Annotated in this window: 41 protein-coding genes (1 of these 41 cut by a window edge); 19 read left to right on the top strand and 22 right to left on the bottom strand. The window is 67.9% G+C overall.

Features of this window, described 5'->3' with window-relative positions; genetic code table 11:
- Positions 1-33: 33 nt before the first annotated feature.
- Positions 34-1,202 (bottom strand): IS3 family transposase gene (locus B146_RS0116420; protein ID WP_155897544.1). Its coding sequence is split into 2 segments (ribosomal slippage): positions 34-938 and positions 938-1,202, totalling 1,170 coding nucleotides; the frame shifts between segments, so codons are not numbered across the junction.
- Positions 1,203-1,770: 568 nt separating this feature from the next.
- Between B146_RS0116420 and B146_RS29105 the strand changes: the two genes are divergently transcribed.
- Positions 1,771-3,051: a PAN domain-containing protein gene (locus B146_RS29105; protein WP_155897542.1), complete on the top strand. Its 1,281-nt coding sequence runs from the start codon at positions 1,771-1,773 to the stop codon at positions 3,049-3,051.
- A gap of 109 nt (positions 3,052-3,160) precedes the next feature.
- On the opposite strand, the gene B146_RS0116400 is transcribed toward B146_RS29105, so the two are convergent.
- Positions 3,161-3,799 (bottom strand): hypothetical protein, encoded by a 639-nt coding sequence (locus B146_RS0116400; protein ID WP_019997556.1) that lies wholly within the window; start codon positions 3,797-3,799, stop codon positions 3,161-3,163.
- A 415-nt stretch (positions 3,800-4,214) separates the two neighbouring features.
- Here B146_RS0116400 and B146_RS0116395 point away from each other — a divergent pair, with 415 nt between their 5' ends.
- The gene (locus tag B146_RS0116395; protein WP_019997555.1) at positions 4,215-5,306 is read left to right on the top strand and encodes an AraC family transcriptional regulator; all 1,092 of its coding nucleotides are present in this window, start codon (positions 4,215-4,217) and stop codon (positions 5,304-5,306) included.
- Positions 5,307-5,588: 282 nt separating this feature from the next.
- Here the strand turns inward: B146_RS0116395 and B146_RS0116390 are convergent, their stop codons facing one another.
- From B146_RS0116390 to B146_RS0116360, 7 genes are all read right to left on the bottom strand, one after another.
- Positions 5,589-7,862: a TonB-dependent receptor gene (locus tag B146_RS0116390; RefSeq protein WP_019997554.1), complete on the bottom strand. Its 2,274-nt coding sequence runs from the start codon at positions 7,860-7,862 to the stop codon at positions 5,589-5,591.
- A gap of 225 nt (positions 7,863-8,087) precedes the next feature.
- Positions 8,088-8,846 (bottom strand): iron ABC transporter ATP-binding protein, encoded by a 759-nt coding sequence (locus B146_RS0116385; RefSeq protein ID WP_019997553.1) that lies wholly within the window; start codon positions 8,844-8,846, stop codon positions 8,088-8,090.
- On the bottom strand, positions 8,843-9,811 hold the full coding sequence (locus B146_RS0116380; protein WP_019997552.1) for an iron chelate uptake ABC transporter family permease subunit: 969 nt from the start codon (positions 9,809-9,811) through the stop codon (positions 8,843-8,845). The genes B146_RS0116385 and B146_RS0116380 overlap by 4 nt, the downstream gene beginning before the upstream one ends.
- Complete coding sequence (locus tag B146_RS0116375) at positions 9,804-10,811, bottom strand: ABC transporter permease (RefSeq protein WP_019997551.1); 1,008 nt, start codon at positions 10,809-10,811, stop codon at positions 9,804-9,806. The genes B146_RS0116380 and B146_RS0116375 overlap by 8 nt, the downstream gene beginning before the upstream one ends.
- A gap of 4 nt (positions 10,812-10,815) precedes the next feature.
- Positions 10,816-11,742: a siderophore ABC transporter substrate-binding protein gene (locus B146_RS0116370; RefSeq protein ID WP_019997550.1), complete on the bottom strand. Its 927-nt coding sequence runs from the start codon at positions 11,740-11,742 to the stop codon at positions 10,816-10,818.
- A 470-nt stretch (positions 11,743-12,212) separates the two neighbouring features.
- The gene (locus B146_RS0116365; protein WP_019997549.1) at positions 12,213-13,793 is read right to left on the bottom strand and encodes an alkaline phosphatase D family protein; all 1,581 of its coding nucleotides are present in this window, start codon (positions 13,791-13,793) and stop codon (positions 12,213-12,215) included.
- 269 nt (positions 13,794-14,062) lie between these two features.
- Positions 14,063-14,662, bottom strand: a complete 600-nt coding sequence (locus B146_RS0116360) for an IMPACT family protein (protein WP_019997548.1) — start codon at positions 14,660-14,662, stop codon at positions 14,063-14,065.
- Between the two features lie 307 nt (positions 14,663-14,969).
- Between B146_RS0116360 and B146_RS0116355 the strand changes: the two genes are divergently transcribed.
- Together B146_RS0116355 and B146_RS0116350 are read left to right on the top strand one after the other, a co-directional pair.
- Positions 14,970-16,556: an FAD-dependent oxidoreductase gene (locus tag B146_RS0116355; protein ID WP_019997547.1), complete on the top strand. Its 1,587-nt coding sequence runs from the start codon at positions 14,970-14,972 to the stop codon at positions 16,554-16,556.
- Positions 16,553-19,255, top strand: coding sequence for an MGH1-like glycoside hydrolase domain-containing protein (locus B146_RS0116350; RefSeq protein ID WP_019997546.1), 2,703 nt, complete (start codon positions 16,553-16,555; stop codon positions 19,253-19,255). Before B146_RS0116355 ends, B146_RS0116350 begins: the two co-directional genes overlap by 4 nt.
- 15 nt (positions 19,256-19,270) lie before the next feature.
- Here B146_RS0116350 and B146_RS0116345 read toward each other — a convergent pair whose 3' ends face one another.
- Positions 19,271-19,834: a hypothetical protein gene (locus B146_RS0116345; protein WP_155897539.1), complete on the bottom strand. Its 564-nt coding sequence runs from the start codon at positions 19,832-19,834 to the stop codon at positions 19,271-19,273.
- A 412-nt stretch (positions 19,835-20,246) separates the two neighbouring features.
- On the opposite strand from B146_RS0116345, the gene B146_RS0116340 reads away from it, so the two are divergent.
- The 4 genes from B146_RS0116340 to B146_RS0116325 all read left to right on the top strand — a co-directional run bounded on the left by B146_RS0116340 (position 20,247) and on the right by B146_RS0116325 (position 23,885).
- Positions 20,247-21,167 carry a LysR family transcriptional regulator gene (locus B146_RS0116340; RefSeq protein WP_019997544.1) on the top strand — a complete coding sequence of 307 codons (921 nt, stop codon included), beginning with the start codon at positions 20,247-20,249 and terminating at the stop codon, positions 21,165-21,167.
- 107 nt (positions 21,168-21,274) lie between these two features.
- Complete coding sequence (gene puuE, locus B146_RS0116335) at positions 21,275-22,516, top strand: allantoinase PuuE (RefSeq protein WP_244498228.1); 1,242 nt, start codon at positions 21,275-21,277, stop codon at positions 22,514-22,516.
- A complete protein-coding gene (locus B146_RS0116330; RefSeq protein WP_019997542.1) occupies positions 22,513-23,361 on the top strand; it encodes a bifunctional allantoicase/(S)-ureidoglycine aminohydrolase in 849 nt (282 codons plus the stop codon). The genes puuE and B146_RS0116330 overlap by 4 nt, the downstream gene beginning before the upstream one ends.
- Positions 23,358-23,885: an ureidoglycolate lyase gene (locus B146_RS0116325; RefSeq protein WP_019997541.1), complete on the top strand. Its 528-nt coding sequence runs from the start codon at positions 23,358-23,360 to the stop codon at positions 23,883-23,885. Before B146_RS0116330 ends, B146_RS0116325 begins: the two co-directional genes overlap by 4 nt.
- Positions 23,886-23,941: 56 nt before the next feature.
- On the opposite strand, the gene B146_RS26395 is transcribed toward B146_RS0116325, so the two are convergent.
- A complete protein-coding gene (locus B146_RS26395; protein WP_019997540.1) occupies positions 23,942-24,622 on the bottom strand; it encodes an aspartate/glutamate racemase family protein in 681 nt (226 codons plus the stop codon).
- A gap of 308 nt (positions 24,623-24,930) precedes the next feature.
- Between B146_RS26395 and B146_RS0116315 the strand changes: the two genes are divergently transcribed.
- The 7 genes from B146_RS0116315 (at position 24,931) to B146_RS0116285 (ending at position 34,915) form a co-directional block, all read left to right on the top strand.
- On the top strand, positions 24,931-26,445 hold the full coding sequence (locus B146_RS0116315) for an NCS1 family nucleobase:cation symporter-1 (RefSeq protein ID WP_019997539.1): 1,515 nt from the start codon (positions 24,931-24,933) through the stop codon (positions 26,443-26,445).
- A 136-nt stretch (positions 26,446-26,581) separates the two neighbouring features.
- Positions 26,582-27,535, top strand: a complete 954-nt coding sequence (locus B146_RS0116310) for a LysR family transcriptional regulator (RefSeq protein ID WP_019997538.1) — start codon at positions 26,582-26,584, stop codon at positions 27,533-27,535.
- 78 nt (positions 27,536-27,613) lie between these two features.
- A complete protein-coding gene (gcl, locus tag B146_RS26390; RefSeq protein ID WP_040408655.1) occupies positions 27,614-29,404 on the top strand; it encodes a glyoxylate carboligase in 1,791 nt (596 codons plus the stop codon).
- 64 nt (positions 29,405-29,468) lie between these two features.
- Entirely contained in the window at positions 29,469-30,278 is an 810-nt protein-coding gene (gene hyi, locus B146_RS0116300; protein ID WP_019997536.1) for a hydroxypyruvate isomerase, read from the top strand.
- Entirely contained in the window at positions 30,275-31,156 is an 882-nt protein-coding gene (locus B146_RS0116295; protein WP_019997535.1) for a 2-hydroxy-3-oxopropionate reductase, read from the top strand. The genes hyi and B146_RS0116295 overlap by 4 nt, the downstream gene beginning before the upstream one ends.
- Before the next feature lie 90 nt (positions 31,157-31,246).
- Complete coding sequence (locus B146_RS0116290; protein ID WP_409359847.1) at positions 31,247-33,439, top strand: malate synthase G; 2,193 nt, start codon at positions 31,247-31,249, stop codon at positions 33,437-33,439.
- A gap of 234 nt (positions 33,440-33,673) precedes the next feature.
- Positions 33,674-34,915: a glycerate kinase type-2 family protein gene (locus B146_RS0116285; protein WP_026358666.1), complete on the top strand. Its 1,242-nt coding sequence runs from the start codon at positions 33,674-33,676 to the stop codon at positions 34,913-34,915.
- Between the two features lie 108 nt (positions 34,916-35,023).
- Here B146_RS0116285 and B146_RS26385 read toward each other — a convergent pair whose 3' ends face one another.
- A complete protein-coding gene (locus B146_RS26385) occupies positions 35,024-35,707 on the bottom strand; it encodes an ArsR/SmtB family transcription factor (protein WP_040408654.1) in 684 nt (227 codons plus the stop codon).
- A gap of 204 nt (positions 35,708-35,911) precedes the next feature.
- On the opposite strand from B146_RS26385, the gene B146_RS0116275 reads away from it, so the two are divergent.
- Genes B146_RS0116275 through B146_RS0116260 form a run of 4 tightly spaced genes read left to right on the top strand, consistent with a single transcriptional unit; the run spans position 35,912 to position 40,858 of the window.
- Positions 35,912-36,631, top strand: a complete 720-nt coding sequence (locus B146_RS0116275; protein WP_202814997.1) for an ATP-binding cassette domain-containing protein — start codon at positions 35,912-35,914, stop codon at positions 36,629-36,631.
- Between the two features lie 3 nt (positions 36,632-36,634).
- Entirely contained in the window at positions 36,635-37,453 is an 819-nt protein-coding gene (locus B146_RS0116270) for an ABC transporter ATP-binding protein (protein WP_019997530.1), read from the top strand.
- 55 nt (positions 37,454-37,508) lie between these two features.
- A complete protein-coding gene (locus tag B146_RS0116265) occupies positions 37,509-39,023 on the top strand; it encodes an ABC transporter substrate-binding protein (RefSeq protein ID WP_019997529.1) in 1,515 nt (504 codons plus the stop codon).
- Positions 39,020-40,858 carry an ABC transporter permease subunit gene (locus tag B146_RS0116260; protein WP_019997528.1) on the top strand — a complete coding sequence of 613 codons (1,839 nt, stop codon included), beginning with the start codon at positions 39,020-39,022 and terminating at the stop codon, positions 40,856-40,858. The genes B146_RS0116265 and B146_RS0116260 overlap by 4 nt, the downstream gene beginning before the upstream one ends.
- A gap of 31 nt (positions 40,859-40,889) precedes the next feature.
- Here B146_RS0116260 and B146_RS26380 read toward each other — a convergent pair whose 3' ends face one another.
- From B146_RS26380 to B146_RS0116210, 10 genes are all read right to left on the bottom strand, one after another.
- Positions 40,890-41,462, bottom strand: a complete 573-nt coding sequence (locus B146_RS26380) for a gluconokinase (RefSeq protein WP_019997527.1) — start codon at positions 41,460-41,462, stop codon at positions 40,890-40,892.
- Complete coding sequence (locus B146_RS0116250; protein WP_019997526.1) at positions 41,459-42,394, bottom strand: 2-hydroxyacid dehydrogenase; 936 nt, start codon at positions 42,392-42,394, stop codon at positions 41,459-41,461. The genes B146_RS26380 and B146_RS0116250 overlap by 4 nt, the downstream gene beginning before the upstream one ends.
- Positions 42,395-42,402: 8 nt before the next feature.
- Entirely contained in the window at positions 42,403-43,134 is a 732-nt protein-coding gene (locus tag B146_RS0116245) for an amino acid ABC transporter ATP-binding protein (protein ID WP_019997525.1), read from the bottom strand.
- Positions 43,127-43,774, bottom strand: a complete 648-nt coding sequence (locus B146_RS0116240; RefSeq protein ID WP_019997524.1) for an amino acid ABC transporter permease — start codon at positions 43,772-43,774, stop codon at positions 43,127-43,129. Before B146_RS0116240 ends, B146_RS0116245 begins: the two co-directional genes overlap by 8 nt.
- The gene (locus tag B146_RS0116235; protein ID WP_026358663.1) at positions 43,771-44,475 is read right to left on the bottom strand and encodes an amino acid ABC transporter permease; all 705 of its coding nucleotides are present in this window, start codon (positions 44,473-44,475) and stop codon (positions 43,771-43,773) included. The genes B146_RS0116240 and B146_RS0116235 overlap by 4 nt, the downstream gene beginning before the upstream one ends.
- A 61-nt stretch (positions 44,476-44,536) precedes the next feature.
- On the bottom strand, positions 44,537-45,355 hold the full coding sequence (locus B146_RS0116230; RefSeq protein WP_019997522.1) for a transporter substrate-binding domain-containing protein: 819 nt from the start codon (positions 45,353-45,355) through the stop codon (positions 44,537-44,539).
- A 76-nt stretch (positions 45,356-45,431) separates the two neighbouring features.
- Entirely contained in the window at positions 45,432-46,199 is a 768-nt protein-coding gene (locus tag B146_RS0116225; protein WP_019997521.1) for an SDR family oxidoreductase, read from the bottom strand.
- 87 nt (positions 46,200-46,286) lie between these two features.
- Positions 46,287-47,714 (bottom strand): NADP-dependent phosphogluconate dehydrogenase, encoded by a 1,428-nt coding sequence (gene gndA, locus B146_RS0116220; protein WP_019997520.1) that lies wholly within the window; start codon positions 47,712-47,714, stop codon positions 46,287-46,289.
- 34 nt (positions 47,715-47,748) lie between these two features.
- The gene (locus B146_RS0116215; protein ID WP_019997519.1) at positions 47,749-48,510 is read right to left on the bottom strand and encodes an SDR family oxidoreductase; all 762 of its coding nucleotides are present in this window, start codon (positions 48,508-48,510) and stop codon (positions 47,749-47,751) included.
- Positions 48,510-48,678 carry the end of an NAD(P)-dependent oxidoreductase gene (locus tag B146_RS0116210; protein ID WP_019997518.1) on the bottom strand. The gene runs 716 nt beyond the window's last position, so only the last 169 of its 885 coding nucleotides appear in the window; its start codon lies off the right edge, out of view — the gene reads right to left on this strand; the stop codon is at positions 48,510-48,512. The genes B146_RS0116215 and B146_RS0116210 overlap by 1 nt, the downstream gene beginning before the upstream one ends.

The following is a 48,678-nucleotide window of genomic DNA, read 5'->3' as shown; positions in this document are numbered from 1 at the left end:
TGGCCTGCCCCCATTAGGTGGCCCGGTTCAATTCTAATGCATGGTAGGCTTGGCGACCACGGTTGAGGTGGCCGGCGAAGCGGGTTGGGGCAGCGCAGCCGGCCATGGCGCGGCGGCGGGTGCCGGTGGACGGTAGCCAAGCGAGGAATGCGGTCGCTTCGTGTTGTAGTGCTGGCGCCAGCCCTCGATGACGATCCGGGCCTCGGCGAGGCTGTAGAAGATCTCGCCGTTCAGAAGTTCGTCCCGGAGCTTGGAGTTGAAGCTTTCACAGTAGCCGTTCTCCCAAGGCGAGCCCGGTTCGATGAACGCAGTCCTGGCGCCGACCGCCGTGATCCAGTCGCGCACCGCCTTGGCGATGAACTCGGGACCGTTGTCGGAGCGAACGTGCCCCGGCACGCCGCGCACGATGAAGAGGTCCGACAACACGTCGATAACGTCGGTGGATTTCAGCTTGCGGTCGATCCGGATACACAGGCATTCGCGGGTGAACTCGTCGATCAGATTGAGCATGCGGAACTTGCGACCGTTGTGGGTTCGGCCCTCGACGAAGTCATAGGACCACACGTGGTTCGCCCGCTCTGGCCGAAGCCGAACGCACGAGCCGTCGTTCAGCCAAAGTCGCCCTCGCTTGGGCTGCCTGGCCGGCACCTTCAGACCTTCCTGCCGCCAGATCCGCTCGACACGCTTCACGTTGACCAGCCATCCGGCATCCCGCAGCAGGGCCGCGATCCGACGGTAGCCGTAGCGTCCATACTGTCTCGCCAACTCGATGATGTCGGCCGTCAGCGCCGCATCGTCAGCTCGTCCCTTCGGCGCCTTGCGCTGTGTTGATCGGTGCTGCCCCAGGACCCGGCACGCCAAACGCTCCTTTACGCCATGCTTCTTCATGACGTGTTCGATGCATTGGCGACGGCGGGCGGGGCTCACCAGTTTCCCGAGGCGGCCTCTTTCAGGATCAGCTTCTCCAGCGTCAGGTCGGACACGGCCTTACGCAACCGCTCGTTCTCCTTCTCGAGGTCCTTCAGACGCTTCACCTGGTCGGACTTCAGCCCACCGAACTCTTTCCGCCACCGGTAGTAGGTGAACGGCGTCACGCTGATCGTGCGGATCGCTTCCGCCACCGGGCGACCCTGCGAAAGCAGGACGTCAACCTGCCTCAGCTTGGCGACAATCTCTTCCGGCTTGTGCTTCTTCTGTCCCATTCTCATGTCCTCCAGCGGCTCAAAAGCCTACTTCAGGGAGGGCCACTTTTCAGGGGGCAGACCATTTTCGGCTGGTCCAACCTCCACATCGAGGCAGTCCCACAACGAAATCGTAAGCGTGATTGTGCTCGGCTCCTTAGCCATAGCGCCCTCCAACGATGATGGATTGAAACCAGATATTCACTGATGTCGGTGTATCACTTTTGGAGGTGAATTTGGCAAGGGGTTTGGGGATGGTCCGCGAAAAATCTATGGAGACGAGAAAGATCGTATCCATCACTGCCGACATGGCAGAAGCGATTTCGAATTTCAGATTTGAGAACCGGATTAGCTCTGAGTCTGAGGCGATAAGGCGCTTGATTGAAATGGGTTTGGCAGCTGCCAAGACGAAACCCGCATAGTAGCCAGGACGGGGCGCACTGTGAGGTGATGCATGCCTCAGACCTCACGCATTCGTGAAGCCGGTAACGTGCATAACCAGCGATCACGCAAATTCTACGATTGGCATTTATAACGTTCCCGAGAACACTACCTCCGATTGCTCGGACAGTGGTGGGGACGCGGACACATGGCCTGCCTTCGAAAATGCATTCTCGCTTTTGTTGCAGCCCTGTTTTCAACCCATGCTCTAGCCGGGATCAATCTCATTCCCGGTACGACGGATAGCGGTATTCGCTACATCGTTCTGAGTGGGGATTTCGTCGCGGGTGATGACGCGTCCGAGTTCCTTTCGAAAGCTCTTGAGCTAGATTCGAACGTGATCTCGTTCGATTCTCCAGGCGGCAACGTCGCCTCGGCAATGCGCTATGGAAAGGTAATACGGGCGCTTGGTCTTAAGACGATGCAGCCAAGGTCCCTGAACTGCGCTTCAGCCTGTGCTCTGGCATTCCTGGGCGGAACCGAGCGCTATGCGGAAACGGGATCGATTGGTGTTCACCGTGCTTCGTTCTCATCGGACACCGGCATAAGCTCAGAGGTTGCAGTTGCTGCGATCCAAGCCGGTACAGCAGACCTCATTGGCTACCTGTCTGATATGGGCGTTGACCCGAAGCTCCTACAGCTTAGCCTCTCGATTGACAGCTCTGATATGCGCTACCTCACCTCGTCCGAGATGCAGGAATATCGTGTCGTATCAATTGGGGGAGGGGCAGGCGAGTCATCCAAGACGACTGCATATGCTAGCCCTTCAGTCTCTCATACGAGCTTGCCCAGTCAGCTCAACCCAACACCAAGGGCCGATACGGACCTAGCGCCACAAGAGCAGGCGTCCCTTCAGCCTCAGCCTAGCCTTTCTCCTATCGACACTAACCGCCCTGCCAAACTGGCCCTTTATCGAGGGCTGGATTTCATCGGTCGGGATATCCGCTCGCTTTCGGTAGGCGATGCCCCAACATGTGCCATGGAATGCGCTGGGGAGCGGTCCTGTAAGGCTTTTACCTTCAACAGCGCCACTCCTATGGGTCGTGGACCTAATTGCTTTCTGAAGGACAGCAGGGGGCAGATGGATGGAAATTCCGTGGCCGTGTCCGGTCTCATGCTTGGACGAATGGAGCCGAACGCCGAAACCGTCACTTTCGGGATCATCGATCCTGCCCGTAACCTCTACAATGACACGGATGTCGTAGGTAACGACCTCTCAAAGAGGCCACACGCTAGCGCCAGGACGCCGTTCGATTGTCGGATAGCCTGCATCAATGAATCGCTCTGCGCGGCCTTCAGCTTCGTCCAGACAAAGAAGCAATGCTGGCTGAAGCGAGGGGTGGGACAAACCCGCATCAAGGCGGGTGTCATCAGTGGCGCGAAGACGGCTCAGACGTTCGAGCCTACCCATGTGGATCTAACGCAATGATGAAGCGATTCGCGTTGGAAACTGCGCGGAGGGTGGTCGGCAAACTTCGGTTCGGAATGCGATACACATGCGTTACAAGACGGTTAGAAAATCGTCTAACGTTCTGTTTTCACGGCATAAAATGATCATGTCGTAGAGTATAGAGCTCGCCGTCGCTCATCGTATAGAGTTCGCCCCCGCCGGATGGGCCGCGTCCGAGCTGATCGGCGCTCGGCGTGTCGTTGTAGACCAAGGCGGCGTCGTCTTCGATCGGCGCGCCGACCGTGCCTTCGCGCTGAAGGAGGGCCGCCGTCATCCTGGCGCCTGCCTCCGCATTCTCGGCGATCCTGATCTTCTGGTCGCCGAGCGCGGCGAACGTGATGTTGTAGGCCCGCCCGGGGCTGATCATCTTGACGCTTTCGACCTGCCGGGTTTGCTTGAACATCTTTTTGCTCGAAGCGGCACCCGGGTCCGTCATGACGAATGTGACACAGTAATATCTGCCCGCCAAAAGCAGGACGAGCGTGGTGACCACCACGGTGCCTCGCATTCCCGTGGTCCGATCGAGAACGAACAGAACCTTCGGATCGGTCAGCTTGGGCTTCAGGTCCCTCGCGCGACCTTTCTTCACCGCATTCGGAAGGGCGCCCTTGCTCGGGTCCCACCCTCCCTTCAGTTGGCTGAGCGAAGACAGTTCCTCGAGAACGATGGACTGCATCACGGGCGAGCGGAGCGAGACGACAATGGCGAAGTTGAAGCTGATCGACATCCTTGTTTCCTGTTCTGAGAGGCTGCGCCGCTCTCGGCTCGTCGCGCCAAGTCAGGTCGTCTCCTGAGCGGAACAGCAATCGATCCCGGCATGGGCATGCAACAGACCCGGCTTTCCGGGGCGAACGGGCCGGCCGACGACGAGAGGGGTCATGACCCGTCCCTTCGGGGCTGACGACGTCCCTGGTTCGGCGGGGTTCGCAGGCACGGTCCTCGTCCCGGAAAGCCTTGGTTGCCGCAGCGATCCTCGGGGCACGCCCGACTGTCAACGACGGAATGAAGACCGGTCAGATCGCATCTTCCATCCCCGAAGATTGGCATGAAATGTCCGGGCGTCCGCGTGTAATTTGGGCCGCTTCCCACGGTCCCCTCGTCGGAAGCGTCCTGTTCGCTCGCCGCTTGATCGGATTGCGCCCATGAGCCCCGCGTCTCTCCTCACGCTCGATCGCCGGCACCGCACCTCGATCCACAGCGGGTCCGCAGCCGAGCGGGTCGCCGCCTGGAAGGCTTTCCTGCGGGTCAGCGGACATGCCGAGATCGACCCGGCGATCGCCGACGGCTTCACGGCGGACGTGCGCACCTACACGCTGGGCGACGCGCTGACGTTCAAGATCGTGTCCGACACGTTCCGGCTTCTGCGCAGCAAGGAGGAGGCGGGACGGGTGGTGCGCGACCAGCTCTTCGTCAATTTCGTGGAGCGGGGCCGCATCATCGGCCGCCTGGCGAACCGGCGCATCGTCGCGGAGGCGGGCAGCGTCCTCGTTTCGCGGCTCGGCATGGTGATGGATCTGCGCTTCGAGGAGACGAGCTGGTACGGGTTCATCGTGCCGGTCTCCGAGATTTCCCGGCCAATGGGCCGCACGGCGTCGCTCGGTCCCAGAGTGTTCGAGCCGGGCAGCGCTTCGGCGGTGCTGCTGAGCTTCCACATCCGCTCGCTTCTCGAACTGCCGGACGTTCTGTCCGCCGCGCAGGCCAAGCGCATCGCGAGCGAAAGCGTGCGCTTCCTCCGGCCGCATCTGGGATGCGCGCCCGTCGACGACGCCCGTTCCCCGCCGGAGGACGAGGAGGAGCCGACGATCGCCATCAAGCGCTTCATCACCGAGCGCCTGTCCGACCCGGAGTTGCGGGGCGACATGATCTGCCGCGAGTTCGCGATCTCGCGCTCGACGCTCTATCGGCTTCTGCGGGGCACCGTGGGCCTGCCCTTGCGCCTCGATAATGCCGTGCAGTCCCCAAACGGCGTTTCCGCGCTGATCCGCCGTCTGCGCCTCCTTTGCGCCCACCGCGACATCGAGCGATCCGCCGCGCAGGACCCGGAGACCTTCGCCGCCATCGGGAAACGTTGGGGCATGCCGGAAGAGCGCACGTTCCGCCGCGCCTTCGCGGCCGAGTTCGGCTATCCACCCTCGCAAGCGCGGCGCCGGAAAGGGAGCGATGCGTCACAAGCCGCGCCGGTCAGGGCAGACGCCGCGCGCGAAATCGAGCGCTGGTTCGAAGCGTGGCACTGAGAGACCGTTGCACGATGGCGAGACTGGGTGGGGCGGCGGGGTGAGAGGGGAGGTCTCAAGCGTCTCAGGCGTGTCGGACGCTTCCGAGATCGCCCTAGGTGGACCCCTTCGGGCCGTGCGCCGCTTGCGCGTTCGCCCGATGCCCGTGCCAGCTCGCCGAGCGACGCGGCGTGGAGTGTCGTGATGCCGTTCCAGCCTGTCCCGGCTCGGTCGACGTGACCGAGCCGCGCCGCCGATGGCGAGCGGGACGCGCCCGCCCGCCCTCAGCCGCGCCGTTCTCGCTCAGAACTCGAACGAGGCCGAGACCAGCACCGTGCGCGGTGCGCCGGCGGCGAGGAAGCCGCGCGCGGAGGAGGCCCAGTAGTTCTCGTTGAAGACGTTCTCCACCTGCGCCTTCAGTTCCACCGGCTTGTCGTAGGGGCCGGTGAAGGCGTAGCGGGCGCCGAGATCGACGCGCGTCCAGCCATCGACGCGCTGCGTGTTGGCCTGATCGTAGCGCGTGCCGCTGCTGTAGACGACGCGGCCGGTGGCGGTGAGGCCTTGCGTGATCCAGGGCAGGTCGAGTTCGCCATAGAGGTTGAAGGCGGTTTTGGGCACGCCCGGCACGCTGTTGCCGTCGAAGCGCCCGCCCGCCGTGCGCGTCAGTTCCGCCTCAAGGAAGGTGACGCCGCCGAGCAGCCGCAGATGCTCGGTCACCTCGCCGAACATCGAAAGTTCCAGACCCCGGTTGGTCTGCAGCCCGTCCACCGAGAAGAGGCGCGTTGCGGGGTTGGTGAAACCGCTCGGCAGCTCGATCTCGAAGAGCGCGGAGGTGAAGCCGAAGGTCCCGAAATCGTATTTGACGCCGACTTCCTTCTGCTTGCTGACGATCGGCGCGAAGATTTCGTTGGCGTTCAGCGCGGTGGAGGGCGCGGTCGGCCCCTCGTTGAGCGCCTCGATATAATTGCCGTAGACCGAGAGCTGCTCGGTGACGCGCACCAGCGCGCCGACCGCCGGGCTGAGGCGCGAGTCCTCGTAGAAATAGTTCTGAGCGCCGACCGGGGCGGTAGGAATGCCCGGCCGCGTGTTGAAGCCGCGCGAGCGGATTTCCTGGTAGCGCCCGCCGAGCGTCAGCTGGAACCGATCGTCGCCGAAGGACAAGGTGTCGGACAGAGCGAGGCTGTTGGCGAGGATGTCGGCGAAGGGAATGAGATCGCTGGCGGTCGGCAGGCCCGCAAGGCTCGGCGGGTTGCCGACGAGGAAGGTCGGGTCGTAGATGTTCGTCGTGTAGGACGGAAAGCGCAGATTGCGCGGGTTGAACTCGCCGCGATGGTTCTCGTTGCGCGCTGATGACGCCGAGACGCTGATCTGGTGCCCGACCGGGCCGGTGTCGAAGGCCGAGCGCAGGCCGACCTCGCCCGAACGCCCTTCGATCTCCTGCGGGTTGAAGCCGAAGTCGATCTGCGCGTCGCCGGGGCGGGGGTTGCGGATGCGGCTGTCGCCGATCGTGTAGGACGAGGTGATGAAGTCCTCGCGATAGCGGCTGACGCCGCCGGCGGCGTAGATCGTCGTGTCGTCGGTGACGTCGAACTCCACGCGGCCTGCGGCCATGTTGTAGGTGGAATCGATGAACTCGAAGGAATTCGACGTGTTGACGCGCCCGCTCGGCGCGCGCGGAATGGCGATGCCGGGGGCAGCGGCGTTGAAGAGCGAGGTCGGCGCGTCGATCTTCTGGTCGGAATGGTTGAGGTCGATCGAGGCGCGGACCCGCTCGCCGCGATAATCGGCGCCGAGCGAGCCGACGGTGACTTCCGTCTCGTTGCGGTCGAGCGCGGTGTCGCCCGCGCGATAGGAGCCGTTGACCCGCACGCCCCATTCGCCGTTCGGCCCGTAGCGGCGGCCGATGTCGAATTGCGGCCAGAGCTGGCTGTCGGAGAGATAGGTCGTGGTGAGGCGGGTGATCGGCTGATCGGTCGCGCGCTTCGGCACGAGATTGATCGTGCCGCCGACGCGCCCGACGCCGCCGTTCAGCAGCGCCGAGGGTCCCTTGATGACCTCGACCCGCTCGATGCCTTCGAGGAAGGAGCGGCGCGGGTTGGCGAGATAGAAGAGCCCGTCATAGGCCGTGTCGAGATTGACCACCGAGAAGCCGCGAATGAAGAAACTGTCGCGCTCGCTGAAGGCCGGCGCGTCGTTGCGCACGGAGGGATCGTTGAGCACCACGTCGGCGATGGTGCGGGCCTGCTGGTCGCGGATCAGCTTCTCGGTGAAGCCGGTGACGCTGAAGGGCGTTTCCAGCGTGTCGCGATTGCCGAGCGCGCCGAGCCGCGCGCCGGTCGCGACCTGCCCGCCGGCATAGGGCGCGGGCGGCTGGCCGAGCGTGCCGGTGGCCGGCGGCTGGCCGGCGGCGCCCGAGCCCTCGACCACCACCGTGTCGAGCACGACACTGTTGGCGGGCGCCGCGTTGGCGCGGGCGCGCGAGCCATCCTGCGCTCCGGCCGGGGCCGCCGCCGCGATCGCCAGGAACGAGGCGCCCATCAGGACGAGACGGGAGCGGACGGGCGCGGGCGCAGGCATGGAGGTCTCCGAGACAGGCGGCTTGGGGCCGGGAAAGGATCGCATCCGGTGTAGCGACCACCCGTCCGACGCCTCAACGAAGAACGTTTCTAAAACATGAGAATCATGATCATGTTTTGCGGAAATGTCACAGCAAGTCACGTTCCCGTCAGCGCGTGTCTTGCGAAGAGCTTGGTGCGGAGGCGGGGTTTCATAGCCCAGCCCCTTTGCCCTTGGGGCAGGAGCCTATTCGTAGAACAGGCAGACGCGGCGCCCACTGACCGCGTGGACGGCGATGTCCATGTCGTAGATCGCGCGAAGCGCCTCCTCGCGGATGATCTCGTCCGGCGAGCCCTGACGGCAGACGCGACCCTCGCGCATGGCGACGAGATGGTCGGAATGCCAGGAGGCGAAGTTGATGTCGTGGAGCACGATCACGACGGTCTTGCCGAGCTCGTCGCAGGCCCTCCGCCACAGCCGCATCATGCTCGCGGCATGACGCATGTCGAGATTGTTCAAGGGCTCGTCGAGAAGAACGTAGTCGGTGTCCTGGCAGAGCGCCATGGCGACGAAGGCGCGCTGGCGCTGGCCACCGGACAGCTCGTCGAGGAAGCGACCGGCGAGATCCTCCAGCGAGAGATAGGCCAGCGCACGCTCCACATGCGCCTCGTCCTCTTTCGACGGACGGCCCTTCGAATGGGGATAGCGGCCGAAGGCGACGAGGTCGCGCACGGTGAGGCGGGCGGTGAGGTGGTTGTCCTGCCGCAGGATCGCGAGCCGGCGCGCGAGCACCGCACCGGGCGTCGCGGCGACGTCGAGGCCGCCGACATGGATCGACCCGGCATCGAGCCCGGCGAGCCGGGCGATCATCGACAGCAGCGTCGACTTGCCCGCCCCGTTCGGGCCGATGATCGAGGTGATGCCGCCCCGGGGGATGGCGAGCGTCACGTCGTCCACCACGAGGGAGCGGCCATAGCGCTTGCTGACGCCCTTCGCCTCGATCATCGCGCGGCCCCCCGCAGCACCAGGACGAGAAACACGAGCCCGCCGAGGAACTCAACGATGATGGACAGCGCCGTGTCGAAGCGGAACACGCGCTCCAGGATCGTCTGTCCGCCGACCAGCACCACCACGGCCAGAAGCGCGGCGGCGGGCAGGACGAAGCGATGGCGCGCGTCACCCACCAGCGCGCGGGCAAGGCTCGCGACGAGCAGGCCGAAGAAGGTGACGGGGCCGACGAGGGCGGTGGAGACCGCGACCAGCACCGACACCGATACGAGAACGGTCATGACCGTGCGATGATGGTCGAGCCCGAGGCTGATCGCATGGGAGCGGCCGAGCGCGAGCACGTCGAACCGATGGCCGATGCGCCAGAGCACCAGCGAGGCCGCGCCCGCCAGCGCCAGCGAGACGCCGAGAAGGCTCGTGTCGGCGCGCGAGAAGCTGGCGAAGAGCGTGTCCTGCAGGACCTGGAAACTGTTGGGGTCGAGCACGCGCTGCAGGAAGGTGGAGAGCGAGCGGAAGAGAATGCCGAGGACGATGCCGACAAGGACGAGCCGGTGCAGGCTCTCGGTTTCCCTCAAAAACAGCCAGCGGAAGAGGAGGAGCGAGAAGCCGGTCATCAGCACGACATTCGCGGCAAAGCGCGCGAGCGGATCGAGCGAGACGAGGGCGCCTTGCCCGAGCGCGAAGACGAGGCCCGTCTGGACGAGCACGTAGAGGGCGTCGAAGCCCATGATCGAGGGCGTCAGGATGCGGTTCTCGGTGACGGTCTGGAACAGGATCGTGGAGACGGCGACCGCGAAGGCGACGAGCGCCAGCGCCAGGAGGCGGCGGCCGCGCAGCGACAGGACGAGGCTCCAGCTTCCCCGCGCGCCGAGCGTCAGGAACAGAGCGGCGCAGGCGAGCGCCAGGAGGCCGAGCGCGAGGAGGACGAGGCGCGGCCGGTCGAGCGCGAGAGCCTCACGCATGGCGGTCGCGGCCCTTGAGGATCAGCGCGAGAAAGAGCGCGCTGCCGAGAACGCCGACCATCGTGCCGACGGGTATCTCGTAAGGGTAGCGCAGGAGGCGGCCGAGAAGGTCGCAGGCGAGCACGAAGAGCGCGCCGAGGACGGCGACCCAGGGCACGGTGAGGCGCATGTTGTCGCCGACGAGGAGGCTGACGACATTGGGCACGACGAGCCCGAGAAACGGAATGGCGCCGACCGAGACGAGCGTCACGGCGGCGATGGTGGAAACGAGCGCGAGACCCATCGCGAGGACGCTTTCATGCGACAGGCCGAGGCTGGTGGCGACGTCCCGCCCCATGCCGGCGAGCGTGAAGCGGTCGGCCAGGAGCATGGCGAGGATCGCCGCCCCGAGGCCGAGCCAGAGAAGCTCGTAGCGCCCGCGCAGGACGCCCGAGAAATCCCCCGTGGTCCAGGCGAGGAGCGAGGGCAGGAGGCCGAAGCGATAGGCGAGGAAGGTCGTGACCGCGCCGATCACGCCGCCAAGCATCAGGCCGACGAGGGGAACCAGCATGGCGTCGCGCAGCGGCACGGCGCGCAGGATACGCAGGAACAGCGCCGTCCCGGCGAAGGCGAAGAGCGCGGCGATCCCCATCTTGGCCATGACCGGCCAGGACGGGACCAGCAGCGTGGCCGTGAGGAAGCCGAGCGAGGCCGATTCCGTCGTGCCGGCCGTGGAGGGTTCCACGAAGCGGTTGCGCACGAGCGTCTGCATGAGAAGGCCCGCGACCGCGAGCGAGGCCCCGGCCAGAAGCAGGGCGAGCGTGCGGGGAAGGCGGCTGACGAGAAGGATCTGCAGCGCCTGTCGCTCCTCGCCGCCCGCCCAGAGCCGCTCCGGCGTCACCGCGCCGACGCCGACGAAAAGGCTGAGGACCGAGAGGATCGAGGTCAGCGCGAGAGCGAGGATCAGCGCGACGCGCCCGACGGGTGAGGCGCGCCCGCGCGGAAGGCCGGGTCGCGGCATCGGCTCAGGATGCGTCTTGCGCGCGCGCGATGATCTGGTCGAGCATCAGCATGAGGCCGGACACCCCGTGCATCGTGACATAGGCGGCGGCGGGGTCGAGATAGACGATGCGCTTCTCGCGCCAGAACCTGGTGCCCCGGATCAGCTCGTTGTCGAGCACCTGATGCGCGGTTCCGGCATTGCCGATGCCGGCGTCGCGGTCCACCACGAAGAGCCAGTCGGGATTGCGCTCCACGAGATATTCGAAGGACACGGCGTCACCGCCATGGTCGCGGCTGTCCGTCGCGCCCGACGCCGGGGGCACGCCGAGCGCTTCGAAGATCCAGGCCGTGCGCGAGCCCGGCCCGTAGACGCCGAGCCGCCCGCCATTGACCACCAGAACGAGGCCGGTGCCCTTGCCGGCGAGCGCCGCGCGCGCCTCGGCGATCCTGGCGTCCAGCGCGGCGACGAGTTCGCCCGCCTTGGCTTCGCGCGCGAAGATGCGACCATATTCGAGGAGATTGGCGCGCACGCCGCCCACGAGATCGGCATTGTCCACGGTCATGTCGATCGTCGGCGCGACCTGGGAAAGCGTCGGCAGGGCGGTGCGCGAGCGCGAGGCGACGATCACGAGATCGGGCGCTTCCGCCGCGATCGCCTCGACGTCCGGTTCCTGCAGCGAGCCGACGCGCGGCACGTCCGCGCCGATCCGGGAGCCGAGATAGGGCGGCGTCGCCGAGCCCGGCACGCCCGCGACGGGAACGCCGAGCGCGTCGAGATTGTCGAAGGCCGCCCAGTCCGTCACCACGACCTTGGCCGGCACGCCGGGCAGCACCGTCTGCCCTTGAGCGTGTCGAACGGTGATCGGCTCGGCGACGGCGACCGTTGCGAGGGCGGCGGTCGCGAGCACCAGCCCGGCACAGACGAGGGAGCGGAGGCGACGTCGGGTCATGGCGCGAACTCGAAACCGGGACAGAGGGTCGGGCCGTGGCTACAAATGCGGAGTGTGGTTGTCAAGTTTCAGGGCAAGGGCGCGGGCGCACCGCCTCCCGCGCGTTCCGGGGGCGACGCGTTCCATGAGGACCGCGAGGTCGGACACGCGTCGGCGTTGCGAAGGCCTCCCTGCGCTCCGTCAAAAGCGTGTCGTGCAAGCGGGCGAGCCGGAACGGGGGCAGGCGTCAGCGCAGGAGGATGGGGCGTTGCCGGCCGCATTCGTTGGCGCCTGATATGGGAGGGTGGTGGATGCCCTCCAACCAACTGACAGAACAGGACAATCCAGTAAGCGTGTAATTTACATTATGGAATTTGAAGGACGTTTCGTACCCGGAAATTGGCGGGTTGAAACGACCGAGCGGCCCGGCGAGACACACGCTCGCCGGGTCGCTTCGCCTCGGGATCGGCCGCCGATGGCGGCCCGAGCGGTCAGGCCTTCCTGGGCTGGAGGTCCGTCGACCAGAGGGCCGCGTCGGCGGTATCGCGCAGCGTCACGGTCATGACCTCGCTCGCCGCGTCGATCCTCACATGGCCGAAGAACTGAAGGCCGGCGGCGGGCGAGAGGTTCTGGCCCTGCTCCGCCGAGGGCGCCTTCACGTAGCGAAGCTCGGGGCCGAAGGTCATGTCGAGATCGTTCGGGCCGAACGTGCCGGAATGAAGCGGCCCCGAGACGAACTCCCAGAAGGGCTCGAAATCCTGGAAGGCCGCCTTCTCGGGATTGTAGTAGTGGGCGGCGGTGTAATGCACGTCGGCCGTCAGCCACACCGTGTTGGCGATCTTCTCGTCCTTGATGAACTTCAGGAGCGCGGCGAATTCCAGCTCGCGGCCGAGCGGCTGGCCATTGTCGCTGTTGGCGACCGCCTCGAAGCCTTGTCGGTTCTTGTAGTCGTCCCAGACCACGAGCGAGAGCGGCATGTCGGCGGCGATCACCTTCCAGGTCGCCCGGGAGGCCTTCAGCTCGCGCTTCAGCCAAGCGAGCTGGACCGGGCCGAGAAAGGCGCTGACGGGCCCTTCCTCGGCTTCCAGATTGGCGCCGTTCGGGCCGCGATAGGTGCGCATGTCCAGGAAGAAGACATCGAGCAGCGGACCATAGGCGACCTTGCGATAGACGCGCTGCGGCTCCTGCGGCGTGATCGCGATCGGCATCATCTCGTGAAAGGCGCGGGTGGCGTTCGCCGAGAGGGCATGGATCGACTTCTGCGTATAGGCGTCGCCGAGCACCTTCGAATCCGACCAGTTGTTGGTCACTTCATGGTCGTCCCACTGGGCGAGCATCGGCACTTCGGCGTTGAAGGCGCGCAGGTTCGCGTCCATCAGATTGTAGAGATACTGGCCGCGAAACTCCTCCAGCGTCTCCGCCACCTTGGACTTTGCCGGGGTGACGATGTTCCTCCACTTGGTGCCGTCGGGAAGGTCCACCTCCTCCTTGATCGGGCCATCGGCATAGACCGTGTCGCCGGAATGGAGGAAGAAGTCCGGCCGGTGCTTCAGCATGGTGGAATAGATGGTCATGCCGCCGCGGCTCTCGTCGATGCCCCAGCCCTGGCCGGCCGTGTCGCCGCTCCAGACGAAGGAAATGTCGCGCTTCCGCGTCGGCGCGGTGCGGAAATGGCCGATCATGGGCTCCGATACGGCGTTCACGTCGGACAGATCGGCGAAGACGGCGCGCCAGAAGATGTCCTGATCGGACGGCAGTCCCTTGGCGAGGATCTTCACCGCGCCGTCGGTCTCGGGCAGAGCGTCGAGGGCCGGCAGACGATGCGCGTCCTTGAAGCTTTCGGTGGTGGACCATTCGATGAAGCAGCGCGACAGACGGTCGGCCCGCGCCCACATCACGCCGCGATCGGCGCCGATATCGCCGGACTGGAGGCCGCTCGGCATCTGGGGGCGCGACGCCGCGCGCGAATAGCCGGGCAGCGCCAGACCGCCCGCCGCCAGCGTCAGGGCGCCGGTCGCGGCCGTGCCGAGAAAGCGGCGGCGCGACAGGTTGCTTTGGATCGTGATGGCCATGAGAGCCCCCTTCATCGAAACGATGGGGCTGGATTAGAACCGTTCGATGACACGAAGTTGAACCTGCCCTCATGGTTCGATGACGTTACGGAAAGCTCCGCGAGCCGCGGGCGGGTGTCGTCTCGCGCCGGTGACGAGGCCGGGGTCGGGCAATGCGGAAGCGCGGGGGCGCGGGGAGCCGAGCGGCGCCTGTGCGAAGACGGGCGGTCCGACCATCTCGCGGATTTTTCCCGAGACCGTCCGCTCCCTCCGGCGCCCGGACCCAGCCCTCAAGCGGGATCGACCCGAAGCTGGGCGCGGCCGTTCGTCAGATCGCTGACGAGGCGGGACATGGCCTCCAGGCGCTCCACCGGCACCGCGAGCGTCCAATCGGCGCCCGTCTCGCCGAAGCGCGTGTCGTGGATCTCGACGCCCTCCTGGGCGGCGAGCCGCGCCTGAAGGAGGGCGAGATCGGCGAAGACGCAGGTCAGGGTCGCCGGCACCCTTTCGCGCAGCGGCACCTTCTCCGCGCCGCGCAGGCAGAGCGCGGCGGTGCCGCCATAGGCGCGCACGAGACCGCCCGTGCCCAGGCGAATGCCGCCGAACCAGCGCGTCACCACCACCGCGACGCGGTCCATCCCCTGCCCGTCGATCGCGCCGAGGATCGGCTTGCCGGCCGTGCCGGTCGGCTCGCCGTCGTCCGAAAAGCGATAGGCCTGCCCGATCCGCCATGCCCAGCAATTGTGATGGGCGCCCGGATCGCCTTGGCCCGCGACGAAGGCCTGGGCCGCCTCCGGGTCCGACACGGCGCCGGCCACGGCCAGGAACCGGCTTTTCTTGATGTCCTGCTCGGCGCGCGAGGTGCCCGCCAGCGTGTGGAATGTGCTCATCGATCGCCATGGAGGCTGGAATCCGTCGAGACCGTGGACTGTAGCGAAGCGCGGCAAGGCCGCCAATCGGGCCGCGCGACGAAAGGCGGGACCGACCCCCTGCCCCGCCCTTCGGGCTGGCCGGACCGGCTCGCAAGGGAACGGGAGGCCCGTCTCGAGGCGGTCGGGACTCTCGCCGCCGCCGCCTGAGGGTGATGCGCGCGCCGGAGAGCGGCCGCCGGCACTTTTTCGCCGCGCGCCCCTTGGAACGATCCCTCGGCGGCTAATCTTCCGCGCCAGGACGGACGCTGCAAGGACTGGAAGACCCATGCTGGAAGACCGCTACGATGTGGTGATCGTGGGCTCCGGCCCCGGCGGCGCGACGATGGCCTGGCGGCTGGCGCAGACCGGCAAGCGCGTGCTTCTGGTGGAGCGCGGCGACTATCTGAAGCGCGAGCGCGAGAACTGGAGCACCGAGGCCGTCTTCGCGAAGGGGCGCTATCAGGTCGACGAGACCTGGACCTCGGCGTCCGGCGACACGTTCAAGCCGGGCCTTCACTACTTCGTCGGCGGCAATTCCAAGGTCTATGGCGCGGCGCTGTTTCGGCTGCGGCTGGAGGATTTCGGCGCGGTGCGCCATCCGGACGGGATCGCGCCGGAATGGCCGGTCAAATACGACGTGTTCGAGCCCTATTATCAGGCCGCCGAGGAGCTGTTCCAGGTGCGCGGTCGGCGCGGCGAGGACCCGACCGAGCCCCCCGCGCCTAAGCCCTACGCGCACGAGCCGATCCGCCACGAGCCGCGCATCGCGGAACTTGCGGATGGCCTCACGCGCGAGGGCCTCCACCCGTTCCACCTGCCGATCGGCGGCCTGATCGACCAGGACGAGACCGGCGCGGCCAAGCCTCATTCGAAGCTCCTGCGCTGCGACCCGTTCGACGGTTATCCGAGCCTCACCAACGGCAAGGCCGACGCGCAGGTCATCTGCGTCGACCCCGCGCTCGAAGCCCATCCGAACCTCACGCTCCTGAAGAACGCGTATGTGGACCGTCTCCTGACGGACGCGTCCGGGCGCTCGATCGCGGGGCTGGAGACCGTGATCGAAGGGCGGCGGCACACGATCCGGGGCGATATCGTGGTGGTCGCCTGCGGCGCGCTCTCCTCCGCGCTCCTGTTCCTGCGCTCGGCGAACGAGCAGCACCCGGACGGGCTCGCCAATTCCTCGGGGCAGGTCGGGCGCAACTACATGCGCCACAACAACGCCACGGTGCTCGCCATCTCGCGCACGCCGAACCCGACCGAGTTCCAGAAGACGCTGGGCGTGAACGATTTCTACCATTCCCACGCCAGGTCGCCGGCCAATCCGTTCGAGTTTCCGCTCGGCCATATCCAGATGGTCGGCAAGTCCGACGGCACGCAGATCGAGGCGGAGGGCCTGCCCGCCTTCCTGCAATGGCTGCCCGAACAGCCCTTCGACTGGATCGCGAAACACTCGATCGACTTCTGGCTGACCTCGGAAGACCTGCCGATCCCCGAAAACCGCATCTATTACCGGAACGGTCAGGTGCATCTCGATCTGACGCAGACCAACATGGAAGCGCACGGGCACCTGCGCGAGATGCTTCGGCAGATCTGCGGCAAGGTGGACATCCACCCGCATCTCATGGACCGCAAGCTGTATCTCGGCAAGAACACGCCGATCGGCGGCACGGCGCATCAGGCCGGCACGCTGCGCTTCGGCGAGGACGCGACGCAAAACGTCCTCGATCTCGACTGCCGCGCGCACGGGATCGACAATCTCTATGTCACCGATGCCAGCTTCTTTCCCTCGATCGGCGCGGTGAACCCGACGCTCACGATCATCGCGAACGCGCTGCGCGTCGCCGACCACATCGCCGGGCGGCTCGGCGCATGAACGCGTCGGCCGAGCCCGCGCCGATCTTCGACACGGTGGAAGGCCGGCGCCTGCGCGAGGCGGAGTGCGCCGGCTGGCGGCGCTGGGGGCCGTATCTCGCCGAGCGCCAATGGGGCACGGTGCGCGAGGATTACAGCGCCGACGGCGACGCCTGGGCCTCGTTTCCGCACGACCACGCCCGCTCGCGCGCCTATCGCTGGGGCGAGGACGGGATCGCGGGCTTTTCCGACGAGCGCCAGCGCTGGTGCCTGTCGCTCGCGCTCTGGAACGGGGCGGACCCGATCCTGAAAGAACGGCTCTTCGGCCTCACCAATGCGGAAGGCAACCATGGCGAGGACGTGAAGGAGCTCTGGTGGCATCTCGACGCGACGCCCACCCATTCCTTCCAGCGCATGCTCTACCGCTACCCCCAGGCGGCCTTTCCCTACGAGGCGCTGGTCGCCGAGAACGCGCGGCGACGGGGCACGGATCAGCCGGAATACGAGCTGTCCGACACCGGCGTCCTCGACGGCAACCGCGTCTTCGACGTCGAGATCACCTATGCCAAGGCGGGGCCGGACGAGATCCTGATGCGGGTCGTCGCCCATAATCGCGGACCGGACGACGCGACGCTCCACATCCTGCCGCAGCTCGTCGCGCGCAATATCTGGAGCTGGACGGGCGATGCGGCCGGGAAGCCCCATCTCGCATCAGAGGGGGCCGGCGTGCGCGCCACCCATCCGAGCCTCCCGCCGCTGCGCTTCGAGGCGCTGGGGGAGGCGCGCTGGCTCTTCTGCGAGAACGAGACCAACGCGCGCCGCCTCTACGGCAGCGGGCCGGAGGGCGCGTTCAAGGACGCGATCAACGATCATGTCGTCGGCGGCTCCACCTCGCCGCTGCCGAACGCCGGCACGAAATGCGCGGCGCATTCGGCCCACCGCATCGGCGGGGGCGAGCGCGTCACCTTGCGCTTTCGCTTGGGGCCGGACGGGGCCGCGCCGATCGATGCGAGCGGTTTCGACGCCGTGATGAAAGCGCGCGAGGGCGAGGCCGACGCCTTCTATGCCGCGCTTCAGGAGGGGATCGCCGAGCCCGACGCGCGGCTCGTGCAGCGCCGGGCGCTGGCGGGGCTTCTCTGGTCCAAGCAGTTCTACCGCTACGATGTGAAGCGCTGGCTGGACGGCGACCCGGCCGAGCCCCCTCCCCCGGCCGCCCGCCGGCACGGGCGCAACAGCGACTGGACGCATCTCGACAATGCCGAGGTGATCCTGATGCCGGACACCTGGGAATATCCCTGGTACGCCTCCTGGGACCTCGCCTTCCACGCCATGACAGTGGCGATGATCGACCCCGCCTTCGCCAAGGCGCAGCTCCTGCTTCTGACGCGCGAATGGTACATGCATCCGAGCGGGCAGTTTCCTGCCTATGAATGGGCCTTCGGGGACGCCAATCCGCCGATCCAGGCCTTCGCGGCCCTGCGGGTCTATCGCATGGACGCCGCGCTCACCGGCCGCGCCGACCGCGCCTTTCTGGAGCGCGTCTTCCACAAGCTGATGATCAACTTCACCTGGTGGGTGAACCGCAAGGACGCCTCGGGTCGCAATCTCTTCCAGGGCGGGTTTCTCGGCCTCGACAATATCGGCGTCTTCGATCGTTCCGCGCCGGTCCCGGGCGGGGGCACGATCGAGCAGGCGGACGGCACGGCCTGGATGGCCCTCTATGCGCTGAACCTCATGCGCATGGCGCTGGAGCTTGCCGAGGAGAACCCCGTCTATGACGACGTCGCCTCGAAATTCTTCGAACATTTCCTCCTGATCGCCTCGGCCATGACCCATGTCGGCGGCACGGAGGCCGACAAGGACACGCGCGAGGACGGCGGGCGCGGCCTCTGGGACGAGACGGACGGCTTCTTCTACGACGCGCTGATCCTGCCGGACGGAACCGAGACGACGCTGCGCGTGCGCTCGCTGGTCGGGCTCATTCCGCTCTGCGCGGTGGAGGTTCTCGACGCCGATCTCGCCGCGCGGCATCCGGCCTTCGCCGAGCGGCTCGGCTGGATGCTGCGCCATCGCCCGGACCTCACGGGCCAGGTCTCGCGCTATGGCGAAGCCGGGCAGGACGGGCGCCTTCTTCTCTCGCTGCTCCGCCGCCAGCGCATGACGGCGCTGCTCCGCCGGATGCTGGACGAGGGCGAGTTCCTCTCCCCCTTCGGCCTGCGCTCCCTGTCCAAGGCCCATGCGGACGCGCCTTTCGCGCTGGAGCGCGACGGGCATCGCTTCGAGGTGCATTACGAGCCCGGCACCTCGGCGAGCGGCATTTTCGGGGGCAACAGCAATTGGCGCGGGCCGGTCTGGATGCCGCTCAACGTCATGATCGTGGAAGCGCTTCTGGAGTTCGAGCGCTTCTATGGCGCGGATTTCGAAGTGGAATGCCCGACCGGCTCAGGGGTCAAAGCGACGCTCTGCGACATCGCGAGCGAGCTGAGCCGCCGCCTCTGCGCCCTGTTCCTGAGGGACGCCGAGGGTCGCCGCCCGGCGCTCGGAGAGGCGCCGGCCCGTGCGGGCGACGGCGACCTCATCGCCTTCAACGAGTTCTTCCACGGCGAAACGGGCCTCGGCCTCGGCGCCTCGCACCAGACCGGCTGGACCGCGCTCGTCGCCCTCCTCCTCCAGCCCCGCCGCACCGTGCGCGGGCAGAAGCTGGCGGTGGACACGCGGTGAAAGCAATAAGGCCGTTCAGTAGATTCCCATCCGATCGGGATCGAATGTATACGCGGCCAGAAGAAGCTTCAGATATTGGGTTTGCCGGGCGAAGACCGGATTGGGCTGAACCATTTGGTCCGGATTTAGGAAACTGTTGGGATAATCCGGCATCCCGTCGATTATATTGAATGCGATCGCCTCTTCAAGATTATCATACATCTCGGACCCGGCATTGATCGTCGATGATTTCCGGCGCAAAGGCGTAAAGAGCGAGGCGAACCCGCCCTTCGAACTCGACGGCGGCGTTTGGGGCAAGGAACTGGCGAGAGGAATCGATGCCATTATCGATTCCCTCTTCTTCAGATTGATTTCAGTGATGAAGGATTTGCTTTCGAGTTCTTTCGGGATCTGGTCATTGATGAACCACTGCTCGATCAGCTCGGCCTGCCGACGCTCCCCGGATTCCCTGAAACTGCGCAACATCAGCCAGGCGATCGGTTCGTTCTGCGCGTAAACCACTGTTGCGCTACAGAAGAGATTGTGCCGTCTTTTCCTCGTGTTCGTCTTCGAAATCAAGGTATTGTTGATTTCCGACATACCTGTTGCCACCTGAAAGCTAAATTAAAACAAGAAAAAAACGGTACGTCTCGCGCCCCCGTCGGCGTCAGGAAGGTAGGGGCGAGCGCCTGTTCCTGTCGATAGCTTGGCGTGATCTTGGGACGTTTCGTCGAAAGGATGGGACGATCTTGGGGACGCGATCGACCTCGCGTCGATCCGGTTGCGAGCAGCGGCGGGTTCGGGGCCGCGAGGGCTTGCTGCGTTCGTCGCGCCGGCAAGGCGGTGTCCTGCGATATCTGCTCTGGCAGGACAGCGAAGCGGCGCGGTCGATCTCGCCCCCGAAGCCTCACTCACGAGACCTCGTTTTGCGCTTGGCCGGCGAAGCCTGTTTCCTCGGGGTGAGGAACCCGGCACAAGCTGCACCGTCCGATCGAAGTCCCCAGGGAGGCGCATGTTCAGTTTCGACGACGCAAAGGTCTTCGTGCGGGTCATCGAGCTCGGCTCGATCTCGTCGGGCGGGCGCGATCTCCTCATCTCGCCGGCGGTCGCCTCGCACCGCATCCGCGAGCTGGAGAAGCACCTGGGCGTGCGCCTTCTCAACCGGACCACGCGCCGCGTGACGCCGACCGAGCACGGCCGCATCTTCTACGCCGACGCCAAGCGCGTTCTGGAAGCCGTCGCCGAGGCGGAGGCCAATGTCGCCGCCCTTTCGGAAAGCCCGCGCGGGACGATCCACGTCACCGCGCCGCTCGGCTTCGGGCGGCGCTTCATCGCCTCGGGCATTCCCGACTTCCGCGCCCTCTACCCCGATATCGAGGTGCGGCTGCGCCTGTCCGACCATCACGTCGACATGCTGAAGGAGGGGATCGACCTCGCCTTCCGGCTGGGGCTGCTGGAGGATTCCAGCCTGAAGATGCGCAGCATCCTCGAATGCGAGCGCGTCTTCGTCGCCTCGCCCGCCTATCTGGAGCGCCACGGCGTTCCGCGCGCGCCCGCCGATCTCGTGTCGCAGTCGCATCAATGCCTGCTCCTGCGATTTCCCGGCTCGCCGGAACTCCACTGGACCCTGCGCGGGCCGAACGGGCCGGAGCGGATCGACGCGGCCGGGCCGTTCGATTCCGACGATGGCGACGTCCTGACCGACTGGGCGCTGATGGGCCACGGCATCGCGATGAAGCCGCGCTTCGAGGTCGAGCCGATGATCCGCTCCGGGCAGCTGGTGCCGATCCTCGCCGAGTTTCCGCCGCTGCCCGTGCAGCTCGCGGCGGTTTATCCGCACCGCAAGTTCCAGGACCCCAAGCTGCGCCTCTTCCTCGACTTCATGAGCGAGCGGTGCCAGCGCCTGATCCGCGCCATCTGGGCCGGACCCTGAGCGCCTAACCCGTGCTTTGTGCGCAAGTCCTTCAAAGCGGCGCCGGGTAATCGCCCCCGCGCTTTCGTCCTACGCTCACCGACCGGAGACGTCGGGGAGGACGGGATATGGGTGCAGCACCGCGATATGTGCGCGATATGCGCGGCTATGGGGAGAACCCGCCGAACGCCAACTGGCCGGGCGGGGCCAACATCGCCGTGTCCTTCGTCGTCAATTACGAGGAAGGCGGCGAGAACAGCATTCTCCATGGCGATGCCGCCTCGGAAGCCTTCCTGTCCGAGATCGTCGGCGCCGCGCCCTGGCCGGGCAAGCGCCACTGGAACATGGAATCCATCTACGAATATGGCGCGCGGGTCGGCTTCTGGCGCCTCCATCGCCTGTTCACCCGCGCCGAGGTGCCGATCACCGTCTATGGCGTGGCGACGGCGCTCGCCCGCTCGCCCGAGCAGGTCGCCGCCATGCGGCGCGCCGACTGGGAGATCGCCTCGCACGGGCTGCGCTGGATCGACTATCGCGACCACGCGGAAGCCGACGAGCGCGCCGATCTCGCCGAGGCGATCCGCCTTCACCGCGAGGTCGTCGGCGAGCGCCCGACCGGGCTCTATCTCGGCCGCACCTCGGTCCATTCCGTGAAGCTCGCGGCGGAGGACAAGGGCTTCACCTGGATCTCCGACACCTATGACGACGAGCTGCCCTATTGGCTCGACCATGACGGGCACGGCCGCCCGATCGATCCGCAGCTCGTGCTGCCCTATACGCTGGACGCGAACGACATGCGCTTCGCGACGCCCCAGGGCTTCAACTCGGGCGACCAGTTCTTCTCCTATCTGAAGGACGCCTTCGACGTTCAATATGCCGAAGGCGAGGAGGGCCGGCCCTCCATGATGACGATCGGTCTTCATTGCCGCCTGATCGGACGCCCCGGCCGCTTCGCCGCGCTGAAGCGCTTCGTGGATTACGTCAAAAGCCACGACAAGGTCTGGCTGGCCCGCCGGATCGACATCGCCGAGCATTGGCGGACCGTTCATCCCTACCGAGCACCGGCGCTCCGCCCCTCGCGCCTGTCGCGCGAAGACTTCACGCGCGAGTTCGGCGCGTTGTTCGGCGCCTCGCCCACCGTCGCGGCGCGCACCTGCGAGTTGGAACTCGGCCCCGCCCATGACAGCGCCGAGGGTCTGCACAACGCGATGGTGCGCGCCTTCCGCTCCATGAGCCCGGAGCAGCGCCGCGATGTGCTCGGCTCCTTCGAGACCGTGTCGGCGGACGGAGACGACGCGGCCCTCGAGCGCGCTTGCGGGGAAGTCGAGCGGATCGTGCGGAAGCGCATTGAGGAGAAGTTCGGAGCATGAGCCAGCCCCCCAAGACCCGGTCCTATTACGCGCCGAAGGGCGGCCTGCCGCCGCAGACGCAGCTTCTCACCGACCGCGCGGTGTTCACGGAGAGTTACGCCGTCATCCCCAAGGGCACGATGAGCGACATCGTGACGAGCTTCCTGCCGCATTGGGAGAAGACGCGGCTCTGGGTTCTGGCGCGGCCCCTGTCGGGTTTCGCCGAGACCTTCTCGCAATATATCATGGAGGTGCAGCCGGGCGGCGGGTCGCAGCACCCCGAAAGCGACGAGGAAGCCGAAGGCGTCCTCTTCGTGGTGGAGGGCGAGGTGAGCGTCACGCTGGACGGCGCGGCGCACCGGCTGACGCCCGGCGGCTATGCCTATCTGCCGGCGGGCAGCGGCTGGACGCTGCGCAACGAGACGCAAGGCGCCGCGCGCTTTCATTGGGTGCGCAAGGCCTACGAGCCGGTGCCGGGCCTCGACAAGCCCGACCCGCTCTTCCTCAACGAAAACGACATCGCGCCGAGCCCGATGCCGGACACCGAGGGCGCCTGGGCGACGACGCGCTTCGTCGATCCGAACGATCTGCGCCACGACATGCATGTCACCATCGTCACGCTGCAGCCGGGCGGGGTCATCCCCTTTGCCGAAACGCATGTGATGGAGCACGGGCTCTACGTGCTGGAAGGCAAGGCGGTCTATCACCTGAACCAGGATTGGGTGGAGGTGGAAGCCGGCGACTTCATGTGGTTGCGCGCCTTCTGTCCGCAGGCCTGCTATGCGGGCGGCCCCGGCCCGTTCCGCTATCTTCTCTACAAGGACGTGAACCGCCACGCGGCGCTCAAGCCGGGCGCCCGGCGATGAGCCGGGAGATCGTCGCCCACCCGCTGACCCGCGCCGCCTTCGCCCCGTTCGGCGAGGTCCTGGACACCGATTGGGCGCATCACTACCCGATCAATAGGGGGCGCTGCGAGCGCTTCCACGAGCTTGCCCGCGTCGAAACGTCGGGTGAAGAAGGGGGCGAGGACGGGCGCGCCATCCTCTCGATCTTCCGGGGCACGCCCTACGCGTTGCCGCTGCGGCTCGATCTCGTGGAGCGCCATCCGCTCGGCAGCCAGGCCTTCATGCCGCTGGATGCGCGGCCCTTTCTCGTCATCGTCTGCCCGGACGAGGGAGGCCGGCCGGGCGAGCCGCAGGCCTTCCTCACCGCGCCCGGCCAGGGCGTGAACTATCGCCGCAATGTCTGGCACGGCGTTCTGACGCCGATCAGCGGGCCGCAGGATTTCCTCGTGGTGGATCGCGGCGGCGCCGGCGTCAATCTGGAGGAGTTTCCCCTTCCCGAGCCCTGGACGATCCGCCTGCCCCCGACCGCGAGCCGGGCGGCATGATGCGCGCGGCGGCTTCCCTTTGTTCGATCGCGCGGGAAGCCGCCGGCGAGTCGCGCCTAGCCCCGGCGCGGTGCGAGGCCGAACTGGGTGAGGGCGCAGGCCTGCGAGACGACGCAGGCGAGGGAATCCAGAAGCGTGACCGGCGCGCGCGGGGCGAGCTTTTCGGCAAATCCGACGAGACCCGCGCCGCCGAGGATCACCACGTCCGCGCCGGCCGCATGGGCCTGGCGGACCTCTTCGAGAACGACGTTTTCCGCCCCTTCCGGGTCGGCCGCGATCATGTCTCCGGTGAGTTCCAGCGTGCGCACGCCGGCAAAGCGGGAGGCAAGGCCGATCCGCTCCACGAAGGTCTCCAGCATCGGGCCCCAGGCGCGCCCGCCGGTGACGATGGCGAAGCGCTGGCCGAGCTGGGCCGCGACGTGGCAGGAGGCATCGGCCATGCCGAGCACGGGGACGGAAAGGATTTCACGCGCTTCGAAGAGGCCGGGATCGCCGAAGCAGGAGATCATGACGGCGTCGGGCGTGTCGCCGGCGGCGAAGCGCTCGGCCATGCCGGCGACGATCTCGCCCGCGCGCGCGGCGGCTTCCGGCGTCGAGATATAGGGCGCGCCTTCGGGCGCCGTGTGGCCCTCGATCGTGACGCCCGCCGGGGCGAGCGCCTGCGCCATGCGCACCATTCGATCGGTCATCGCCTGCGTCGTGTTGGCGTTGACGAGCGCGATCCGAAATTCCCTCATGGCGTCCTCCCCTCGTGTTGGATGTATTTCGATAATACTCATTGCAAACGGAAGTCAAACGAAATATAGTATAAATCGTTTCCAGAAAAATACTTCAGTCAATCGCATGAAGGCGAAGCGTCTATTGCCGAGGTGGTGTTGGACATCGTCGAAACCGACAAAGGAAAACAACCGAGCGTCCCGCATCCGCTGGAGGACGCTCACCGGCGGTCACGGCTCGCGCCGGCGTAGAGGTTCGAAAGCTCGAACCCTCACGCCAGGGCGACGGGACGGCCGGCTCTTCAGGCAAAACGGGAGGTAAGCCTGTGATGAACGAAACCATCTACGAGATCGACGGGGATCGCAGCCTCGTCGGCGCTCTCGAAAACCGCATGCCGCCGGGGGTCTCCCCCACGCTCTACAACGCCGATCTCGCGCCGACGAAACGGGTCGGGAGGACCTGGAACACCTACAATATCTTCGCGCTCTGGGCGAACGACACCCATAGTCTGGGCAATTACGCCTTCGCCATCGGCCTCTTCGCGCTCGGGCTCGGCGCGTGGCAGATCCTGCTCGTCATGCTGCTCGGCAGCGTCTTCCTGTTCCTGCTCCTCAACCTGTCGGGCTATATGGGCCTGAAGACGGGCGTACCCTTCCCGGTGATGAGCCGCATCAGCTTCGGCGTGCGCGGGGCGCAGATTCCCTCGCTGATCCGTGGCGGCGTCGCGATCGTCTGGTTCGGCATCCAGACCTATCTCGCCTCCATGGTGCTCGACGTTCTCCTGATCGCGCTCGCCCCCGGCCTCGCGCCGCTGGCCGACCAGATGGTGCTCGGCCTTTCCGTGCTCGGCTGGATCAGCTTCTCCATCCTCTGGGTCGTTCAGGTCGTCATCGCCTGCTACGGCATGGAAAGCATCCGCCGCTACGAGGCCTTCGCCGGGCCGGTGATCCTCTTCACCTTCCTGGCGCTCGCGGCCTGGGTGCTCTACCGCTCGGGCGGCCAATTGCAGCTGACCCCGCCCAACGCCGTCACCGGCGGCACGATGTGGCTGCAGATTCTGGGCGGCGCCTCGCTCTGGGTCGCGATCTACGGAACCTTCGTCCTCAACTTCTGCGACTTCACGCGCGGCGCGACCTCGCGTCGGGCGATCTCGGTCGGCAATTTCTGGGGCATCCCGATCAACATGCTCTTCTTCGGCGTGATGGTGGTGATCCTCGCCGGCGGCCAGCTGTCGATCGACGGGCGCCTGATCCAGAGCCCGACCGACATCGTGCAGAGCATTCCGAACACCCTGTTCCTCGTCCTGGCGAGCCTGTCGCTCTTGATCCTGACGATCGCCGTCAATCTCATGGCGAATTTCGTCGCGCCGGCCTTCGCGCTCGCCAATCTCATGCCGAAATACCTGAGCTTCCGCCGCGCGGTCGTGGTGAGCGGCGTCATCGGCTTCGTGATCCTGCCCTGGAACCTCTACAATTCGCCGATCGTCATCCTCTACTTCCTCGGCGGCCTCGGCGCCCTGCTCGGCCCCCTGTTCGGCATCGTGATGGCCGACTACTGGCTGATCCGCCGCCAGCGCATCGACGTGCCCGCCCTCTACTCGGCGGACCCGAACGGCCCCTATTTCTACCGTAACGGCGTGAACCCCAAGGCCATTCAGGCGCTGGTTCCCTCCGCCATCATCTCGCTCCTCTTCGCCTTCCTGCCGGCGCTGGCACCGCTGTCGCACTTCTCCTGGTTCATCGCGGCCGGGCTCGGCGCCCTCTTCTACTATGCGATCGCCCCGAAGAACGGGAGCTATGTGGATCAGGACGGCGAGGCCATCGCGGTGGCGGTCCGCCACTGAACCCGGGCGGCCGGATCGGCCGCTCCTTCGAGCCGACACGAAAGGGCCTCCGGGCCCTTTCTCTCGTTTCATGCGGTGCGCTCGGCTGAGGTCGGATGCGCGCCGGTTCCGCGCCCGCACGGCAGGAGGCCTCTTCTTGGATCAACTCGCGAGCCTGCGCATCTTCGCGCGCGTCGTGGAACTCGGCAGCTTCTCGCGAACCGCCGACAGCCTCGATCTGTCGCAATCCACCGTCACCAAGAACGTCGCCTGGCTGGAGGCGCATGTCGGCGCGCGGCTGATCAACCGCAACACGCGCGGCGCGCATCCGAGCGAACTCGGCCTCGCCTATTACGAGAAGTGCAAGGCGATCCTGGAGCTGATCGACGGGGCGGACGATCTCGTGCGGCGGCAGGACGCCCATCTCGAAGGCTCCTTGCGGCTGTCGACCTCCGTGGCGCTCGGCGAGGCCGTGGTCGGGCCGATGCTCGTGCCCTTCATGCGCGCCAATCCGCGCCTGCGGATCGAGCTCGTCTGCGAGGATGCCTATGTCGATCTGATCGCGCGGGGCATCGACGTCGCCCTGCGCATGGGGCGGCTCGAGGATTCCTCGCTCGGCGTGCGGCATCTCGGCGTCAACCCCTGGGTCATGGTGGCCGCCCCCGCCTATCTCGCGCGGCGCGGCGCGCCAGCCGCCCCGGCCGACCTCGTCGACCACGACTGCATCACCTATTCGAGCGTCCATGGCGACGCGGTCTGGCGGCTGCGCGGCGAAGGGGGCGAGGACGAGCCCCGCGCCGTCAGCGGCTTCTTCCGCTCCAACAACCTGCCGGCGCTTCTCTCGGCGGCGCGCTCGGGGCTCGGCGTCGCCATCCTGCCGCGTTACGTCGCCGAGGACGCGCTGGCATCGGGCGAACTCGTGCGCGTCATGCCCGGCCACGCGCTGCCCGAACAGACGCTCACCGCCGTCTTCCCCTCGCCCCGGCTCGTGCCGCGCAAGGTGCGCGCGCTGATCGACCATCTGGCGCGCCATTTCCAGGGCGAGTGGTGGAGCAGCGAGCGCGCCTCCCCGTCCGGCCATTCCCCGTCCGGTCATTCCAGGCAGGAATAAATCAAATCGGCGCGTCGCACTTCTGCCCGTGCCGCCGGGACCGCACAGTGAGGCCTCACCAAGCGATGGGAGGTCAACATGGCGAGAATGCGCGCAGTCGATGCGGCGGTCTTGGTTCTGGAGCGCGAAGGGGTGGACTGCGCCTTCGGCGTGCCCGGCGCGGCGATCAATCCCCTCTATTCCGCCCTCAAGGCGCGCGGCAGCATCCGCCATATCCTGGCGCGCCATGTCGAGGCCGCCTCGCACATGGCCGAGGGCTACACGCGGGCGAAAGCCGGCAAGATCGGCGTCTGCATCGGCACGTCCGGCCCGGCCGGCACGGACATGATCACAGGCCTTTATTCGGCTTCCGCCGATTCCATCCCCATCCTCTGCATCACCGGACAGGCGCCGCGCGCCAAGCTCCACAAGGAAGACTTCCAGGCCGTCGATATCGAGGCCATCGCCAAGCCGCTCGCCAAATGGGCCGTGACCGTGCGCGAGCCCGCGCTCGTGCCGCAGGTCTTCAGCCAAGCCTTCCACCTGATGCGCTCGGGCCGGCCCGGCCCGGTTCTCGTCGATCTGCCGATCGACGTGCAGCTCGCCGAGATCGAGTTCGACATCGACAGCTACGAGCCGCTCGCGCCCCACAAGCCGGCCTGTTCGCGCCGGCAGGCCGAGCGCGCGCTGGCCATGCTGAACGAGGCCGAGCGCCCCCTGATCGTGGCGGGCGGCGGCATCATCAACGCCGATGCGGCCGACCGGCTGGTGGAATTCGCCGAACTCACGGGCATTCCGGTGATCCCGACGCTGATGGGCTGGGGCGCGATCCCCGACGATCATCCGCTCATGGTCGGCATGGTCGGGCTGCAGACGAGCCATCGCTACGGCAACCGGACCTTCCTCGCCTCCGACTTCGTGCTCGGCATCGGCAATCGCTGGGCCAACCGGCATACGGGCTCGATCGAGGTCTACACGCGCGGCCGGCGCTTCGTTCACGTCGATATCGAGCCGACGCAGATCGGGCGGGTGTTCGGCCCCGATCTCGGCATCGTCTCGGATGCGGGCCTGGCGCTCGACATGTTCATCTCGGTCGCGCGCGAGATGAAGGCGCGCGGAAGCCTGCGCGATCGCTCGGACTGGGCCGATCAATGCGCCCATCGCAAGGCCAGCATGCTGCGCCGGAGCCATTTCGATCAGGTGCCGCTGAAGCCCCAGCGCGTCTATCAGGAGATGAACGAGGCCTTCGGCCGCGACACCTGCTACGTCACGACGATCGGCCTGTCGCAGATCGCGGGGGCGCAGTTCCTGCGGGTCTTCGAGCCGCGCAACTGGATCAATTGCGGGCAGGCCGGCCCGCTCGGCTGGACCCTGCCGGCGGCGCTCGGCGTGCGCGCGGCCGACCCCGACCGGCGCATCGTCGCGCTGTCGGGCGACTACGACTTCCAGTTCATGATCGAGGAACTGGCGGTCGGGGCGCAGCACAAGCTGCCCTTCCTGCATGTGGTCGTGAACAATTCCTATCTCGGCCTGATCCGCCAGTCGCAGCGCGGCTTCGAGATGGATTTCGAGGTGAGTCTTGCCTTCGAGAACATCAACGCCGCTCCGGGCGAGGACGCGCTGGCCGGCTACGGCGTCGATCATGTGGCGGTGGCCGAAGGGCTCGGCTGCAAGGCGATCCGGGTGCGGAGCCCGAACGAGTTCAAGGACGCCTTCGCGCGGGCCGAAGCGCTGATGGCCGAGCACCGGGTCCCGGTCGTCCTCGAATTCATCCTGGAGCGCGTCACCAATATCGCCATGGGCACCGAGATCGACGGGGTCAACGAGTTCGAGGACATCCTCTGCCTCGACCCTTCGCTGACGCCGGCCCCCGCCCTCGCCTGCGCCTGACCGACAAGGCCGCCCGGCATCCGTGCCGGGCCACTCGCCCCTCCGACCCCTCAGGAGACCCCGCGTGCCGAAATTCTGCGCCAATCTCACGATGCTGTTCAACGAACACGACTTTCTCGACCGCTTCGCGCACGCGCGCCGCGCGGGCTTCGAGGGCGTCGAGTTCCTGTTTCCCTATGCCTTCGCCAAGGAGGAGATCGCGAGGCGCCTGGCCGACAACGGCCTGACGCAGGTGCTCCACAACATGCCGGCGGGCGACTGGGCCAAGGGCGAGCGGGGCCTTGCGATCCTGCCCGACCGCCGCTCCGAGTTCCGGGCCGGCGTCGCGCAGGCGATCGACTATGCCGCCGCGCTCGGCTGCGGCCAGGTCAACTGCCTCGTCGGCGTCGCCCCGGAGGGTGCCGACCCGGCGCGCCTGCGCGAAACCTTGGTCGAAAACCTCGCCCATGCCGCCGCGGAGCTGAAGCGCGCGGGCCTCCGCCTTCTGATCGAGCCGATCAACACGCGCGACATTCCGGGCTTCTACCTGAACGGCACGGTTCAGGCCCTCGCCCTCATGGACGAGGTCGGGTCGGACAATCTCTTCCTGCAATACGACATCTACCACATGCAGATCATGGAGGGCGATCTCGCCCCGACGCTCCAGGCGCATCTCTCCCGCATCGCCCATATCCAGATCGCCGACACGCCCGGCCGCCACGAACCGGGCACCGGCGAGATCAACTATCCCTTCCTGTTCGATCACCTCGACCGGCTCGGCTACGCGGGCTGGGTGGGCTGCGAATACAAGCCCGCCGGCCGCACCACGGAGGGGCTCGGCTGGTTCGAACAGGCGAGAACCCAAGCCCAGCCATCCCGGAGGAAAAGCGCATGACGACGATCGGATTCATCGGCCTCGGCACGATGGGGCGCCCCATGGCCGCCCATCTCCTGAAGGCGGGTCACACGCTCCTTCTCAAAAGCGGACGGCAGGTGCCCGCCGACCTCGTGGACGCCGGCGGCAAGGCCTGCGCCAGCGCGCGGGAGGTCGCGGAGGGCGCCGAGATCGTCGTCACCATGCTGCCCGACACGCCCGATGTCGAAGCGGTTCTCTTCGGCGAGGGCGGCGTTGCCGAGGGGCTGTCGCCCGGCAAGCTCGTGATCGACATGAGCTCGATCTCGCCGATCGCGACGAAGACTTTCGCCGAGCGCATCCGGGCGCTCGGCTGCGACTATCTCGACGCGCCCGTCTCGGGCGGCGAGGTCGGCGCCAAGGCCGCGAGCCTCACGATCATGGTCGGCGGCCCGGACAGCGCCTTCGAGCGCGCCCGCCCGCTTTTCGAGGCGATGGGCAAGACCATCACGCTCGTCGGCGAGAACGGCGCGGGGCAGACCACCAAGGTCGCCAACCAGATCATCGTCGCGCTCAACATCGAGGCCGTCGCCGAGGCGCTGCTCTTTGCCTCCCGCGCGGGCGCCGACCCGGCGCGGGTGCGCGAGGCGCTGATGGGCGGCTTTGCCACGTCCCGCGTTCTGGAAGTGCATGGCGAGCGCATGGTGAAGCGCAGCTTCGCGCCGGGCTTTCGCATCGAGCTGCATCAGAAGGACCTGAACCTCGCGCTCGAGAACGGGCGCGCGCTCGGCGTGCCGCTCCCCAACACGGCGGCGACGCAGCAGCTCTTTTCCGCCTGCGCCGCGCAGGGCGGCAAGGGCTGGGACCATTCGGCGGTCATCAAGGCCCTGGAGGGGATGGCCGCCCACGAGATCGGCTGACGAAGCCGAGCCACGCCGAAGCGGCCCCGGCCGCTTCGCATCCGCATATGCCGGACCGGCCGAGCGCAAGGCAGGCCGTTCCGTTCAACCATGGGAAGACGGACGATGACCGAGGTGGTCAAAATCGAACAACTGACGATCGCGCGCGAGCTGCGCGATTTCATCGAAACCGAGGCCCTGCCCGGCACGGGCGTCGAGGCCGCGGTCTTCTGGCGCGCGCTCGCCGCGATCCTCACCGATCTGACGCCGCGCAACCGCGCGCTTCTGGCGGTGCGCGACGACATGCAGGCGCAAATCGACGCCTGGTGCCGGGCGCATCGCGGCCAGGCGGTGGACGGCGCGGAAGCCGAACGCTTCCTACGCGAGATCGGCTATGTCGTCCCGGAGGGCGAGGCGTTTTGCGTCGAGACGGCGAATGTCGATCCGGAGATCGCCGCCATCGGCGGGCCGCAGCTCGTCGTGCCCGTGCTCAATGCCCGCTTCGCCCTGAACGCGGCGAACGCCCGTTGGGGCTCGCTCTATGATGCGCTCTACGGCACGGACGCGATTTCCGAAGAAGACGGCGCGACGCGCGGCGGCGGCTACAATCCGACGCGCGGCGCCAAGGTCGTCGCCTGGGCGCGCGCCTTTCTCGACCGCTCCGCGCCCCTCGCCGGGGCGTCGTGGACGGACGCCACGGGCTTTTCGGTCGAGGGCGGCACGCTCACCGTGCGGCTGGAGACGGGCGAAACCGGCCTTGCCTCGCCCGAGCAGTTCGCGGGCACTCGCGGCGCGGCGGACAAGCCCGACGCGATCCTCCTCCAGACCAACGGCCTCCACGCCGAACTGGTGATCGACGCCTCGACGCCGATCGGCCGTCTCGACCGCGCGGGGATCTCCGACGTGATCCTGGAGAGCGCCGTCACGACGATCCAGGATTGCGAGGATTCCGTCGCGGCCGTGGATGCCGAGGACAAGGTCGCCGTTTATCGCAACTGGCTCGGCCTCATGAAGGGCGACCTAGCCGAGACCTTCGAGAAGGGCGGCAAGACGCTGACGCGCCGGCTCAACCCCGACCGGGACTACACGGCGCCGGACGGCTCGACGCTGACGCTGCCCGGCCGCTCGCTGATGCTGGTGCGCAATGTCGGCCACCTCATGACCAACCCCGCCGTGCTCCTGCCCGACGGCTCCGAGGCGCCGGAAGGCATTCTCGACGCGATGATCACGACGCTGATCGCGATGCACGATCTCCGCAAGACGGAAGGGCCGAGGAACAGCCGCGCCGGCTCCGTCTACATCGTGAAGCCCAAGATGCACGGGCCGGACGAGGTCGAGTTCGCCGACGAGATCTTTGCCCGCGTCGAAGCCGCGCTGGGTCTTCAGCCCAACACGGTCAAGATGGGCATCATGGACGAGGAACGCCGCACCACGGTGAACCTCAAGGAATGCATCCGCCGCGCCCGCAAGCGCGTCGTCTTCATCAACACCGGCTTCCTCGACCGCACCGGCGACGAGATGCATACCTCGATGGAACTCGGACCCATGATCCGCAAGGGGGACATGAAGGCCTCCACCTGGATCAAGGCCTACGAGGACCGCAACGTCGACACCGGCCTTGCCTGCGGCCTGAAGGGCCATGCCCAGATCGGCAAGGGCATGTGGGCCATGCCCGACAAGATGGCGGCCATGCTGGAGCAGAAGGTCGGCCACCCCAAGGCCGGCGCCAACACGGCCTGGGTGCCTTCGCCGACCGCCGCGACGCTGCATGCGACGCACTATCACGAGGTGGACGTCGCCGAGGTGCAGGGCAAGCTGGAAGGCCATCCGCGCACGCAGCTCACCGACATCCTCACCATTCCCGTCGCCGTGCGCCCGAACTGGACGCCGGAGGACGTGCAGGCCGAGCTCGACAACAATGCGCAGGGGATTCTCGGCTATGTCGTGCGCTGGGTGGACCAGGGCGTCGGCTGCTCCAAGGTGCCCGACATCAACGATGTCGGCCTGATGGAGGACCGCGCGACCTGCCGCATCTCCTCGCAGCACATCGCCAACTGGCTGCTGCACGGCGTCGTCAGCGAGGCCCAGGTCGTCGAGACCATGCAGCGCATGGCGGCGGTCGTCGATCAGCAGAACGCGGGCGATGCGGCCTACGAACCGATGGCGGCGGATTTCGAGGGCTCGATCGCCTTCCAGGCCGCGCTCGATCTCGTCTTGAAGGGCCGCGAACAGCCGAACGGCTACACCGAGCCCGTCCTGCATCGCCGCCGCTTGGAGAAGAAGGCCGCCGGCCGGCGCGGCTGAGCGGCGATGCCGAAGCCTCGGACCCGAGAGGGTTCGAGGTTTTTCGCCGCGTAGCGAGACGAGACCCGCCGCAACGGGCCTTCGCAACGCTCTGACCGGCGAAGGCCCCGGCCAGCCGACCCCGCGAGAGTTCGGCCCCGGCACTTGCAGCTTGAAGGGGCGCGCCATTCGTGCGCCCCTTCGCCCGGCGCGAATCTGCACGCTCGCGCCTGTCACGAGTTCTGGGAGGATGCCGTGAGCCGGTATGACGCATTGCGGGCGCGAGCCCTCGACCTGTTCCGCGCGGGCGTCGAGGCCGCCGATCCCTCGCATTCCGTTGTGCGATCGCTGCGCGAGGCCCCGCTGCCGGCCCCCGGCCCGGGCGGGCGCGTCTCGGTCGTCGCCTTCGGCAAGGCGGCGCCCTTGATGGCCAGGGCCGCGCTATCCGTGATCGACGCGGACGAGACGCTGATCGTCACCGTGGACGGTCTTGCGGTGGATCTTCCGGGCGCGGACGTTCACTTCGCCTCCCACCCCGTCCCGGACAAGCGGGGCGAGGCGGCGGCGCGCGAGGTTCTGCGCCGCGCGCAGGCGCTCGGGCCGCAGGACCGGCTGCTGGCGCTCGTGTCGGGCGGCGCTTCGGCGCTCCTGCCGGCGCCGGTCGAGGGCGTGTCGCTCGCCGACAAGATCGCCGTCAACCGCCTGCTTCTCGCCTCTGGGGCGGAGATCGGCGAAACCAATCTCGTGCGCCAGTCGCTGTCGCGCCTCAAGGGCGGCGGGCTCGCCCGCGCCGCCGCGCCGGCGGGCATCCTGTCGCTCATCCTGTCGGACGTGGTGGAAGGCGATCTCGGCATCGTCGCGAGCGGCCCGACCGCCGCTCCGCTCGGCTCGGAAGCCGACGCCGCCGCGCTTCTGCGCCGGTTCGGCCTCTGGGAAAAGGTGCCGGACACCGTGCGCCGCCATCTGGAGCGCGCCCATCCGCCCCGCTCTCTGCCGCCCGTGGACAATCGGCTGATCGGCTCGAACGCGCTGTCGCTCGCGGCCATGGCGCGGGCCTGCGCCGGGGCGAAACAGGTCGCCGAGCCGCTCGTCGGCGACGTGTCGGATGCGGCGGAAACGGTGCTCGCGCACTGGCCGCAGCCGGGCGGCGCGGTTCTCTTCGGCGGCGAAACCACGGTGCGGATCGCCGGCGACGGGCTCGGCGGGCGCAACCAGGAACTCAGCCTGCGTGTCGCGGCGCTCGCGCGGGCGCGCGGCCTCCCCGGCGACTTCGTGTTCCTGTCGGGCGGAACCGACGGGCGCGACGGGCCGACCGATGCCGCCGGCGGCCTCGTGGACGGCGCGACGCTCTCGCGGATGCGCGAGGCGGGCGTCGATCCGACCGAAGCGCTCGCCCGCAACGACAGCTATCACGCCCTGAAGGCCTCCGGCGATCTCATCCTGATGCCGCCGACCGGCACGAATGTCGCCGACCTCCAAGTCCTGCTGCGTCTCTAGCCTGCCCGAAGGCGCAGACGACGGCGCCACGGGGCGCCGCCGCGTTCGGCGGGTCGAAGGGCCGGCTTGGAGCGCCTAACAATACCCCGGAGGTTTTGTTGGACGCTCTCAGGCGCGCACGATTTCCAGCGGGCCGTGATCGTCGCAATGGTCGCCATGCTGGTGGTGGAGGCGGCCGTTGACGAGATAGTCGATATGGTCGCCGTGCGGCACGGCCTCGTGGCCGCAGCCCGGGCCGTGCACATGGCCGGCCTCGTGGCCTTCGTGGCCGTTCTCGGGCGTGCAGCGCGACGGGTTGGTCTCGCTCACCTCGATCACGTGCTCGGTCACGCCGTCGCCGTCCGGATGGTGCAGATGGCCGTCGTGGAGATAGTCCACATGGTCCTTGTGCTTGACCGCGATGTGCCCGCAGGTCGGGCCATGCTCGTGCGGATGCTCGTCGTGGGACAGATGGTCGTGGCTCATGGAATCGTCCTCGGTTGGCGGGTGGTCATGGGCGCAGCCAAGCCCGTTGGCATGGTCGATGGCGGCGCGGATGATCTGAAGAACATGGCTGTCGGCGAGCCCGTAATGGATCGACTGGCCGGTGCGGCGGCGGGACACGAGCGCGGCGGCATGGAGCACCTTCAGCCGTGCCGAGACCGTCCCGACCTTTTCCTCGCTGAGCGCCGCGAGCTCCGTCACCGTTCGCTCGCCCGTCGCCAGGATCAGAAGCGTGCGCAGGCGTTGCGGGTCGGAAAGGGAGCGCAGGAGTTCGGCACCTCGCTCCAATTGTTCCTGATCCACCTGCATCGCCACCTCATGTTCTATAGATCGATAGAATAATGGATCATTGCGGCCGGGTCAATGCACAGCTAACGAATCACAGCATCGGTCTTGTAATAATATAACGTATCGGTTATCGCGGCGCCGAACGGAGCGTTTTGCGTGGCCTCTTGCCCTCTTTCCATTCGGGATCTGTGCCTGGACCTTTCCGGGCAGCGGATTCTTCGCAACGTGTCCTTCGCGATCGGGGCGGGCGAGCGCGTCTGTCTCCTCGGCGCCTCGGGCTCGGGCAAGTCGCTGACGGCCGGGGCCATCGTCGGGCTCCTCGCGCCGGACGCGCGCTGCACGGGCCGCATCGAGGTCGCCGGATGCGACGTGACGGGCCTGCGCGTGCCCCAGCGCCCGCGCGAGGCGCGCGTCGCTCTCGTGTCGCAGGACTCGGCCTCGGCGCTGAACCCGCTCGTTTCGATCGGCGTCCAGCTCGCCGAGCCGCTGCGCCGCCATGCCGGCCTTTCGAAGCCCGAGGCGCGGCAAGCCGCGCTCGATCTCCTGCGCGCTGTCGATCTGCCGGCGACCGACGCCTTCCTGAGGACGAGCCCGGCCGAAATCTCGGGCGGCCAGCGCCAGCGCGTCTGCATCGCCGTCGCGCTCGCCTGCCGCACGCCGCTCGTCGTCGCCGACGAACCGACCACCGCGCTCGATCTCGTCACGCAGGGCAAGGTGCTCGGCGTGCTGCGCGAGCGGACCGGCGGCGAGGCGGGGCCGGCGCTGCTTCTCGTCACCCACGATCTGTCGGCCGCATCCATGACCTGCGAACGCGTTCTGGTTCTCGCCGAAGGGCGGATCGTCGAGGATGGCCCGATCGAGGCCATTCTGGCGCGCCCCGCCCATCCCTTCACCCGCGAACTGGTGGCCTGTTTCGAGGCCGACCGGCTGCCCGACGCGGCCTGAGCGATGACCGGTCCCAGCCTCAACGCGGACGGCTCGCTCCTGTCCGTCCAGGGTCTCGCCCGCAGCTATGTCGAGCCGGCGCCGGCCTTCTGGCGACGCGCCCGGCGCCGTCCGGTGCTTGCCGACATCGACCTCGCCATCCATCCGGGCGAGCGCGTGGCGCTGATCGGCGCGTCGGGCGCCGGCAAGACGACGCTCCTGCGCACGCTGCTCGCGATCGAGGAGCCCGATTGCGGCCATATCCTGTGCCAGTGCCAGCCGGTGAAACCGGCGGGCCCGGCGGCGCTGCGCTGGTATCGCCGACAGGTCCAGTACATCCCGCAGGACCCCGCCGCCTCGCTCGACCCGCGCATGAGCGTCCTCGCGCAGGTCCGCGAACCCCTGCACCGGCTGGATGTCGATTGCGACTGCCGCTCGCGCGCCGCCGAGGCGCTGGCCTCGGTCGGGCTCGGCCCGGAGTTCCACGAGCGGCGGCGCGCCGAGCTTTCCGGCGGTCAGGCGCAGCGCGTGGCGATCGCCCGGGCCATCGCGACGCGCCCCGCCCTCCTCGTCGCGGACGAGCCGGTGAGCGGGCTCGACCTGCCGATCCGCCGGCAGGTGTCGGACGTCCTCCTGCGCCTGTCGAAGGCGCGCGGCACCGCGCTTCTCGTCGTGTCGCACGATCTCGCCTCCGTCGCGCGTCTGTGCGAGCGCATCCTCGTCATGAGCGAGGGGCGGATCGTCGAGGATCGCCCGACCGGCGAGCTCGTCGCCGCGCCCCGGCATCCGAGCACCCGCGCCCTGGTCGAGGCCGCGCGCCTTGCCCATTCCCGCCCCGGCTGACGCCGACCGCTTCTTTTTCCCTTCTTCGACCGACCCGTTTCCTGGAGGACCCGCCATGGCCCATCCGACGACCTCGCTTCTCCTTCGCCTCGCCACCGCGCTGTCGCTCGGGGCCGGCGCCCTCGCGCTGCCGGGCGCCGCCCTGGCGCAGGAGGCCGCCACGGCGCCCCGCGCGCGCCTCGCCATGCTCCAGCCGCCGCGCTCCGGCCTGTCGCCGCTTTCCGACGACGCGTTCAAGCTGTCGCGCTGGAGCGCGGCGGAAACGCTGGTGCGGCTCGACGCCGACGGCACGCCCCAGCCGCTTCTCGCCACCGGCTGGGAGCGCCGCGACGACCGCACCTGGCGCTTCGCGATCCGCGAGGGAGTCCTGTTCCACGACGGCAGCCAGCTCACGCCCGAGCGCGTCGTCGCCTCGCTGGTGGCGGCCACCAAGGCCGCGCCCAAGCCCCGCATTCTCGACGGCGTCGAGCTCGAGATCACGGCGGACGGCGACGGCGGCGTCATCGTGCGCAGCGCCGCCGTCGATCCGCTGATCCCCAACCGCCTGTCGAGCCCGCAGCTCGCGATCCTCGCCGAGCGCGCCTACCGCGCGGACGGGCGCGTCAGCCCGATCGAGGCCGGCACCGGACCCTTCGTCCTGAAGGAGATCAACGGCACGACCAGCGCCCGGCTCGACCGGTTCGACGGCTATTGGGGCGAGCCCGCCCGGCTTTCGGGGATCGACGCCGACTACGTCTCGGACGGGACGGCGCGCGCGGCGGCGCTGCGCACCGGCGTCGCCGACATCGTGGAAGCGATCCCGGTGTCGCAGGCGGCGCTGATCGACCCGGCCCTGATCCACGAAGTGCCGATGCCCCGCACCAACACGCTCTATCTCAACACCAAGCGCGGCCCCTTCGCCGACGCGCGGCTGCGCCGGCTCGCGGCCGGGGCCGTGGACCGCGCCGCCCTGGTGCGGATCGTCTACGAGGGCCGCGCCGACGTCGCGAGCGGCCTTCTCGGACCGGCCCTGCCATGGGCGGCCGGGCTGCGCGGCAAGCCGGAGGCGAGCGCGCCGCAAGGCGACGCGGGCGGCGCGGAGATCGTGCTCGCGACCTTCACCGACCGGGCCGAGCTGCCCGAGGTCGCCGTCCTCCTCGAACAGCAGCTGACGGCGGCCGGCTTCCGCGTGCGCCAGGACGTGCGCCAGTATCACCAGATCGAGGCCGACGCCCTCGCGGGCCGGTTCGACGCCTTCATCCTGTCGCGCGCCACCGTGCTCGATTCCGGCGATCCGGTCTCCTACATGGTCAGCGACTTCTCCTGCGCCGGCTCGTTCAACATCGCGCAGCTCTGCAACGCCGATGTGGACGCCACGCTCGCCCGCGCCAGCGCGCTGCCCGCCGGCCCCGAGCGCCAGACGGCGATCATCGAGGCGGAAGCCGCGATCCTCGCCACCGGCGCCGCCGTTCCCATGCTGCACGAGCGCGTCATTCAGGGTGAGCAGGCCGGCGTTTCGGCGGCCGCGCGCGATCCGCGCGAGCGCGAACTCGTCCGGCCCGCGACCGCGATCGCCGCAAAGGCGCAATGACCGACGCCGTGCCTCCTACTGCAACACCGATCCTCGGGACGTCGCGCGCGCTCGCGCGGCGTTTCTCGCCGTTCCTGCCCGCCCTGTCGCGCGCGGTGACGCTTCTCGGCGTCCTCGTTCTCGTCGCTCTCCTGCCCTGGCTTTCGGGGCGCGACCCCGCGCTCTCGATCCTGCGCGCGCGCTCGGGCGACCAGGAAGCCACCGCCGAGGCGCTCGGGGCCATCCGGGCGCAGCTCGGCCTCGATCGCGGGCCGTGGGAGGCGCTTCTCACCTGGTTCGCCGGCCTCGCGCGGGGCGATGCCGGCACGTCCTGGATTTCCGGCGCGCCGGTTTTGCCCGGCATGATCGAGGCGACCGGCACGTCGCTCGTCCTGATGGCCTGCGCGCTGCCGGTGGTCCTCCTCGTTCTCGCCCTCGTCTGCGCGCCGACGGTCCGCGCGGGGCTCGGCGGAGAGGCACGGCGCGGCTCGGGACTGGCGGGCGCGGTGTTCACCTCGCTCCCCGAATTCGTTCTGGCGACCTCGCTTCTCGTGGTCTTCGCGGTCTGGCTCGGCTGGTTCCCGCCCTATGGCTGGACCGACTGGCGCCATGTCGTCCTGCCCGCGCTCGCCATGGGCCTTCCCGCCGGCGGGCTTCTCGGACGGCTGTTCTCGGACGGGCTCGCCGCGACCTTCTCGGAGCGCTGGGTCGCGACCTGGAGCATCGCCGGCTTCTCGCGCGGGCGCATTCTTCTCGCGGTCGTCCAGCGCACCCTGCCGGGCCTCCTGCCGCAGGTCGGCATGGTGCTGATCGGGCTGACGGGCGGCGCGGTGGCGGTGGAGCAGGTCTTCGCCATTCCGGGCCTCGGCCGCGCGACGCTCGGCGCGGCGACGGCGCAGGACCTTCCCGCGCTCCAGACCGGCATCCTCATCCTTCTTCTTCTCGCGGTCGGGCTCGGCTCGCTCGCCAATCTCCTGTCGGCCCATCTCCTGCGGCCCGCCCTGCGCACCGGCTCGCTGCCCGTCGCCGCCCCGGAGGCGGTCTCGCGCCCGGCGGCGCTTCTCGTTCCGGCGCTGGCGCTGGCGCTGCTGGCCGTCCTGATCCTCGCCGGTCTCGGGCGCGACCCCTTCACCTCGGCGCATCTGAGGCTCGAAGCGCCGAGCCTCGCCCTGCCGCTCGGGGCGGACGGCACGGGGCGCGATCTTCTGGCGCGCGTCTCGCACGGCGCCGCGAGCACGATCGTCACGGCCTCGATCACCGCCGGTCTCGCCCTCCTGATCGCGCTTTTCGCCGGCTCCATGCCGCGCCTCATGGCGGGGCCGATCGAGATCACCAAGGCGACGCCGCCCATCCTCGCCGGGCTCTTCGTCGCCGCGATCACGGGGCCGAGCCAGAACGGGGCGATGCTCGCCGTCCTTCTGACCGCCTGGGCGCCGCTCGCCGCCCATGTCGCGGCCCTGTCGAAGGAGGCGCGCGCCCAGCCGCATGTGCGCATCGCGCCCTTGCTCGGCGTCGGCCCGGTGCGCACGACGGTCCGCTACGTGATCCCGGCCCTGTTCGGCCCGGTCCTGCGCCATGCCATGCTGCGGCTGCCCGGCATCGCGCTGGCGCTCGCCGCGCTCGGCTTTCTCGGCCTCGGCGCCCGTCCCCCCGCGCCGGAATGGGGCCTCGTGCTGGCCGAGGGCCTGCCCTATGTCGAGCGCGCGCCCTTCGCCGTCTTCGTGCCCACGGGGGCGCTCGTGCTTCTCGCCGTCTTCGCGGTGTCCGCCGCCAGCCTCAGGGGCCGGCGCTGGCGGGGACGAGCGCCCGAACCGCGCCGGAGCCACGCCGGTTCGAACCCGGTCGCGGACATCTGACGCCCACCGCCCCCGAGGCTTACAGGCCGGACTACGCCAAGGCCGGTGCTGCGGGCTGCGACGCCCGGCGACGGTTCGCGAGCGCCGACATCACCGCCGCGCAGAGAGACTCGACGGGTTGGTCGCAGTCGAGCGTCAGGGCGCCCTCCTCCTCGCCGGGCGCTTCCAGCGCCTCCATCTGGCTCTGGAGCAGCGAGGGCGGCATGTAGTGATCGCTGCGCGCCGACAGGCGCGCCCCGATCGTGCCGCGCGAGCCCGCGAGATGAACGAACAGCGCCGGGTCGCAGCCGGCCGCGAGCCGCGTGCGATAGCGCGCCTTCAGGGCGGAGCAGGCGAGCACGGTCGGCGCCGTCGCTGCGGCCAGGAGCTCGGACAGGCGCTCGAGCCAGGGCGCGCGGTCGGCATCGTCGAGCGGCACGCCCGAGCGCATCTTCGCGACGTTTTCGGTCGGATGGAAATCGTCGGCATCGAGGAAGCGGAAGCCGTGCCGCGCCGCCAGCGCCTCGCCGAGCGTCGTCTTGCCCGAACCGGACACGCCCATGAAGATCACGACCGGCGCGGGATCGACTTCGATCTCCGCCGCTGCGAGCGCCGCCGCGCTCATACGAGCGCGCTGGGCATCTCGCGGCCCGCGAAATGCGCGTCGAGATTGGCGAGCACGAGATCGGCCATGGCCTGGCGGGTCTCGTGCGTGGCGCTCGCCATATGGGGCGTCAGCACGACGTTCGGCAGCGCAAGCAAGCGCTCCGGCACGCGCGGCTCGTCGGCGAAGACGTCGAGCGCGGCGCCCGCGATGCGGCCGGTTTCGAGAGCGTCGAGGAGCGCCGGTTCGTCCACCAGCGAGCCGCGCGCGACGTTGACGAGCACGCCCTTGGGGCCGAGCGCATTGAAAACCTGCGCGTCGACGATGTTGCGCGTCTCCGCCGAGGCGGAGGCGGCGATCACGAGGACGTCGCTCCAGGCGGCCAGCTCATGCAAGCTTCCCGCGTTGCGAACCGTCGTCTCGACGGGCGAGCGGCTGGCATAGGCGAGTTCGGCGTCGAAACCCTCCAGCCGGCGCGCGATGGCCTGCCCGATGCGCCCGAAGCCGAAAATGCCGTAGCGGCGGCGCGAGACCTTGGAGCCGAGGGCCAAGTCGCCTGAGGGCCAGCGCCCGGCGCGCACATGCGCGTCGCCGCGCGGGATCTGCCGCAGCGCCGAGATGATGAGGCCGATCGCGAGGTCCGCCACGTCTTCGGTCAGGACATCGGGCGTGTTGGACACGCGCACGCCGCGCCGCTTGGCCTCGAGAAGATCCACCTTGTCGAAGCCGACGCCGTTGATGGCGACGATTTCGAGCGCCGGCAGCCGGGCGGCAAGCTCCGTGGGAATGCCGATATGCCCGCCCGTGACGACGCCGCGCAGGCGCTCGGCGTGCTCGCCCAAGAACGCGTCGGGATCAGCGGCCTCGAAGAAGCGGTGGACGGTGAAGCGCTCGCTCAGCGCCTTTTCCAGCGCGGGCATGAGCGGGCAGAGTTGCAGGATGTTGGCGGTCATGGGAGGGCTCACTTCACGTCGGAGCGCACGAACTGCGCCAGCTCGGGGGTCTTGGGGTTCTCGAAAAGCTCGCGCGAGGGGCCGGCCTCGTGGATGCGGCCCTGGTGCATGAAGACGGTCGTGTTGGCGACGCGCCGGGCAAAGCCCATCTCATGCGTGACGAGAAGCATGGTCATGCCGCCGCGCGCCAGCTGCTCCATGACGGCCAGCACCTCGCCGGTGAGTTCGGGGTCCAGCGCCGAGGTCACCTCGTCGAAGAGCATGACCTTGGGGCGCATGGCGAGCGAGCGCGCGATGGCGACGCGCTGCTGCTGGCCGCCCGAAAGCTCGTCCGGGTAGGCGTCGAACTTCTCGGACAGGCCGACAAGCGCCAGCACCTCCTCGGCGGTGGCGCGGCTTTCGCCTTTCGCCACGTCCTTCACGATGCGCGGGGCGAGCATGATGTTCTGACCGACGCTCAAATGCGGGAAGAGATTGTAGCTCTGGAAGACGATGCCGACATCGCGGCGGAGCGCGCGCAAGGCCGCCTTGTCGGTGCCGACCTTGTGCCCGGCGATCTCGATCGACCCGGCATTGATCTTTTCCAGCCCGTTGACGCAGCGGAGCAGCGTGGACTTGCCCGAGCCCGAGCGCCCGATCAGCGCCGTGACCTCGCCGCGCCCGACCTCCAGATTGATGCCCTTCAGCACCTCCACCGCGCCGAAGCTCTTGCGCACGTCCCGAATGGCGACCTCAGGCATGGAACCTCCTTTCCAGCCGCCGGGACAGGAGCGACAGCGGATAACAGACGATGAAGTAAAGCGCGGCGACCACCAGGAAGACCCGGAAGGGCTGGAAGGTCGCGTTGTTGACGAGCTGGCCGGCGCGGGCGAGTTCCACGAAGCCGATCAGCGAGGCGATCGAAGTGTTCTTGACCACCTGCACGGCAAAGCCGACCGTGGAGGGCAGGGACAGGCGCACGGCCTGCGGCAGGATCACATAGCGATATTGCTGAACCCGCGTCATGGCGAGCGACTCGGAGGCTTCCCATTGCTGCTTGGCGACGGATTGGATCGAACCGCGCCAGATTTCGCCCAGGTAAGCCGAGGCATAGACCGTCATCGAAATGCCGGCGGCAATCAGCGGCGGCAGGCGGAAGCCGAGCAGCGCCAGTCCGTAGAAGGACAGGAACAGGATCATCAGAACGGGAATGCCCTGGATGACCTGAATATAAAGCCCCGCCAGAAAGCGCAGCCAAGGGAGCGTCGAGGCACGGGCGAGCGCCAGGAAGAAGCCGACGAAGCCGCCGCCGGCGAGCGCGAGAGCCGTGAGGATCAGCGTCCACTGGAGGGATTCGATCAGGAACAGGAATTCGGACGGACCGAAGGAGCGGAAGATCATGCCGATGCCTCCACCACGGATTTCAGCGCGCGCCGCGCCGTTCGCCGACCGAAGAGCCAGAGCCCGACAAGCGCGAGGATGCCGCGCAGGATGAGCGCCAGCACGAGATAGAGCGCGGTCACGGCGAGATAGACTTCGAAGGAGCGATAGCTCTGCGACTGGACGAAGGAGGCCGCTGCCGTCAGCTCGTTCACCGAAATGGCCGAGCAGATCGAGGTCGCCAGCATCATCAGGACGAATTGCGACGAGAGGGCCGGATAGACCTTCTGCAACGCGGGGATGAGGATGACATGGCGGAAGATCTGGACTTGCGTGAAGCCCAGCGCCTCGCCCGCCTCGATCTGGCTCTTATGGACGGCCTCGATGCCGGCGCGGATGATCTCGGTGGAATAGGCCGCGAGATTGATCGTCACCCCGATCAGCGCCGCCGTGATGGCGCTGACGCGTAACCCACCGGCGGGCAAGCCGAAATAGATGATGAAGAGCTGCACCAGGAAGGGCGTGTTGCGGATCAGCTCGACATAGGCGTCGATCAGGATGCGAACGGGCCGCCCGGCGACCGAGCGCAGCGAGGCGAAGAGAATGCCGAAGGCGGTGCCGCAGATGATGGCAAAGGCGGAAATCTGGACGGTGAGCCACAGGCCCGCCAGAAGCTGGCTCTGGTACTGAGCCAGCACGCCGAACTGGAACGTGTAATTCATGGAGAAAACCCCCGCGCTGGGAAGGAGGACGCCGGCTGGGACCAACCGGCGTCCAAGCGGGTCAGAAAGCCGGGAGCGTCGGGGGCAGCGGGTCGCCGGTCCATTTCACGGCGATCTTGTCGAGTTCGCCGGAGACCTTCATCAGGTAGATCGAGGTGTTGAGATATTGCAGCAGCTCGAAATCGCCCGGCTGCACCGCCATGGAATTGCCCTGGCGGAAGAAGGTGAAGCCGATCTGGAGGCCCGCCTGCGGAGCCTGCCGCAGAAGCCCCTGGGCGACCGTGGAGGGCAGCGCGGTCGCGTCCACCTGCCCCGCGACGAGAGCCTGCGCGGAGGTTGAATCGTCCTCGAAGACGACGATCTCCAGCCCTTCCACATTGGCGCGGCGCAGCGCGGTTTCCTGCGAGGAGCCGCGATTGACCGCGACGCGCTTGCCCTTGAGCTGGTCGAGGTTCTCGAACTTGGCGTTCGGGCCCGACACGATCACCATGTTGAAGGCCGAATAGGGCGAGGTGAACATGACGGATTTCGCCCGCTCGCCCGTCGGCGCGAGGGTCGCGACGAGGAAGTCCACCTGCCCCGTCTGAAGCGCGGGAATGCGGGCCGGCGGCGTCAGCGGGACCAGTTCGACGGGCAGGCCCATGTACTGGCCGATCTGGTTGGCGACGTCGACGTCGTAGCCGCTCGGATTGCCGCGCTCGTCGATCATGCCCATGGGCGGAGCGCCCGTGAGGACGCCGATCTTGACCGTGCCGCGGCCCTGGATGTCGGCGAGCGTCACGGCCTCGGCCGAACCCGGCATCGCCGCCATCACGGTCGCAACCGTGAGCGATCCGAGGAACGCGGCCTTCATCACGGCGCGTCGTGTCGTGTTGGTCATACCCATGCCTCCCATGGCATTTCAAAAAGGATCGGATGCGCCCGGGCGGCCTCCCAGCGGCCGGGCGCATGAACGGTCACAGCGTGGCGAGCACCCCGCCATCGACATAGACGATCTGCCCGTTGACGAAGGTGGCGGCGTCGGAGGCGAGGAAGATGCAGGCGCCCTGCAACTCCTCGACCTTGCCCCAGCGGCCCGTCGGCGTGCGGATCTTGAGCCATTCGGTGAACTTCGGATCGTCCACCAGCGCCTGGTTCAGCGGCGTTTCGAAATAGCCGGGGCCGATCGCGTTGATCTGCAGCCCGTGGCGCGCCCAGTCGGTGCACATGCCCTTGGTGAGGTTGAGCACCGCGCCCTTGGTGGCGGTGTAGGGCGCGATGGAATAGCGCGCGGCCTGCGCCTGAAGGCTGGCGATGTTGATGATCCGGCCGCGCTTGCGGGCGATCATGTGTTTCGCCACCGCCTGTCCGACGAAGAAGACCGAATCGACATTGGCCCGCATGATCTCGGACCACGTCTCGGCCGGATAGTCCTCCAGCGGCGCGCGGCGCTGGATGCCGGCATTGTTGACGAGAATGTCGATCGGCCCGATCTCGGCCTCGATGCGATCGACCCCGGCCTCGACGGCGGCGTGATCGGTCACATCGAAGGCGGCTGTCTCGACCACGATGCCCTCGGAGCGCAGGCGCTCGGCCGCCGCGTCGAGCTTGGCCGCGTCGCGCCCGTTGAGCACGACACGCGCCCCGGCGCGTCCGAGCCCTTCGGCCAGCGAATAGCCAATGCCTTGGCCCGAGCCGGTGACGAGGGCCGTGCGGCCCGTGAGATCGAAAAGCTTCAGGGACATGATTCCCCCTTCCCCTACACTGTCAGCTTACATGATACCGATAACACCGCAAGTCGATTCACGCGAGCGTGATCGCGCACGGGGGTGTCAGGCCTGCGGCCAGCGGTGGTGGAAGACGCCCTCGCGATCGAGCCGGCGGAACGTGTGCGCGCCGAAGAGATCGCGCTGGCCCTGCGTCAGGTTGGTGGTGCCGCGCGCCCGGCGGTAGTCGTCGAAATAGGCGAGCGCGGCCGAGAGCGCGGGCACCGGAATGCCCGCCAGCGCCGCCTTGGCGACGGTGCGCCGCAGCGACTCCTGCCCCGCCTCGATACGCGCGGTGAAGCTCGGCGCGTGCAGGAGATTGACGACGTCCCCGGCCTCGTAGGCGCGCGTGATGTCGTCGAGGAAGCGCGAGCGGATGATGCAGCCGGCCCGCCAGATGCGCGCGATTTCGCCGAGCGGCAGGTTCCAGGAGAATTCTCTGGAGGCCTCGGCGAGCGTCGCATAGCCCTGCGCATAGGCGATGATCTTGGCCGTCACCAGCGCGTGTTCCAGCTCGGCCAGCCCGTCATGGTCGGCGTGGAACTCGGCGCGCGCCGTGGTCACGTTGCCGAAGATACGCGCGGCCTCGGCCCGTTCCTGCCGGCGCGAGGAGACGCCGCGCGCCGAAACGGCGGCTTCGAGCGTGGTCGCGCCGATGCCGAGCTTCTGCGCCTCGATGACGGACCAGCGTCCCGTCCCCTTCTGGCCGGCCTCGTCTACGATGAGATCGACCAGCGCCCCGCCCGTGTCCGGGTCGCGCTCGGCCAGCACGAGCGCGGAAATCTCGATCAGGTAGGACTGGAGATCGCGCCGGTTCCAGTCGGCGAAGATGTCGGCCATCTCTTGCGGCTGGAGGCCGACCGCATCGCGCAGGATGCCGTAGATTTCGGCGATCATCTGCATGTCGGCATATTCGATGCCGTTGTGGATGGTCTTGACGAAATGGCCCGCGCCGTCCGGCCCCAGCCAGTCGACGCAGGGCGTGTTGTCGAACTTGGCGGAGATCGGCTCCAGGAGGGGTTTCAGCCGCTCCCAGACCGCCTTGTCGCCGCCCACCATGATGGACGGCCCGTGGCGCGCGCCGACCTCGCCGCCCGACACGCCCATGCCCACGAAATGGATGCCGGTCGGCTTCACTTGTGCCTCGCGGCGCACCGTGTCGTTGAAATCGGCATTGCCGGCGTCGATCAGGATGTCGCCCAGTTCGAGATGCGGCAGGACGAGCGCCATCTGGTCGTCCACCGGCTTTCCGGCATTCACCATCAGGACGACGACGCGCGGGCTCTTGAGGGTGGAGACGAAATGCTCGATCGAGTCCGTCGGCACGAGGCGGGCGGCCAGCTCCGGGTTCTCGTCCCGTACGCCATAGGCCTTTTCCACCGTGCGATTGCCAAGAGCGACCGTGAAGCCGCCATTGTCGGCGAAGTTCAGCGCGAGGCTCGCGCCCATCGTGCCCATGCCCAGAACGCCGAGATCGGCGGTGCGCTCGCTCATGGCGAAGCTCCAGTCTGTTGTGTTGGGAAAAAGGTCAGCCGCGCCCGACGAAGGGCATGTCGGACGCCATCACCGTCATCTGGAAGACATTGGCTTCCGGCGGCAGCGAGGCCATGAGGACGATGCTGCGCGCGACATTCTCCATCGCCATGACGGGCTCGGGCGCGATGCCGCCATGGGCCTGGAGCACGCCTCCCCCCATGCGGCTCGTCATGTCGGAGGCGACATTGCCGATGTCGATCTGGCCGACCGCGATGTTATGGGCGCGCCCGTCGAGCGAGCCTGACTTGGTGAGACCCGTCACGCCATGCTTGGTGGCGGTATAGGGCGCCGAATAGGGCCGAGGCACCTGCGAGGAGATCGAGCCGTTGTTGACGATGCGCCCGCCCCCCGGCTCCTGCCGCTTCATGACGCGGAAGGCCTCGCGCATGCACAGGAACACGCCGGTCAGATTGGCCGAGACGACGCGCGTCCATTCGGACACGGGCAATTCGTCCATCGGCACGGCGGATGTGTTGGTGCCGGCATTGTTGAAGACGAAATCGACGCGGCCGAAGTGCGCGACGGCCCCGTCGAACAGGGCGGCGACATCGCCTTCCACGGTCACGTCGGTCGGCACGACCAGCGTCTCAGTCCCGCCCGCCAGCGCCGCCGTTTCCTCCAGCGCCTCGCGCCGCCGACCGGCCAGGACGACGCGCCAGCCCTCGCTTGCCAGAGCCAGCGCCGAGGCGCGCCCGATGCCGCTGCCCGCGCCCGTGACGATCGCGACGCCGCGTCTTGGGGGGTTCTGTTCCATCACTGCGCCTTTCCGAAATCGAAGAGTTTCATATAGGCCGCGCTGTCCTCGTGGCCGATGCCGGCAGCGACCATCATGCGGTGGAGGTCGGCGATGAGGTTGGTGAGCGGCATCGGCGTGCGCAGGCCCATCGAGAAGCGCTGCGTCGCCTCGAGATCCTTCAGCATG

Origin of the sequence: Aureimonas ureilytica DSM 18598 = NBRC 106430 (assembly GCF_000382705.1) — a bacterium.
GTDB classification, from domain to species: domain Bacteria; phylum Pseudomonadota; class Alphaproteobacteria; order Rhizobiales; family Rhizobiaceae; genus Aureimonas; species Aureimonas ureilytica.
Note: the sequence above shows the minus strand (reverse complement) of the source record. Positions and strands in the feature narration are given on the sequence as shown.

What these genes read in the sequence shown, in the direction of transcription:
- B146_RS29105 (WP_155897542.1), top strand. Translation starts at nt 1,771, where the DNA reads ATGGCCTGCCTTCGAAAATGCATTCTCGCTTTTGTTGCAGCCCTGTTT.
- B146_RS0116400 (WP_019997556.1), bottom strand. Translation starts at nt 3,799, where the DNA reads ATGTCGATCAGCTTCAACTTCGCCATTGTCGTCTCGCTCCGCTCGCCC.
- B146_RS0116395 (WP_019997555.1), top strand. Translation starts at nt 4,215, where the DNA reads ATGAGCCCCGCGTCTCTCCTCACGCTCGATCGCCGGCACCGCACCTCG.
- B146_RS0116390 (WP_019997554.1), bottom strand. Translation starts at nt 7,862, where the DNA reads ATGCCTGCGCCCGCGCCCGTCCGCTCCCGTCTCGTCCTGATGGGCGCC.
- B146_RS0116385 (WP_019997553.1), bottom strand. Translation starts at nt 8,846, where the DNA reads ATGATCGAGGCGAAGGGCGTCAGCAAGCGCTATGGCCGCTCCCTCGTG.
- B146_RS0116380 (WP_019997552.1), bottom strand. Translation starts at nt 9,811, where the DNA reads ATGCGTGAGGCTCTCGCGCTCGACCGGCCGCGCCTCGTCCTCCTCGCG.
- B146_RS0116375 (WP_019997551.1), bottom strand. Translation starts at nt 10,811, where the DNA reads ATGCCGCGACCCGGCCTTCCGCGCGGGCGCGCCTCACCCGTCGGGCGC.
- B146_RS0116370 (WP_019997550.1), bottom strand. Translation starts at nt 11,742, where the DNA reads ATGACCCGACGTCGCCTCCGCTCCCTCGTCTGTGCCGGGCTGGTGCTC.
- B146_RS0116365 (WP_019997549.1), bottom strand. Translation starts at nt 13,793, where the DNA reads ATGGCCATCACGATCCAAAGCAACCTGTCGCGCCGCCGCTTTCTCGGC.
- B146_RS0116360 (WP_019997548.1), bottom strand. Translation starts at nt 14,662, where the DNA reads ATGAGCACATTCCACACGCTGGCGGGCACCTCGCGCGCCGAGCAGGAC.
- B146_RS0116355 (WP_019997547.1), top strand. Translation starts at nt 14,970, where the DNA reads ATGCTGGAAGACCGCTACGATGTGGTGATCGTGGGCTCCGGCCCCGGC.
- B146_RS0116350 (WP_019997546.1), top strand. Translation starts at nt 16,553, where the DNA reads ATGAACGCGTCGGCCGAGCCCGCGCCGATCTTCGACACGGTGGAAGGC.
- B146_RS0116345 (WP_155897539.1), bottom strand. Translation starts at nt 19,834, where the DNA reads ATGTCGGAAATCAACAATACCTTGATTTCGAAGACGAACACGAGGAAA.
- B146_RS0116340 (WP_019997544.1), top strand. Translation starts at nt 20,247, where the DNA reads ATGTTCAGTTTCGACGACGCAAAGGTCTTCGTGCGGGTCATCGAGCTC.
- puuE (WP_244498228.1), top strand. Translation starts at nt 21,275, where the DNA reads ATGGGTGCAGCACCGCGATATGTGCGCGATATGCGCGGCTATGGGGAG.
- B146_RS0116330 (WP_019997542.1), top strand. Translation starts at nt 22,513, where the DNA reads ATGAGCCAGCCCCCCAAGACCCGGTCCTATTACGCGCCGAAGGGCGGC.
- B146_RS0116325 (WP_019997541.1), top strand. Translation starts at nt 23,358, where the DNA reads ATGAGCCGGGAGATCGTCGCCCACCCGCTGACCCGCGCCGCCTTCGCC.
- B146_RS26395 (WP_019997540.1), bottom strand. Translation starts at nt 24,622, where the DNA reads ATGAGGGAATTTCGGATCGCGCTCGTCAACGCCAACACGACGCAGGCG.
- B146_RS0116315 (WP_019997539.1), top strand. Translation starts at nt 24,931, where the DNA reads ATGAACGAAACCATCTACGAGATCGACGGGGATCGCAGCCTCGTCGGC.
- gcl (WP_040408655.1), top strand. Translation starts at nt 27,614, where the DNA reads ATGGCGAGAATGCGCGCAGTCGATGCGGCGGTCTTGGTTCTGGAGCGC.
- B146_RS0116295 (WP_019997535.1), top strand. Translation starts at nt 30,275, where the DNA reads ATGACGACGATCGGATTCATCGGCCTCGGCACGATGGGGCGCCCCATG.
- B146_RS0116290 (WP_409359847.1), top strand. Translation starts at nt 31,247, where the DNA reads ATGGGAAGACGGACGATGACCGAGGTGGTCAAAATCGAACAACTGACG.
- B146_RS26385 (WP_040408654.1), bottom strand. Translation starts at nt 35,707, where the DNA reads ATGCAGGTGGATCAGGAACAATTGGAGCGAGGTGCCGAACTCCTGCGC.
- B146_RS0116270 (WP_019997530.1), top strand. Translation starts at nt 36,635, where the DNA reads ATGACCGGTCCCAGCCTCAACGCGGACGGCTCGCTCCTGTCCGTCCAG.
- B146_RS0116265 (WP_019997529.1), top strand. Translation starts at nt 37,509, where the DNA reads ATGGCCCATCCGACGACCTCGCTTCTCCTTCGCCTCGCCACCGCGCTG.
- B146_RS0116260 (WP_019997528.1), top strand. Translation starts at nt 39,020, where the DNA reads ATGACCGACGCCGTGCCTCCTACTGCAACACCGATCCTCGGGACGTCG.
- B146_RS26380 (WP_019997527.1), bottom strand. Translation starts at nt 41,462, where the DNA reads ATGAGCGCGGCGGCGCTCGCAGCGGCGGAGATCGAAGTCGATCCCGCG.
- B146_RS0116250 (WP_019997526.1), bottom strand. Translation starts at nt 42,394, where the DNA reads ATGACCGCCAACATCCTGCAACTCTGCCCGCTCATGCCCGCGCTGGAA.
- B146_RS0116245 (WP_019997525.1), bottom strand. Translation starts at nt 43,134, where the DNA reads ATGCCTGAGGTCGCCATTCGGGACGTGCGCAAGAGCTTCGGCGCGGTG.
- B146_RS0116240 (WP_019997524.1), bottom strand. Translation starts at nt 43,774, where the DNA reads ATGATCTTCCGCTCCTTCGGTCCGTCCGAATTCCTGTTCCTGATCGAA.
- B146_RS0116235 (WP_026358663.1), bottom strand. Translation starts at nt 44,475, where the DNA reads ATGAATTACACGTTCCAGTTCGGCGTGCTGGCTCAGTACCAGAGCCAG.
- B146_RS0116230 (WP_019997522.1), bottom strand. Translation starts at nt 45,355, where the DNA reads ATGACCAACACGACACGACGCGCCGTGATGAAGGCCGCGTTCCTCGGA.
- B146_RS0116225 (WP_019997521.1), bottom strand. Translation starts at nt 46,199, where the DNA reads ATGTCCCTGAAGCTTTTCGATCTCACGGGCCGCACGGCCCTCGTCACC.
- gndA (WP_019997520.1), bottom strand. Translation starts at nt 47,714, where the DNA reads ATGAGCGAGCGCACCGCCGATCTCGGCGTTCTGGGCATGGGCACGATG.
- B146_RS0116215 (WP_019997519.1), bottom strand. Translation starts at nt 48,510, where the DNA reads ATGGAACAGAACCCCCCAAGACGCGGCGTCGCGATCGTCACGGGCGCG.